The 57,671-nt window shown below is 40.2% G+C and carries 53 protein-coding genes and 1 pseudogene (2 of these 54 cut by a window edge); 15 read left to right on the plus strand and 39 right to left on the minus strand.

All coding sequences use genetic code 11. The features are described 5' to 3' along the window. Positions 1-5,493, minus strand: the 5' portion of a protein-coding gene (locus ODU37_RS00285; protein ID WP_249562102.1) for a ZmpA/ZmpB/ZmpC family metallo-endopeptidase. 255 nt of this gene lie to the left of the window's left edge; only the first 5,493 of its 5,748 coding nucleotides appear in the window; it begins with the start codon at positions 5,491-5,493; its stop codon lies off the left edge, out of view. Positions 5,494-5,679: 186 nt separating this feature from the next. Next, on the minus strand, positions 5,680-7,665 hold the full coding sequence (gene uvrB / locus ODU37_RS00290; protein WP_249562103.1) for an excinuclease ABC subunit UvrB: 1,986 nt from the start codon (positions 7,663-7,665) through the stop codon (positions 5,680-5,682). Positions 7,666-7,862: 197 nt separating this feature from the next. Between uvrB and ODU37_RS00295 the strand changes: the two genes are divergently transcribed. Both ODU37_RS00295 and ODU37_RS00300 read left to right on the plus strand, forming a co-directional pair. Continuing rightward, positions 7,863-10,061: an ABC transporter substrate-binding protein/permease gene (locus ODU37_RS00295; protein ID WP_105243180.1), complete on the plus strand. Its 2,199-nt coding sequence runs from the start codon at positions 7,863-7,865 to the stop codon at positions 10,059-10,061. Further along, positions 10,061-10,801: an amino acid ABC transporter ATP-binding protein gene (locus ODU37_RS00300; protein WP_024390062.1), complete on the plus strand. Its 741-nt coding sequence runs from the start codon at positions 10,061-10,063 to the stop codon at positions 10,799-10,801. Before ODU37_RS00295 ends, ODU37_RS00300 begins: the two co-directional genes overlap by 1 nt. Before the next feature lie 54 nt (positions 10,802-10,855). On the opposite strand, the gene ODU37_RS00305 is transcribed toward ODU37_RS00300, so the two are convergent. Then, a complete protein-coding gene (locus tag ODU37_RS00305; protein ID WP_044755111.1) occupies positions 10,856-11,347 on the minus strand; it encodes a GNAT family N-acetyltransferase in 492 nt (163 codons plus the stop codon). A 300-nt stretch (positions 11,348-11,647) separates the two neighbouring features. On the opposite strand from ODU37_RS00305, the gene ODU37_RS00310 reads away from it, so the two are divergent. After that, entirely contained in the window at positions 11,648-13,180 is a 1,533-nt protein-coding gene (locus tag ODU37_RS00310) for an ATP-binding cassette domain-containing protein (protein ID WP_249562104.1), read from the plus strand. Positions 13,181-13,257: 77 nt separating this feature from the next. Here the strand turns inward: ODU37_RS00310 and ODU37_RS00315 are convergent, their stop codons facing one another. Continuing rightward, positions 13,258-14,538, minus strand: coding sequence for an O-acetylhomoserine aminocarboxypropyltransferase/cysteine synthase family protein (locus ODU37_RS00315; protein WP_249562105.1), 1,281 nt, complete (start codon positions 14,536-14,538; stop codon positions 13,258-13,260). 359 nt (positions 14,539-14,897) lie between these two features. Between ODU37_RS00315 and ODU37_RS00320 the strand changes: the two genes are divergently transcribed. Beyond that, complete coding sequence (locus tag ODU37_RS00320) at positions 14,898-15,038, plus strand: hypothetical protein (RefSeq protein ID WP_014635984.1); 141 nt, start codon at positions 14,898-14,900, stop codon at positions 15,036-15,038. Between the two features lie 173 nt (positions 15,039-15,211). On the opposite strand, the gene ODU37_RS00325 is transcribed toward ODU37_RS00320, so the two are convergent. Beyond that, complete coding sequence (locus tag ODU37_RS00325) at positions 15,212-15,754, minus strand: hypothetical protein (RefSeq protein ID WP_074389902.1); 543 nt, start codon at positions 15,752-15,754, stop codon at positions 15,212-15,214. 19 nt (positions 15,755-15,773) lie between these two features. After that, complete coding sequence (locus ODU37_RS00330) at positions 15,774-16,244, minus strand: hypothetical protein (RefSeq protein ID WP_024385761.1); 471 nt, start codon at positions 16,242-16,244, stop codon at positions 15,774-15,776. A 130-nt stretch (positions 16,245-16,374) separates the two neighbouring features. On the opposite strand from ODU37_RS00330, the gene ODU37_RS00335 reads away from it, so the two are divergent. Further along, positions 16,375-17,175, plus strand: coding sequence for an XRE family transcriptional regulator (locus ODU37_RS00335; protein ID WP_044676110.1), 801 nt, complete (start codon positions 16,375-16,377; stop codon positions 17,173-17,175). A 662-nt stretch (positions 17,176-17,837) separates the two neighbouring features. On the opposite strand, the gene mutY is transcribed toward ODU37_RS00335, so the two are convergent. From mutY to ODU37_RS00375, 8 genes are all read right to left on the minus strand, one after another. Then, positions 17,838-18,998, minus strand: coding sequence for an A/G-specific adenine glycosylase (gene mutY, locus ODU37_RS00340; RefSeq protein WP_249562106.1), 1,161 nt, complete (start codon positions 18,996-18,998; stop codon positions 17,838-17,840). Between the two features lie 401 nt (positions 18,999-19,399). Beyond that, positions 19,400-19,792, minus strand: a complete 393-nt coding sequence (locus tag ODU37_RS00345; protein WP_029681487.1) for a PaaI family thioesterase — start codon at positions 19,790-19,792, stop codon at positions 19,400-19,402. Continuing rightward, the gene (locus ODU37_RS00350) at positions 19,776-21,518 is read right to left on the minus strand and encodes an ABC transporter ATP-binding protein (RefSeq protein WP_249562107.1); all 1,743 of its coding nucleotides are present in this window, start codon (positions 21,516-21,518) and stop codon (positions 19,776-19,778) included. Before ODU37_RS00350 ends, ODU37_RS00345 begins: the two co-directional genes overlap by 17 nt. After that, positions 21,505-23,244 carry an ABC transporter ATP-binding protein gene (locus tag ODU37_RS00355; protein ID WP_249562108.1) on the minus strand — a complete coding sequence of 580 codons (1,740 nt, stop codon included), beginning with the start codon at positions 23,242-23,244 and terminating at the stop codon, positions 21,505-21,507. The genes ODU37_RS00350 and ODU37_RS00355 overlap by 14 nt, the downstream gene beginning before the upstream one ends. Before the next feature lies 1 nt (position 23,245). Next, complete coding sequence (gene pta / locus ODU37_RS00360) at positions 23,246-24,220, minus strand: phosphate acetyltransferase (protein WP_002935239.1); 975 nt, start codon at positions 24,218-24,220, stop codon at positions 23,246-23,248. 17 nt (positions 24,221-24,237) lie between these two features. Beyond that, positions 24,238-25,131, minus strand: a complete 894-nt coding sequence (locus ODU37_RS00365) for an RluA family pseudouridine synthase (RefSeq protein ID WP_044758731.1) — start codon at positions 25,129-25,131, stop codon at positions 24,238-24,240. Further along, positions 25,131-25,949, minus strand: coding sequence for an NAD kinase (locus tag ODU37_RS00370; protein WP_029172301.1), 819 nt, complete (start codon positions 25,947-25,949; stop codon positions 25,131-25,133). The genes ODU37_RS00365 and ODU37_RS00370 overlap by 1 nt, the downstream gene beginning before the upstream one ends. Continuing rightward, positions 25,933-26,604 (minus strand): GTP pyrophosphokinase family protein, encoded by a 672-nt coding sequence (locus ODU37_RS00375; protein ID WP_024385279.1) that lies wholly within the window; start codon positions 26,602-26,604, stop codon positions 25,933-25,935. Before ODU37_RS00375 ends, ODU37_RS00370 begins: the two co-directional genes overlap by 17 nt. Positions 26,605-26,690: 86 nt before the next feature. On the opposite strand from ODU37_RS00375, the gene ODU37_RS00380 reads away from it, so the two are divergent. From ODU37_RS00380 to ODU37_RS00410, 7 genes are all read left to right on the plus strand, one after another. Beyond that, a complete protein-coding gene (locus ODU37_RS00380) occupies positions 26,691-27,257 on the plus strand; it encodes a CYTH domain-containing protein (protein ID WP_105158907.1) in 567 nt (188 codons plus the stop codon). Between the two features lie 144 nt (positions 27,258-27,401). Further along, the gene (locus tag ODU37_RS00385) at positions 27,402-28,379 is read left to right on the plus strand and encodes a ribose-phosphate diphosphokinase (protein ID WP_012775438.1); all 978 of its coding nucleotides are present in this window, start codon (positions 27,402-27,404) and stop codon (positions 28,377-28,379) included. A gap of 11 nt (positions 28,380-28,390) precedes the next feature. After that, positions 28,391-29,506 carry a cysteine desulfurase family protein gene (locus ODU37_RS00390; RefSeq protein ID WP_105158908.1) on the plus strand — a complete coding sequence of 372 codons (1,116 nt, stop codon included), beginning with the start codon at positions 28,391-28,393 and terminating at the stop codon, positions 29,504-29,506. A 1-nt stretch (position 29,507) separates the two neighbouring features. Next, positions 29,508-29,852, plus strand: coding sequence for a DUF1831 domain-containing protein (locus tag ODU37_RS00395; protein WP_024407230.1), 345 nt, complete (start codon positions 29,508-29,510; stop codon positions 29,850-29,852). A 1-nt stretch (position 29,853) separates the two neighbouring features. Continuing rightward, on the plus strand, positions 29,854-30,057 hold the full coding sequence (locus ODU37_RS00400; RefSeq protein ID WP_024378702.1) for a DUF4649 family protein: 204 nt from the start codon (positions 29,854-29,856) through the stop codon (positions 30,055-30,057). A 134-nt stretch (positions 30,058-30,191) separates the two neighbouring features. Next, positions 30,192-30,830 carry a redox-sensing transcriptional repressor Rex gene (locus ODU37_RS00405; protein ID WP_002935251.1) on the plus strand — a complete coding sequence of 213 codons (639 nt, stop codon included), beginning with the start codon at positions 30,192-30,194 and terminating at the stop codon, positions 30,828-30,830. Between the two features lie 3 nt (positions 30,831-30,833). Further along, positions 30,834-31,526: a gamma-glutamyl-gamma-aminobutyrate hydrolase family protein gene (locus ODU37_RS00410; RefSeq protein ID WP_249562109.1), complete on the plus strand. Its 693-nt coding sequence runs from the start codon at positions 30,834-30,836 to the stop codon at positions 31,524-31,526. Here the strand turns inward: ODU37_RS00410 and radC are convergent. From radC to gyrA, 3 genes are all read right to left on the minus strand, one after another. Then, positions 31,523-32,203, minus strand: a complete 681-nt coding sequence (gene radC / locus ODU37_RS00415) for a DNA repair protein RadC (RefSeq protein WP_002935253.1) — start codon at positions 32,201-32,203, stop codon at positions 31,523-31,525. The genes ODU37_RS00410 and radC overlap by 4 nt on opposite strands. A gap of 113 nt (positions 32,204-32,316) precedes the next feature. Then, positions 32,317-33,066 (minus strand): class A sortase, encoded by a 750-nt coding sequence (locus tag ODU37_RS00420; protein WP_002935254.1) that lies wholly within the window; start codon positions 33,064-33,066, stop codon positions 32,317-32,319. 6 nt (positions 33,067-33,072) lie between these two features. Beyond that, complete coding sequence (gene gyrA / locus ODU37_RS00425; protein ID WP_249562110.1) at positions 33,073-35,517, minus strand: DNA gyrase subunit A; 2,445 nt, start codon at positions 35,515-35,517, stop codon at positions 33,073-33,075. A 188-nt stretch (positions 35,518-35,705) separates the two neighbouring features. On the opposite strand from gyrA, the gene ODU37_RS00430 reads away from it, so the two are divergent. Continuing rightward, positions 35,706-36,689, plus strand: a complete 984-nt coding sequence (locus tag ODU37_RS00430) for an L-lactate dehydrogenase (RefSeq protein WP_002940816.1) — start codon at positions 35,706-35,708, stop codon at positions 36,687-36,689. 42 nt (positions 36,690-36,731) lie between these two features. On the opposite strand, the gene ODU37_RS00435 is transcribed toward ODU37_RS00430, so the two are convergent. The 11 genes and pseudogenes from ODU37_RS00435 to ODU37_RS00485 form a co-directional block, all read right to left on the minus strand. Then, on the minus strand, positions 36,732-37,067 hold the full coding sequence (locus ODU37_RS00435; RefSeq protein WP_249562111.1) for a dihydrofolate reductase family protein: 336 nt from the start codon (positions 37,065-37,067) through the stop codon (positions 36,732-36,734). 145 nt (positions 37,068-37,212) lie between these two features. After that, positions 37,213-37,413 (minus strand): hypothetical protein, encoded by a 201-nt coding sequence (locus ODU37_RS00440; protein WP_233889180.1) that lies wholly within the window; start codon positions 37,411-37,413, stop codon positions 37,213-37,215. 392 nt (positions 37,414-37,805) lie between these two features. Beyond that, positions 37,806-38,147: pseudogene (tnpA, locus tag ODU37_RS00445) on the minus strand (IS200/IS605 family transposase); the annotation flags it as partial. 207 nt (positions 38,148-38,354) lie between these two features. Beyond that, positions 38,355-39,308 (minus strand): ABC transporter permease, encoded by a 954-nt coding sequence (locus tag ODU37_RS00450; RefSeq protein ID WP_012775589.1) that lies wholly within the window; start codon positions 39,306-39,308, stop codon positions 38,355-38,357. A 1-nt stretch (position 39,309) separates the two neighbouring features. Continuing rightward, positions 39,310-40,371 (minus strand): ABC transporter permease, encoded by a 1,062-nt coding sequence (locus ODU37_RS00455; protein WP_002935270.1) that lies wholly within the window; start codon positions 40,369-40,371, stop codon positions 39,310-39,312. Next, complete coding sequence (locus tag ODU37_RS00460; protein WP_024387432.1) at positions 40,364-41,899, minus strand: ABC transporter ATP-binding protein; 1,536 nt, start codon at positions 41,897-41,899, stop codon at positions 40,364-40,366. The genes ODU37_RS00455 and ODU37_RS00460 overlap by 8 nt, the downstream gene beginning before the upstream one ends. 194 nt (positions 41,900-42,093) lie before the next feature. Then, positions 42,094-43,161: a BMP family protein gene (locus tag ODU37_RS00465; RefSeq protein ID WP_044758722.1), complete on the minus strand. Its 1,068-nt coding sequence runs from the start codon at positions 43,159-43,161 to the stop codon at positions 42,094-42,096. Between the two features lie 80 nt (positions 43,162-43,241). Then, positions 43,242-43,631: a cytidine deaminase gene (locus ODU37_RS00470; RefSeq protein ID WP_024415456.1), complete on the minus strand. Its 390-nt coding sequence runs from the start codon at positions 43,629-43,631 to the stop codon at positions 43,242-43,244. Further along, on the minus strand, positions 43,618-44,280 hold the full coding sequence (gene deoC, locus ODU37_RS00475; protein WP_398580393.1) for a deoxyribose-phosphate aldolase: 663 nt from the start codon (positions 44,278-44,280) through the stop codon (positions 43,618-43,620). The genes ODU37_RS00470 and deoC overlap by 14 nt, the downstream gene beginning before the upstream one ends. A 15-nt stretch (positions 44,281-44,295) precedes the next feature. Next, on the minus strand, positions 44,296-45,573 hold the full coding sequence (locus tag ODU37_RS00480) for a pyrimidine-nucleoside phosphorylase (RefSeq protein ID WP_044755075.1): 1,278 nt from the start codon (positions 45,571-45,573) through the stop codon (positions 44,296-44,298). Beyond that, entirely contained in the window at positions 45,570-46,160 is a 591-nt protein-coding gene (locus tag ODU37_RS00485) for a class I SAM-dependent methyltransferase (protein WP_398580394.1), read from the minus strand. Before ODU37_RS00485 ends, ODU37_RS00480 begins: the two co-directional genes overlap by 4 nt. A gap of 108 nt (positions 46,161-46,268) precedes the next feature. Between ODU37_RS00485 and coaA the strand changes: the two genes are divergently transcribed. Next, a complete protein-coding gene (gene coaA / locus ODU37_RS00490) occupies positions 46,269-47,189 on the plus strand; it encodes a type I pantothenate kinase (RefSeq protein ID WP_024389003.1) in 921 nt (306 codons plus the stop codon). A gap of 58 nt (positions 47,190-47,247) precedes the next feature. Beyond that, the gene (rpsT, locus tag ODU37_RS00495; protein WP_012027069.1) at positions 47,248-47,496 is read left to right on the plus strand and encodes a 30S ribosomal protein S20; all 249 of its coding nucleotides are present in this window, start codon (positions 47,248-47,250) and stop codon (positions 47,494-47,496) included. A gap of 263 nt (positions 47,497-47,759) precedes the next feature. Here the strand turns inward: rpsT and ODU37_RS00500 are convergent, their stop codons facing one another. From ODU37_RS00500 to ODU37_RS00550, 11 genes are all read right to left on the minus strand, one after another. Next, on the minus strand, positions 47,760-48,989 hold the full coding sequence (locus tag ODU37_RS00500; RefSeq protein ID WP_105202255.1) for a transglutaminase domain-containing protein: 1,230 nt from the start codon (positions 48,987-48,989) through the stop codon (positions 47,760-47,762). A gap of 247 nt (positions 48,990-49,236) precedes the next feature. Further along, a complete protein-coding gene (locus ODU37_RS00505; protein ID WP_044755070.1) occupies positions 49,237-50,616 on the minus strand; it encodes a cell wall metabolism sensor histidine kinase WalK in 1,380 nt (459 codons plus the stop codon). Next, positions 50,609-51,280 (minus strand): response regulator transcription factor, encoded by a 672-nt coding sequence (locus ODU37_RS00510; protein ID WP_044761869.1) that lies wholly within the window; start codon positions 51,278-51,280, stop codon positions 50,609-50,611. Before ODU37_RS00510 ends, ODU37_RS00505 begins: the two co-directional genes overlap by 8 nt. Positions 51,281-51,473: 193 nt before the next feature. Beyond that, the gene (locus ODU37_RS00515; RefSeq protein ID WP_398580395.1) at positions 51,474-51,887 is read right to left on the minus strand and encodes a hypothetical protein; all 414 of its coding nucleotides are present in this window, start codon (positions 51,885-51,887) and stop codon (positions 51,474-51,476) included. Positions 51,888-52,016: 129 nt separating this feature from the next. Then, a complete protein-coding gene (gene phoU, locus ODU37_RS00520) occupies positions 52,017-52,673 on the minus strand; it encodes a phosphate signaling complex protein PhoU (RefSeq protein ID WP_002937611.1) in 657 nt (218 codons plus the stop codon). 28 nt (positions 52,674-52,701) lie between these two features. Next, positions 52,702-53,460, minus strand: coding sequence for a phosphate ABC transporter ATP-binding protein PstB (gene pstB, locus ODU37_RS00525; protein WP_002937614.1), 759 nt, complete (start codon positions 53,458-53,460; stop codon positions 52,702-52,704). A gap of 11 nt (positions 53,461-53,471) precedes the next feature. Further along, positions 53,472-54,275 carry a phosphate ABC transporter ATP-binding protein PstB gene (gene pstB, locus ODU37_RS00530; protein WP_002940866.1) on the minus strand — a complete coding sequence of 268 codons (804 nt, stop codon included), beginning with the start codon at positions 54,273-54,275 and terminating at the stop codon, positions 53,472-53,474. A 24-nt stretch (positions 54,276-54,299) separates the two neighbouring features. Next, positions 54,300-55,187, minus strand: a complete 888-nt coding sequence (pstA, locus tag ODU37_RS00535; RefSeq protein ID WP_398580396.1) for a phosphate ABC transporter permease PstA — start codon at positions 55,185-55,187, stop codon at positions 54,300-54,302. After that, positions 55,177-56,094 carry a phosphate ABC transporter permease subunit PstC gene (pstC, locus tag ODU37_RS00540; protein ID WP_044758718.1) on the minus strand — a complete coding sequence of 306 codons (918 nt, stop codon included), beginning with the start codon at positions 56,092-56,094 and terminating at the stop codon, positions 55,177-55,179. Before pstC ends, pstA begins: the two co-directional genes overlap by 11 nt. 2 nt (positions 56,095-56,096) lie before the next feature. Then, positions 56,097-56,966, minus strand: coding sequence for a phosphate ABC transporter substrate-binding protein PstS family protein (locus ODU37_RS00545; protein WP_024400694.1), 870 nt, complete (start codon positions 56,964-56,966; stop codon positions 56,097-56,099). A 137-nt stretch (positions 56,967-57,103) separates the two neighbouring features. Next, on the minus strand, positions 57,104-57,671 hold the 3' portion of the coding sequence (locus ODU37_RS00550) for an RsmF rRNA methyltransferase first C-terminal domain-containing protein (RefSeq protein ID WP_249562113.1). Its footprint extends 734 nt past the window's final position; 568 of the gene's 1,302 nt are visible here — the last part of the coding sequence; its start codon lies off the right edge, out of view; the stop codon is at positions 57,104-57,106.

Here is a 57,671-nt window from a genome sequence, read left to right on the forward strand (position 1 = left end):
CTCAGTAAACATGGCTTTCTTGAAATCAGCCCATGAAGTATATTGACCTTGGAAGACATAGTCTAAGACAAGATTGTCTGTAATCAAACCAGTATTCTTCTTGTTCCAAGTATCATAGATGATTGAGCCTTTCTCCATAGCTAGGTCAGACAACTGGCCAGAAGCATACGGTACGAAGCCATCTGTGTAGCCTTTAGCTGCAATCAATTCAAAGGCCATACGGCGGAACATGATATCACCTGGAGAACCGTTTGAGTTTGAAAGGGCTGAGAAGTTAGCTGCAAACATTGGAACGCTGACATAGCTATTTCTATCCCATTTCTTGCTTGTGTTAGTTGGATTGTTGACATATTGGCGCTGAACGATAATACTCTGATCAATCAAATCATTGAAGGACTTCAAGCTTGCAACTTCGTCATCTGTCAATGCACGCGCAGAGTTTCCAGCATGGGTATCAACACCATTATTCTGGACATAGTAGTTTTCAATCTTACGCAACCATGCTTTCTTCGCTGCATCCGATTGATCCAAAATGTTTGTACCTTCTAGGTAATCCAGTAAGTAAAGCACATCGAACTGATTATGGTAATACTCATTGAAATCAGCTTCGCTATTGAAACGTGCAACTGGATCTCCGACATGAACACGGTTGGCATCATCGCTATTATAGACTGCGTTGAATCCAAGGTTCATCTCAGTGACATTGAAGACATTTTGCAGAAGACCTTGAGCGTAAACTTCCATACCTTGACCAATACGGCGACCATAGCCTTTCAGATAAATATCGCCATCTTGGTTGTGGACCATTTCGTGGGTATAAAGGGCTGTGCCATAATCTGTCAGCATATCGTAAGTGATATAGTAGGTCTCACTTCCATCCGCAAAGGCAGTCTTAATAGACGGATGCTCACGGTACCACTTGTTGATAGGACCGTAGAAATCTTGGATAGCATCAACATCGGCTGTCAAGTTGCGATAAGACTTCATGCCATCTTTACCGTACATGACGTAACCTTCGTTATTGAGGACATATCTGAAGAGCTTGTCACGGTTGGCTTCGTCCATCATCTTATACCAGAAGTCTGCATTATCACGCTGACGTTCTGCCGCCAAATCAACCATCTGACGAACCTTATCACGATTTTCCACTGTTGAATAATCATCTACATAGTGCTCATATGAACCAATCGCGATGGTGTTCATGTTGGTGATGATAAAGATATTTTCTTGTGGCAGGGTCAAGAGTGGCAAGAGCATGTGGTTGTACTTCCAAGTTGGGTTAGACACCGTATCATTCACAATCTTGCTGTAGGCACCGACATTGTACTTGCTGTAAGTATCTGTCGTTTCCTGCTTAGCAGCTACTTCTGGAATCAAGGACTTACCTTCAACCACATAGGCTTTAGTCGTTTGTTTGAACCATTCGTTGTTGGTCATTTCTGGTAAGAAGAGCTGACGATAGTCTTCCAGCATATCGAAAAGCTTGGTCTGATTATTTTGTTTACCAATGATGGATGCAAAAGTGGTCACGTTATTGTGCGCACGAAGAACATCATAGCCACCATTACCAATTGCAAGAATCATATCAAGGGCAGATGCTGCATCATTTCCGAAGAAGTCAGGTTCAAAGATGGTCAAATCTTTGGTATTCATCTCTCCAAAGTTGATGTCATACCAACGGTTCAAGTAAGTCAAACCGAGCACAAAGGCTTCTTTGTTATTGGTGATTTTCTCTTTGATGTAGTCTTCAGAAGCCTGACCTTGACCATTTAGACTAGCAACCAAAATCTTACGAACGTTGCTCTCTAGGTTAGCTTTCACTTGTTCAAAGCTTTCACCAAAGTAGAAGTCTTTAGCTGTGCCAGTCTGAGTATCCGCATTCAAAGTCGTTGGATAATTGATAACCGCCTTCATAGCATCCGAGTCGAGGACAACCGTAGATAGGCTGCTTACCAAGTCATTGACAAGGGCACTTCTGTCATTCAAGAATGATTCTGGCGTGTAAATCAAGTCCGTACCTGAAATAGTGTACTCAACCACATGATTATTCTTGAAGTCTTCTAGATAAGAAACTGTCTTGTAGTCCACAGTGCTATCAGCATAGTGAAGCATAATCTTATTGATATTGGTCTTCTCAGCGTAGACATCAGCAACTACAACATTGTCCTTCATCGGTACAACATCCAGCAAACGAACCTTGTTGAGCTTATCGTCTGTCGCAATCTTGTTTCCATAATAGACAAGAAGTTCCTTGTTGTAGAATGGCAAGATTTTCTCCATGTTGTAGTAGGCAATTTCATGGTCAGCCTGTGCCTTATCCAAGGTCAAGTAGTCTACTGAATAGTTGTTTAAGTTGAGCGGTACAGAATCGTTGATTGTCGCTCGAATAGCCATAGCTTCCACTTTTGCTTGCGCTTCTTCATCGGTGATAACAGTAACATTACTCAAGCTATCAGATGTTGTAGTGAAACCGTCCTTAATCTTACCGGTTGGATTTGCTGGTTGACCGATAATGCTTTTCGCACCAGTCATATCGCTGATAACATTGTTGATATTGCCGCTATGTGGAGCATAGGTACCTGTTACTTGGTTGGCACCAGCAATTCCGCCGATAATCGCTCCAGTTCCCATCGTTACAATGGAACCAGTTGCGTATGCATTATAGACACTTCCTGGTACATCATAGACAAGCATGGTACGACCGACAATACCACCAGCTACTTGATTTGCTGTACCTAGGAGGGTTATGGTCGCATCAACCTTGGCATTTCCAACACTTGCCATCGTACCATTACCCAAGATACCACCAGTTAGGCTTGCATCGGCTCCAGTTACTTCAATACTTCCCTTGAAGGATACATCCTTGATAGTAGAGTTTGTTGCAGAATGAACCAGCCCTGATACGTTTTGCGGACCTTTAAGGCTAGCTTCTACTGCTACGTTTGTAATGGTTGCTCCATTGGCATTGATAGCAATTGTCGCAAGTGGGTTCTTAGAGGTTGTATTCAAGCTTGCATTTTTAATATCCAAGTTTTGAACTTTACCACTCAAGTTAAAGAACAATGGTGCTTTCAAGTTGCTGATAGAGAAGGCATAGCCGTCATTTAATCCATCCAAGGCACCGCTAAATCCATTCACATAAGAAGGAATGTCACCAACAGGAACTTCACTTGCGTCCAAATGCGCTCCTAGTTTGAAGGTACCACTTGGATTTGCCTTTATAGCATCAATCAAAGCTTTGAAGGATGTATAGGTATTGGCATCCGTCGCCATCTTCGGAATGTAAAACTCACGATTTGCAACGTATTGGCTATTCTTAGCCTCTACCAACTGGTCAAAGGATGAAACTAGTTTGAAGACTGCCTTGCCATTCAAGGTTGTTTCTTCAACGCTTGACACAGGTAGGTATACTTCCTTGAAGCGGTCTGAAGTCACTTTGATAAACAATTCATCGGTGGATGTTGGCAGTTCTTCCAAGAATTCTTGACCGATGTAGCTACCATTTTTGCGACGGTAAACAGTCACCGCATCAATATCCTTGATTTCAATCTTCTTGTAGACCAAATCAAATTTGCGCATGCTTTCAAGAATAGCTTCTTGTTCCGAACTTTGTTCCTGCTCTGCCATTGTGTAGAAAATCTTAGTCTTAACAGTGTAATCTGTGTAGAAATCAAGATTTTCAAGTGTCAACTGACCATTTGGATCTGTAATGGCCTGTTCTTGAACCAAGGCACCTGTATTGTCATAGAGGAGAGCAACAGCTCGTTGGAAGTTAGCGGTTTCGTCTGTCAACTTGTAGCTGATTGTTGCTGACTTGGCATCATCATTTTCAACCAAGTCTGTGATAATCACTTGTGGTACTTTTTCAACCTTTGTACCACGCGCAATGACTTGCTTAACAGGTTGTTTGGTGATTTCTTCTGTTACAGTAGGATTTTCCTGACGAACGCCCTTGATAGTCTGGTAAGTTGTTGTAACTTTCTTAGAGCCATTTACACCCGCCGTTACAACTTTGGTCTTACCTTCTAACAATGTCGGGTCATCAACATACTCTGTTTCAAAGGCAATTTCAACTTGATTAGTCTCGGTTTCCGTACCCTCTATCGGTTTTGTTCCTTTGAGAACCTCTTTCGTTGTAGGCTCTTCAAGGACTTTCTCAGTCACTGTTGGGTTTGCTTGACGGACTCCGTTGATTGTCTGATAAGTAGTGGTAACTTCCTTAGAACCAACCTTACCTTCAGTAATGAATTTTTCTTCTCCAACATAAAGTTCTTCTGTTTCTGTGACTGTCGTTTCAAACGGAAGCTCTTCTGTTGTTACAACGGTTTCAGATCCAATAACATCTGTTGTTTTCGTGCCTACTCTTACAACTTCTGTTACTGGTTCTTTTGTCACTACATCTGAAACTTGTTCGGATTTAATTAGTACACCATCGGCATAATAATTCTTAGTCTCGATTGTCCGAACACCATCTTGTCCCTTCTGTTCAACTTCACGACTACCTTCTGCCAAGTTTACATCATAGATTTCTTGCACATCAAAGGCAAAGACTTCGGTATGAGTAACTGTTTCTTCTGTTAAAGAATTCGTCGAGTTTTCATAACTTGGTTCTGTATCTGGTACTTCTGTAACAATATCATCGGTTGCTTGTTTTGTACCAACTTCAACAATCTTTGGAACAGCAGTTTTTGTAACAGTCGAGGAAATCTCTTCTTCCGAAATAATTTGACCTTTTGAATGGACTTGTTTAATCGTTACAGTACGCTCCCCATCCTGTCCTTCCTGTACCACTCGCTCTGTCCCCGCAGATAATTGGGGATTTTCTACGGTTTGAATTTCAAACGGAATGGCCTCTGTCTTGTTGACAATGGTTTCTGTACGGATTCCTTCTGAAGTAGTTTGTTCAATAGCTTTGCTATCCTTCAAATATCCTACATAAACGTAGCCATCAATCTCAGCTGGGGCCGGTAACGCTTGTCCGGCAGATATTTCGATAGCATGGTTATATTGAGCCAAAATTTGACTCGTCAATGCGGAGCTAGTTGGACCGAAGAAGCTTGCTCCCGTAGCTGTCAAAAGGATGACACCCGCCAACTCCTTCTTACCTTTTTTACCAAATCTAACAGCCAATAACAGAAGAGACACTCCACCCGCCACCAATAGTCCGGTTTCTACAGAGCCAGTATTTGGCAAAACTTGAGACGTGCTTGTCGATGAAGTAGATGCTGTGCCAGTAGCTGGACGATAGATCAGGTAATAATTTGCATCCGTTTCCTGAGCTAAGCCAGGCAAGTCACGAACAATCAACTCCTTTTCTGCATCTGTCAATTCTTGCTCTGTCACATAGGAATAATTGATAGACTGAGCACTAGCTGACGGTGCTGCTGCGACCGACGATGCAAAAAACAAACTTGCTACAGCTGCCGAGACAAGTCCAATTGACAGTTTCCGAAAACCGAACCGCTGTCGTTTTTCACCAAAAATATTTTTCATAAAAACTCCCCCTATTCCCTAAATAGTATAGAAACCATTATAACCTTTTATAGGGACAGGGACAAATTTTTTGTCCCTAAGTCCCCAAGTAAAAATTTTAAGTATTATAAAAGGTGGCAGGTCAATTTCTACCTGCCGCCTCTTGTAATTTCATCCTACTTAAATCACTGAACTTAGCAACTCTTACTACATATTCTTCAACTCGATGACCATATCACGAATCTGGGCTGCCAGTTCAAAGTCAAGCACTTCTGCGGCTTCCTGCATTTGACCTTCCAGTTTCTTGATCATAGCCTTGCGTTCGTCTTTGTTGAGAGCATTGAAGTCCACTACTTCTTCCTTGTCCTGAGTGACAGCCTTAGTCACGCTAATCAGGTCACGGATTTCCTTTTTAATAGTCTGTGGAATGATACCATGTTCTTCATTATAAGCCATCTGGATTTGACGGCGGCGGGCTGTTTCGTCCATAGCCTTGCGCATGGACTCGGTGACCTTGTCCGCATACATAATCACATGACCCTCAGAGTTACGAGCTGCCCGACCAATTGTCTGTATAAGTCCACGCTCATTACGGAGGAAGCCTTCCTTGTCTGCGTCTAAGATAGCAACCAGACTAACTTCTGGCACGTCAATCCCTTCACGCAGGAGGTTAATCCCTATCAGAACATCGAAGACACCCAGACGCAAATCGCGGATAATCTCCGTACGCTCCAAGGTCTTGATGTCCGAGTGCATATACTTGACCTTGACGCCCATTTCTTTAAGATAGTCGGTCAAGTCCTCTGCCATTTTCTTAGTCAAGGTGGTGATAAAGGTTCGCTCGCCTTTTTCAACACGGGCATTGATTTCGCCCAAGAGGTCATCCATTTGGCCCATGGTTGGACGGACTTCCACTTCTGGATCCAAAAGCCCTGTCGGCCGAATAATCTGCTCGACAACGGTATCGGTCTGCTCCATTTCATAGTCACCCGGCGTCGCAGATACATAGACAATCTGGTGGACATGGCTCTCAAATTCTTCCCTGCGCAGCGGACGGTTATCCAGTGCACTCGGGAGGCGGAAACCATAGTTGACCAACATCTCCTTGCGTGAGCGGTCACCATTGTACATGCCCTTAATCTGCCCCATGGTCATGTGGCTCTCGTCAATCATAATCAGGTAGTCTTCAGGGAAAAAGTCCAGCAGAGTATATGGAGGCTCGCCCTCGCTTCGCCCGTCCATGTGTCGTGAATAGTTCTCAACTCCGTTGGTGTAACCCATTTCCCGAAGCATCTCGATGTCGTAGTCGGTTCGTTGTTTCAATCGCTGAGCTTCTAAAAGTTTTCCTTCTGCCTCAAAGACCTTGAGCTGCTCTTCCAGCTCCGCCTGAATCTTGGCAATAGCCGTTTCCATGTGGTCATCGTTGGTCACGAAGTGGGTGGCAGGGAAAATCGCCAAGTGGTCCACATCGCCCCAAACCTTACCTGTCAGGCTCTCAATCTCACGAATGCGGTCGATTTCATCCCCGAAAAACTCCACACGGAAGGCGTGTTCATCACGAGAAGCTGGGAAAATCTCCACCACATCGCCACGCACACGGAAACGTCCCCGTTGGAAGTCGATGTCGTTGCGCTCAAACTGAATATCGACCAGAGAATTAAGCAACTGGTCACGGGAAATCTCCTGACCTGGGCGCAGGCTGACCACGCTATCTGAATATTCCTTTGGCGATCCCAAACCGTAGATACAGGAAACGGAGGCAACGACGATGACATCATTCCGTTCGAGAAGAGCTGAGGTCGCTGAGTGACGGAGTTTGTCAATCTCATCATTGACCGAACTGTCCTTCTCGATATAGGTATCGCTAGACGGTACATAGGCTTCTGGCTGGTAGTAATCATAGTAAGACACGAAGTATTCGACCGCATTTTCTGGGAAGAACTCCTTGAACTCACTGTAGAGCTGACCAGCTAGGGTCTTGTTGTGGGCGATAACCAGAGTGGGCTTATTGACACGGGCAATGACCTGGCTCATGGTGTATGTCTTACCAGTACCCGTCGCCCCCATGAGAATCTGGGCTTTTTCGCCCCCCTCGATGTTATCAACCAAGGTTTCAATGGCTTGGGGCTGGTCACCAGACGGTGAGTATTTAGATACAAGTTTAAATTGGTTTTCAGTATTTCGATTGATCATACTCCTATTTTATCATAAGTTCGACTAATGGAGAAATATTCTAAACCATTCACAACTATGTCCAAAATATTAAATTTTCTCACATTTTAATGACTTTGTATGTCAGAAATTCTAACATTATAAAAACCTCGATTTTGCATTAATTTTCAGAATATGATATACTAGGACAGTTATTTTATAATAGAAGGAGTATGGAAATGAAGAAAAAATTACTCATGTTATTGGCAAGCATTCTGCCAGTATTCTTTATTTTTACTGGCGTTAAAGCTGACGATACTATTGATATCGTATTTGACAATGCTTACGCCCCATTCGAGTTTAAAGACTCAGATCAAATTTATAAAGGATTAGATGTTGACATCATCAACGAAGTAGCCAAGCGCTCAGGTTGGACCATGAATCAAAGCTTCCCAGGATTTGATGCAGCTGTAAACGCTGTACAGGCTGGATCTGCGGACGCCCTAATGGCAGGTACAACTATCACCGAAGCGCGTAAGAAAGTATTTACTTTCTCAGACCCTTACTTCGACACCAAAATCGTTATCGCTACCACAAAAGCAAATACCATCTCTTCATATAAGGACCTTAAAGGCAAGACTGTCGGTGTCAAAAACGGTACCGCAGCCCAAAACTTCCTAGATGAAAACAAAGACAAGTACGGATACAACGTAAAAACTTTTGATACTGGCGATTTGATGTATAATAGCCTTTCTGCTGGTGCTGTTGATGCAGTCATGGACGACGAAGCGGTTATTCAATACGCTATCCAACAAGGTCAAGACCTAAGCATTGACATCGAAGGCGAAGCAATCGGTTCATTTGGTTTCTCTGTAAAAAAAGGTAGCCAATATGAATATCTTGTTGAAGACTTTAACAAGGCTTTAGCTGAGATGAAGAAAGATGGCACCTACGAAACAATCATGAACAAATGGTTAGGAGCTTCTACCACTTCTGCCGAAAGTACAGATTACTCATCTCGTTTAAGCTTAACAGGAAACGCATCAGCTAAAGCAACACCTGTCAAATCAAGCTACACAATTGTGGCAGATTCTTCTTTTGCTCCATTTGAATACCAAGATGAATCAGGTAACTATGTCGGGATTGACATGGAATTAATCAAGGCAATCGCTGAACAACAAGGATTTACTATTACCATTCAAAACCCTGGTTTCGACGCTGCACTAAATGCTGTTCAAGCTGGACAAGCTGATGCAGTTATTGCCGGTATGTCTATCACAGATGCTCGTAAGGAAATATTTGACTTCTCAAACGCCTACTATACTTCAAACATCCTATTAGCTGTTAAAAATGGTAGTGACATCGCTTCTTACGAGGACTTAAAAGGGAAAACTGTTGGGGCTAAAAATGGTACTGCTTCATATAGTTTCTTAGAAGAAAACAAGGCAAAATATGGTTACACCCTAAAAGCCTTCGACGAAGCTTCAAGTATGTATGACAGTTTAAACTCTGGTTCTATTGATGCTCTTATGGATGACGAAGCGGTTCTTCTATATGCCATCCAACAAGGTCGCAACTTTGCAACACCAATTCCTGGCGAAAAATCAGGTGAGTACGGATTTGCTGTTAAAAAAGGGGCCAACCCAGAATTGATTGAAATGTTTAACAACGGCTTAGCTGCCCTAGTTGAATCAGGCAAGTATGATGAAATCCTTAATAAGTATTTCAACTCAACTGAAGAAGCAAGCACAACAACTTCAACTGTTGATGAGACAACGATTGTTGGTCTTTTGAAAAACAACTACGGTCAATTGCTCTCAGGTCTTGGTATCACAATTGGACTTGCCCTTCTATCATTTGCTATTGCAATTGTGATCGGTATTATCTTCGGTATGTTTGCTGTCAGCCCAGTTAAAGCACTCCGTGTTACTTCATCTGTTTTTGTAGATGTTGTTCGTGGTATTCCGCTCATGATTGTCGCTGCATTTATTTTCTGGGGAATTCCAAACTTGATTGAATCAATTACTGGTCAACAATCTCCAATCAATGACTTTGTCGCTGGTACCATTGCCCTATCCCTCAACTCTGGTGCCTATATTGCCGAGATTGTTCGTGGCGGTATTCAGGCAGTTCCAGCTGGTCAGATGGAAGCATCTCGCAGTTTAGGTATTTCCTACGGAACAACCATGCGTAAGATTATCCTACCTCAAGCTGGTAAAATTATGTTGCCTAACTTTATCAACCAGTTTGTTATTACTCTGAAAGATACCACTATCATTTCTGCGATTGGTTTGGTCGAACTCTTCCAAGCAGGTAAAATCATTATTGCACGTAACTACCAATCCTTCCGTATGTATGCAATTCTTGCCATCATTTACTTGGTAGTTATCACACTTTTGACTCGCTTAGCACGCAAACTCGAAAAAGGAGGCAAATAATGGCTCAATTAAAAATCAACGTCCATGACTTACACAAGTCTTATGGTAAAAACGAGGTCCTCAAAGGTATTACTGCTAAGTTCTATGAAGGCGATGTTGTTTGTATCATCGGTCCTTCTGGTTCAGGTAAATCGACCTTCCTTCGTACAATGAACTTACTTGAAACCATTACAAGTGGTCAAGTAACAGTCGATGGATATGACTTAACCGATCCTAAGACAGATGTTGATGCCTTCCGTTCAAATGTCGGAATGGTATTCCAACACTTCAACCTCTTCCCTCATATGTCTGTACTTGACAATATCACATTTGCGCCAATCGAACACAAATTGATGGACAAGTCTGAAGCTGAAAAAGTCGGCATGGAATTATTGGAAAAAGTTGGATTGGCAGACAAACGAGACGCTATGCCAGACAGCCTTTCAGGTGGTCAGAAGCAACGTGTTGCCATCGCTCGTGCCCTCGCTATGAACCCAGACATCATGCTCTTTGACGAACCAACTTCTGCCCTTGACCCTGAAATGGTCGGCGATGTACTCAACGTTATGAAAGACTTGGCTGAGCAAGGTATGACCATGTTGATCGTCACACACGAGATGGGCTTTGCCCGCAAGGTTGCTAACCGCGTTATCTTCACTGATGGCGGAGAATTCCTTGAAGATGGTACACCTGAGCAAATCTTCGACAATCCACAACATCCACGTCTCAAAGACTTCCTAGATAAGGTTTTGAACGTCTAAAAATACAAAAAGCCTTGACTTGCGTCAAGGTTTTTTTGGTATCTCCAAATTAATTTACAATATCATCTTATAGGACCAACCTTTCTTTGTCTTTTCAACAGCTTCAAAGCCACATTTCTCAAATAGTTTACGGGAGCCCGTATTCCAGTCATAAATTTCTTCGACAAGTATTTCCTCAAGACCCACATCCCTTGCACGCTCGATCATTCGATGTAACACCTTAGTCCCGATTCCCTTTTTCCAATACCGCCTATCTCCAATGGCAATGGCAAAATCATCTGCAAACAGCGTCACATCACCAATTGGGACAAACTGATCGTCTTCAAAAATTTCAATAAAGTAACATTCGCCATTTTTAGACAAATAATCATACATACGATTGAGCAAGTCAAGACTATAACGTTCTTGATCACCATCAATCAGCCAAACCAATTCTAAATCTTGGTGCCATTCAAAAGCAAAATCATGCTGGCCATCATACCGACGTAGACGAACCTGTTTGTCTATTTTTAAAATATCTGCTTGCTCAATTCCCGTGATTGCCATTTCAGATCCTCTCTCATTTACATTACATTCATTTTAACATATATCTCTATCGAAATCTATGAATATTATAGCACACTGATTGACAAGCTTCTATCAAAATGCTATACTGAAACAAATAAAGCATTGCGAGGTAAGGAGAAATGGACAATAACAAGTAAACTCAATTTAAGTTCTATACTTATTTAGTAGTTTTCTTGCGTCCATTTTTCTGTTCCCTCTATTCCTTGAATAGGGTCTTTTTGAGCAGATTTCGACACACTACTAAATAGGTAGTGTGTTTTTTCTTGTAAAGGAGGCCTTATGCTACTAGCCACTCAACACCTAATCCTCGACCATCAAAAAGATTTGAGAAATCTGGTTCATGATCTAAACCTCATTGTCAACCCTGGCGATAAAATAGCCATCATCGGCGAAGAAGGAAATGGAAAATCCAGTCTATTACTCACCTTGATGGATTCAACTCTTGTCGCCGACTACCTACTCATATCAGGCAGCATTCATCGATATTTTCACTCGCCAGTCTACATTCCCCAAAGTCTTCCATTGGAAATGGCAGAGCTAACCTTGAACGACTACTTCTTCGGAGATATGGACAGTGACATTGACTATCGCCTACTCTACCTCTATGCTGAGCAGCTCCAGTTTAACAGCGAGCGATTTGCCAGTCAACAATTGATTGGAAGCCTGTCAGGTGGCGAAAAATTAAAAATTCAGTTAATCAAATCTCTAGCAACTCCATCTGATATTATTTTTCTGGATGAGCCGTCCAATGACTTGGATTTAGATACCTTACTTTGGCTTGAAAACTATATCATCACGAGCCCTAAAACCATTCTATTTGTTTCCCACGATGAAGATTTCCTCAGTAAAACAGCTACAAAAATCATTCACCTGGGATCTGTTAAGAAGAAAACACTTGCACAGACCAAGGTTGAAGAACTAGATTACCAGGATTACACATTGAGACGCCAACAAGCCTATCAGAAGCAGGTCCAGCAAGCTCGGAATGACCAAAAAGAATTTGACAAAGCCATGAACAAGCACCTACGTCAAAAATCACAGGTTCGTCATACCTTGCTCAACACCCATGATGCCACACTAGGACGGCTCATAGCCAAGAAAATGAAGAATGTCTTATCACGTGAAAAACGCTATGAAAGAATGAAGGAAAATCTTACACAAGTTCCTTTTCATGAAGATGCCATTTCCCTCTTCTTCTCAGACATTTCACCACTACCAGCTAGAAAACAAGTGCTTCACTTAGAAAACTTCCAATTGAACATTGGAGGGCGACAATTTGTTCAAAATATCCATTTCAACTTAAATGGACAAGAGAAAATTGGCATCATTGGACAAAATGGAATAGGTAAATCCAGCTTTCTAAAGATCATCTATCAGAAACTCAGGCAACGAGCAGATATAAACTTGGGCTACATGCCCCAGCACTATACAGAAGTCCTTGATGAGTCTAAAACTCCACTTGATTTTTTATTAGAAAATGGCAATCGTGAGCAGGAACGACTTATCTTAACGCATCTAGCCAGTCTGCAGTTTACACGACAAGAAGTTCATCACAAGATCTGTGAACTTTCGGGGGGACAAAAAGCCAAGTTACTCTTGTTAAAAATGGTTCTTGAACAAGCCAATTTTTTCTTATTAGATGAACCCAGTCGAAACTTCTCTCCCACTTCTCAGCCATATATTCGTCAACTATTTACCGATTATCCAGGTGGTTTGGTATGCGTATCACACGACAGACGCTTTTTGAAAGAAGTTTGTCAAAGAATCTATCGACTAACCGAGAATGGACTGGAAGAACTTGGACAGATATAAAAAAAGAAAATGGCACACACGCCAAATTTCCTTTTATTTATTCATAAAGAATGAAGCCATGCTATTCGATTCACAACCTATAATTTATCAAGAGCAAGTTGCAAATCTTCAATCAAATCATTGATATTTTCAAGACCAACAGATAGGCGGATTTGATTTGGTGTGACCCCAGCAGCAAGTAAATCTTCCGGAGCTAACTGAGCATGCGTGGTTGTAGCTGGATGAACTACTAGTGATTTAGCATCGGCAACGTTTGCTAAATTGGAAAAGATTTCCAAACTATCAATAATCTTACGCACTTCTTCTGCTCCGCCTTTTACTTGGAAAGAGAAAATAGAGCCAACTCCCTTAGGCAGGTACTTATCCGCCAAAGCCTTATAAGGACTATCTGGAAGTGATGGATAATTGACCGACTCTACCTGAGGATGACTAAGTAAAAAGTCAACAATTTTTTCAGCATTAGATACATGACGCTCTACACGGAGAGACAAGGTTTCTAACCCTTGCAAAAGCAAGAAGGCGTTGAATGGAGAAAGGGCAGCCCCTGTATCACGAAGTAATTGTACACGAACTGCTACAATAAATGCAGCTGCACCAATATCACGAGTATAACTAATGTTATGATAGCTTGGATCTTCTTCAACAAATTGCGGAAACTTACCAGATGCCGCCCAGTCAAACTTGCCGCTATCGACAATCACACCGCCAATGGTCGTACCATGACCACCGATAAACTTGGTTGCTGAATGGACGGCAATATCAACACCATGAGAAAATACATTAATCAAATATGGAGTTGCGAAGGTATTATCTGAAACAAGCGGGATGTGGTGGGTGTGTGCAATTTCTGCTAATTTTTCAAGATCAGGAATATTGATAACAGGATTTCCCAAGGTTTCAATAAATACCAGTTTTGTATTATCTTTAATCGCAGCTTCTACTGCTTCAAAATCATCAATATCTACAAAGCTTGTTGTAATACCATAGCGAGGAAGGGTTTCTTTGAATAGGTTAAAAGTCCCACCATAGAGTGTCGTTGCCGCCACAATGTGATCACCAGCATGCGCTAATGCTAGAATAGTGTATGTGATGGCTGCCATTCCTGAAGAAGTGGCCAAGGCACCAATACCACCTTCTAAAGCTGCTACACGATTTTCAAAAGTAGAGACCGTCGGATTAGTGATACGAGTATAGATATTCCCTGATTTACGCAAGGCAAATAAATCTTCTGCTTCTTGAGCATCTTCAAAAACATAGGAAGTGGTTTGATAGATGGGTACTGCACGTGATTTTGAAGCAGAATCAACTTCTTGTCCAGCATGGAGTTGAAGGGTTTCAAATGAAAATTCTCTAGTCATAAAGGTACTCCTTTGGTCTTTTTCTGTATTCTACCTCATTTTTACCATCTTGACTAATACTTAAATATTAGAGATATGTATAGTTAACAACTATAGCCATAGGATCAGTTGTTTTAGAAAAAATAATATTCATTTTCCTTGAATAAAATAAGGACAAGATTTACAATGAGATTATGAATACCTTAATAGAATATATCGGTCCGATTATCCTCATAGTACTAATAATCTCTTATAGCATCTATCGCAGATGCCATCCTAATAATATGGACACTAAACAAGCGCTCAAATGTCCAAAATGTAAGTCAATAAAACTACAAACTTACATTCCAACACAAAAAAGATATTCTCGTAAAGCCGGTATGATTGGTCATGCAATCAATGGCATAGAGGGAGCTATGTTTGCAATGCTCTATGAAGCTGATCGGACTTATTATCGTTGTCAACATTGCGGTTACCGATTTTCTAGAAAGGAGAATCGGTTTATTTCTAACATCGAATAACCTCCCTGATTTTAATAGCTATAATTCAAAAGTAGTTACTCCAATTTTTATTAGCTGAAATATAATCCTATAAACGCATCATTAGACTTCTTCCTTTAAGATTCTAAGCTGATGCGCTTTTTATTTATCTGTTACTCCAATCAGCATGAGATGTTTTCCTACAGCTGCATCAGTTAACTGACTAGCTTAAAAATTCCTGTCCAATTTAGAAATGCCTTTCGACGCATTTGTTCAATTTCACAGCGAAATAATCCTGCTAATGTTGCTCTATTTAAAACAATACCATTCTTACGAGAAAGGCTAGTTACTTTATTTACAAGCGTCTCGACTTCTTCACCATCTCTAATTCCCATATCCCATAACTCTTGAAGTACTGATTTTTTATACATTTTCTCATATTCTGCCATACCTTGTAGAGTCCAGTAACGTTCATTATTCTCAACTTCTAACCATTGCCACACAATTTCTGTATCAGCTACATTAGGTTTTTCATGCTGACAGGATAGACAGAGGACCATCTGATTAGCCAGGCTCGTATCCTTGCTCCATTTACTTGATACAATCTGACACACAGCTACACCATGAGAACTTTTACATCTCCAGCATTTTCCTTCAAGCAATTCATCAGCGCTCAAAATTCCCCTTTCTATCAAAGTATCATTCCAATATTCTGCAACTTTCGATACTTCAGCTTTCTTATTCAACAAATTAAACATTTTCATTCTCCTACTATAATTACTTTTCTAATATCTGTGTCCGAACCATACTAGCCTGCAACATTGCTAACTCAACTACACAAGAATAATGACTCAAATCAAGATTTTCCAACAAACGATAAGAGACAAATAACTTCGGTTGCAATCGTGTGAGAGGTTTTGACCATATTACCGCTTCTGACTGGAATTGTTTGAGTGCCTGAAAATAAATCTGATTGACTGTAAGATAGGCTCTACCATTTAGTAAATATGCGTAATCTTGTATTAAATCTCTACAAAACGAAGCTACCCAAATAGCTGCGGTCTTCTCAGAATCAGTATCGTAATCGGCTAATAAGTCCAGCGTAATCAGACTTCCTTTTCCAAAATCCTTCGATTTCTGATCTCGCAATTTTTCAGTATTTATCGGAGTCGTCAAACCAAAATGATTAGCATAGGTTTCCCACTCTTTATAAATATCATTCCAAGAAATCTCTGTCATCCTTTTCATTTGCGACTCCTATTTTTCTTTTTGTGAGATTATCATAACACCGTTTTGATTTTTTGTCAAACACGTTAAACAAAATTTGCAAAAAATATTTTTTAATGGTATAATTAGTTAAACAAATAAGGAGACAACCATGATTTTAGGTGATATTTTAAAAGAATACCGAAGCAAGAATAAATTATCAATGGATAAATTCGCTGAATTATCTGGTTTAACAAAAGGTTATATTTCTATGTTGGAAAAGAACCAGCATCCCAAAACCAAAAAAGCTCTCCTGCCAACGATGGATACGCTAGAAAAAGTCGCTAAGGGCATGGCTATATCGGTTGGTGAGCTAATCGAGCAACTAGATTCTAATCAGGATATTGCTTTAACGATTACTCCTTCCCAGTTTAAACTCTTTCAACAGCCTATTCATCCAGAGGTTCAAACCTTGGACAATGAATTAAAAGGTGATTTCCATGCACAATGGTTAACTTTTGGTCAAGAACAGTTAGCAGCTATGCAAACTGCCTCAGTTACTCCTTCTGCTTCTATTCTTCACTTGGATGACTATCGGGAGCGAATCGAATTACCTGTTCCTGGTAAGGTTTCTGCCGGTACAGGTTACTGGCAGGATACAGACATGAACAGTCTTGTATCATTCTATAACGATGAGATTCCAGATAACCAATCTTATGATACAATCGCTCAGGTTGTGGGAGATTCTATGACTCCGCATATCGAGGATGGAGACTATCTCTTCATTCGCCTAACTCCTCATATTCCTCTAAATACGATTGGAATTTTTTCAGTCAATGGGGAAAATTTTGTTAAAAAGTTCAAAGGTGACTATTTGCAATCACTCAATTCTGACTATGATGATATCTATTTTAGCCCAGAAGACGATATTCGACCTATTGGTCAAGTTGTAGATATTTATAGTCCAGATTGATTTCTAAGCCTAGTTAATCACTAGTTATATTGGCTACATTCATCCATCTAGTTTTGGAAAGTCTGTTCGTATAGCTGGCGTTTTTTCTTACTGAAAACAAACTGAAAAGCACAGTAAAGGGAGGCTATGACAGCCTCCCTTTTATATGTCAAATTGGAAAAGTCCATTACCAGATAGTTATTTGACAACAAGTTAATGATTAAATAATTATTCTGCTACCCTTATGTCTTTGATTGTCCTCTTACTATTTGTCTAAAGTGTGGAGATTGCTTATTATGATGAAAATCGCTAGAGGTTTTTGTGATTTTCTAAGGTTATGTTCAAAAGTTACAACATCTTGAACACATAGTAGTTACGACACGAATAATCTTAGCCTACTTCTGATTGAACCGGGTAGCAAGGCTAAATAATGAGTTAATGCTATGCATTTGACAATGGATATCACAAATAGATATAAAACAGGGATAACGGACTTTTCCCCTACTAGCATCCCTCTCTTTTTATTAGAGAAAGATGGCTAATAGTATATACACTTCTACGAACGCTAAAGAACTCCTTTCAGCAATTCAGATGGCGTTCAACATCTTAACTAACTATTTCCTTTTTTCAATTAGATTATACCACTATTATAAAACGCTTTCAAATAATTATGTGCTCCAAAGTCAACTTTTTTGCTTTTCTTTTTCCTTGATAAAGTTTTCCCACATCTTTTGTTGCGGCTTAGCAAATGGGTAGGTAGGAAAATCTTCTACAGAAACCCATTTCAATTCTTTTGATTCTGGAAGGTTAAGTGTTTCTGCCACACCTTCCACCATTTCTATCTGCCATTTGCGGTGACTAAAAATGTGCTGGACGATGCCAAATTCTTGCTCTTGCCAATCAACAGTCAGACCATAAAGTTCCGTAAAGCTCTGCCGAATATCTGGCTGAACAACTTCTTCTGCAACTTCAAAGAGAGAGACTTGTTTTTCAACGATTGCTCCTTTTTCCAAAAGCGGAAAAGACCAGAAACCTGATAGAAGACCTGCTTCATTATTTTTTTCCAATAAAAATTGATTGTCTTTATTTCTGATGAGAAATCCCTGGTAGGCCACGGGAATCGGCTTTTTCTTTGGTGCTTTGATTGGATACTTATCCATTGTACCGTTTAAGTAGGCTGCGCTAAAGGCTTTGACTGGGCTGTCCTGGGGACGTGGATTAACTGGCGATTCAATATCCGACCCCAGATCCATCAGGGCTTGGTTGAAATCGCCCGGTCGCTCTGGATCAATCAATAGCTCCATCATCGCTTGGAAAATCTTGCGATTGGCAGGAAGACCAATGTCATAATCAACCTCAAACAAGCGGCTGAGAACCCGCATCACATTGCCATCTACCGCTGGTTCTGGCAAATTAAAAGCAATACTGGAAATTGCTCCAGCAGTATAAGGACCAATGCCCTTTAGGCTTGAAATGGCTGCATGCGTGGTCGGAAATTGCCCATCAAAATCTTCTACCATTTGCTGAGCTGCCTTTTGCATATTCCGCACGCGCGAATAATAGCCCAATCCTTCCCAGAGTTTGAGAATGACCTCCTCTGGTGCTTGTGCTAAATCACTAATCGTAGGCAAGTGATGGAGAAAACGTTCATAATAAGGAATGACCGTGTCTACTCTTGTCTGTTGAAGCATGATTTCAGAAACCCATATAGCATACGGATCCTTGGTCCGTCTCCAAGGCAAATCACGTTTATTAGCATCATACCAGTCTAAGAGTACCTTGCGAAAAGCTTGAATCTTTTCCTCCGGCCACATTTCGATTCCATATTCTTTCAAATTTAACATACATCTAGTATAACACAAAGAAAGGGAGCCAGCTTTTGCCAACTCCCTTATATCGTTTATAATCAAAATCAAACTAGCTCCAAAGGTTTGGGGAAACTTTGGAGCTTGGAAATAGAGCGAACGAAGTTCGTTTCTACAAAGGTTTGGGGAAACTTGGGAGATTGGAAATAGAGCGAACGAAGTTCGTTTCTACAAAGGTTTGGGGAAACTTGGGAGATTGGAAATAGAGCGAATGAAGTTCGTTTCTACAAAGGTTTGGGGAAACTTGGGAGATTGGAAATAGAGCGAACGAAGTTCATTTCTACAAAGGTTTGGGGAAACTTGGGAGATCGGAAATAGAGCGAACGAATTTGTTTCTCTCAATCTAGCCAAGACTGTCTGTTTTTGATGTTCGAAGAGTTTTATTCTACTTTTCCTGTTACAAACATGGTAAAACTTGCTGAAGCAAGTAGCTGTTTATCTTGATTTTCTATCTTAACTTCGACGACCTTTGTTCTACTTCCATCATGTGTGCAAGAGCCTATTACTGATAAGGTATCACCAAGTTTAGCTGCCTTCATATAATGGATATTGGACTGTAGGGTGACAGAATAAGAACCCCTTGCTACCGTTGTCAGACCTGCAACTGAATCTGCCAATGTGAAAAGAAAGCCTCCATGTGCCATACCGTATGGATTGAGAGATTTTTCCGTCACCTTTGTAGTCAGTAGCACCTCTTTCTCATTGAGCATTGTAGCTTGATAGTCATCTAAAACCGTAATCGGTTGTAAGTTTAATTTATCTAACACTTTCATCCTCCTCTGTCTGCTGACTTGTTTGCATTTGATAATAAACGCCTTGTTCAGCCATCAACGCTTCATGATTCCCTTGTTCAACAATTTTTCCATCCACCATGACCAAAATCAAGTCAGCTGATTGAATGGTTGATAGGCGATGAGCAATAATAAAACTGGTCCGTCCTTCCATCAATTTGGCAAATGCTTCCTGTACTAAAATTTCTGTCCGTGTATCAATAGAGGAAGTCGCCTCATCTAAAATCAGGATTTTAGGTATCTTGACAAAGACACGCGCAATAGACAAAAGCTGACGTTGTCCCTGGGATAAGCCTTCTCCTCCATCTGCCAAAACCGTATCGTAACCCTGTGGAAGCTGACGAATAAAGAAATCTGCATTAGCTGCCTTAGCCGCCTCAATGACCAATTCCCGCGTGGCATTTGGATAACCATAGGCAATATTATCATGAATGGTACCAGATTTGATCCATGTCTCCTGTAAAACCATCCCAATCTGTCTGCGGAGATCCTCACGACTGTACTGGCTAATCGAAACACCATCTAAGACAATCTGACCAGCCGTCACATCATAGAAACGCATAAGAAGGTTAATCATGGTTGATTTACCAGCACCAGTAGGTCCAACAATGGCTACCTTTTGTCCAGCTTCGACAGCAATATCCAGATGTTCAATCAGAGAACGGTCATGACTATAGGAGAAAGACACATTATCAAAGGAAATAGCTCCCTTCAACTCCTCTGAATCAATTTTCCGCTCAGCCTGATGGTCAATGCTATCTAGAGCCAAGATAGCAAACAGCCTGTCTGCACAAGCTAAGGCGCTCTGCAATTCCGATAGGACCGAGGAAATATCATTAAAAGGCTTGCTGTACTGACTAGCATAATTGAGAAAAGTTGTCAGAGACCCCACTGTAAAATTTCCTGCCATAATTCTCAGCGCTCCAAGTCCTGCAAGTAAGGAATAAATAATAGCATTGATAAAGCGAGTGCTTGGATTGACCGTTGAAGAGGCAAAGACAGCCTGTTGGGAATAGGTCGCATACTGGTCATTCACAACTTGAAAACCTTGCGTAAACTGTTCTTGAGCATTGAAAGATTGAACCAGTGTCAATTGACTGATGGACTCTTCCAAAAGCTGAGATTGCCTCCCACGTGCCTGAGTCTGTTGCCTATAATAACCATAGGATTTCTTAGCGATATAGCGTGCCACAAGCAGAGAAACTGGAGTCAGGGCAACAACAACCAACATCATCATCAAGTCAAGCCTAGCCATAGTGAAAATGGTTAGGAAAATGGTCAAGATACCAATGAAAAATTGATTGAAAATCATCAAGAGACCATTTGTTAATTGCTCACTATCACTTGAGAAACGAGCCACCAAGTCACCGACTGATTGACGATCAAGATAAGATAGGGGCATCTGGTGCAGCTTAACATAAACCTGTTCACGCAAGTCGGCCACCATTCCATAAACCAAGCGATTGGTTACCAAAGGTAAGTACCATTGCACCAGTGTATTAAGCAAGATAACCATCACCATTTTGCCTAAGATACCGAGCAAGACCTGACCATTTGCTATCAATACTGCATCAACTGCCTGACCAATCAAGATAGGCAGATAAACTGTCAGAAGGACTTGCACCAAAGTTCCCACCAACATCAAGGACATTCGAAGGGGCTGGTGTAGAACCAATCTGACCAGTTCCTTAAAACTAGATTGTCTCATAGCTATCCTCCTCTCCTTGTTGTTGCGATTGGTGAATTTCTTGATAAATAGCAGAGCTTCTCAGAAAGTCCTCATGGCGACCAAGTCCAACTTGACGCCCTTGTTCCAAGACTAAAATCTGATCAGCTGTCCGTAAACTATTGGTTCTTTGTGACACCATGATTAAGTTCTGACCTGGTAATTCCTGGCGAATAGCAGCTAATAATCGACTCTCCGTCAAATAATCCAGAGCAGAGGTCGCATCATCCAAGATTAAAATCGGTGCTTTCTGTAAAATAGCGCGTGCAATGGTCAGACGTTGACGCTGTCCACCAGAAAAATTCTTCCCAAAGGCTTCGACTGGGCTATCCAAACCACCTTTATCCTCTATGAAAGATTTAGCCTGTGCAATTTCTAATGCAGACCATAGGTCACTATCAGATATTTCTTCCAATCCTAAAGATAAATTAGAACGAATAGTTCCAGCAAAAAGCTGAGCCTGTTGCGGAACGATGGCAATTTGCTGCCGCCACTCTTTTAAATTCTTAGGACTTTTTCCATCAATGAAGAGAGAGAGCTGATTTGTTGGCACTGAATAGAGTGCCTGCAATAAATCTACTAGGGTGGACTTACCTGACCCAGTTCCCCCGATAATTCCCATAAACTGTCCCTTACGTAAGTCAAAAGCAATGTCAGACAGGGACTCCTCAGCAGATTTCGGATAAGAAAAGGAAAGATGACGCACAGAAAAGATGATTTCCTTATCCTCACTAACCACTCTTGGCAAACTAGACTCTACATCCTCAGATGTTTGGTCAAACACCTCTTGAATACGTTGCGCTGAGATATAGGTCTGGTTGAGAGTAGACACGACCATAATCATCTTGACCAATTCGACTAAAATTTGAAGAAGGTAGTTGATAAGAGCGACCAACATCCCCTGTTCCAACAAATTGTGTGAAATGGCTATATTTCCTTGCCAGATGAGAATGAGTAAGGTGCCGTTGACCACTAAAAATGTCAATGGCGATAAAAGACTAGACCAAAAACCAGCCTGCAACTGTTGCTTCTTATAAATCTGATTTATGCCTTGAAAAGCCTTAATTTCCCGCTCTCTTTGTCCAAATGCACGAATCACTCGCCAACCAGTCACTGTCTCACGGACCTGCCCCACCAAACTATCTAATTCTTTTCGCATCGATTGATAAATACGGCTGGTCATAACAGAAATGACTGTCACTATAAAAATCAATAGGATAATCATTCCTAGAAAATAGGCAGATAAACTTGGGCTAATATAGAATGCCATGATGAGCGAACCAAATACGACAATTGGAGCACGTAAAAACAAACGAAGAAAAGTATTAATACCCGTTTGAATTTGTAAAGTGTCGCTAGTCAATCGTGTCAGCAAGCTGGATGAGGAAAGAATATCTCGGCTAGACTTGGGAAGGGAAAGAACCTTCTGATACAAGTCATTCGTCAGCTCTTTAGTCACCCCAACCGCTGCTTTAGCTGAATAATATTGCGCTATTAGTGAAACAATAATTCCAATACATGCTAGACCAACCAGTAAAAAAAGCATAGCAACCAGGTTTCCCTGGCTGCCATTTGGAATAATTGTATCAACGATATAGGCGATAATTAATGGTACCAAAAGCTCAAAACAAGCTTCCAATAGTTTAAAAATTGGGCCTAATATGGATTCCTTAATATAGTCCTTAAAATATCGTGATAAAAATTTCATATTAACGGTGCTCCAAAGCCTGAACCGCAGTAATCAAGGTCAAGTTGTAAACATCATCAGGGTTACAACCACGAGACAAATCGTTTACAGGCTGATTCAAACCTTGTAAAACAGGACCTACCGCTGCAAATCCACCCATACGTTCGGCAATTTTATAACCAATATTACCAGCTGAGATACCTGGGAAGATAAATACAGTCGCTTGACCAGCAACACTCGAACCTGGGGCTTTTAATTTACCTGTGGTAGGAACAAAGGCAGCATCAAATTGCAATTCACCGTCCAAATCCAACTCCGGACGCAATTTTTGAGCAATTTTTGTAGCTTCAACAACCTTATCTACTTTAGGACCAGCACCAGAGCCTTTTGTAGAATAGCTGAGCATCGCTACTTTGGGATCAATACCAAACATTTTAGCAGTACGTGCTGAGTTGATAGCAATTTCTGCCAAGGTTTGAGCATCTGGATCAATGTTGATAGCACAGTCACCAAAAATATAACGCTCTTCACCTTTTACCATCAAGAAGGCACCTGATGTTTTCGATACACCTGGTTCTGTTTTAATGATTTGAAGAGCTGGACGAACTGTTGAAGCAGTTGAATGAATCGCACCAGATACCATACCTTCTACTACGCCCATATATACCAACATAACACCAAAGTAATTAACATCTTTCAACAACTCATGTGCCTGCTCTTCTGATACCTTACCTTTACGGCGCTCTACCAAAGCAGCTACCATCTCATCATATCTATCATAATGAGCTGGGTCAATAATTTCAAAACCTTCTGTAATCCCTTCAATGTCAAGGTAAATCTTAATACGATCTGGGTTTCCAAGCAAGACGGGTACTACATCCGACTCATTTACCAAACGTTTTGTCGCCTGCAAGATACGTGGTTCTTCACCTTCTGGCAATACGATACGTACTTTTTTACCCTCTAGCTTTGTAGCTAATTGCTCAAAAATTTTCATGAACAAACTCCTTAAATTTATTTACTTATTAACTGATTGATGACAGCCTGAAAATCCTCAGGAAGCGGTGCTTCCAAATCAATCCTTTCGGCTGAAAAAGGATTGTCGAAGGCCAAATTATGACAATGCAAGGCTTGACGTTCTATCCCACATTCTAAACTTCCACCATACATATCATCTCCTAACAATGGAAATCCAATGTGAGAAAAATGAACACGAATCTGATGAGTCCGCCCAGTATGTAGTTGAATATCTACTAAATGAATATCTCCCCACGATTGCACAACACGATAGGAAGTATGAGCATATTTTCCATTCTTTGTCACACAACGGGTGATGATGCTGTCTTCTGGACGACCGATAGGGGCAATAATATCCCCTGTCTCTTCTAGCTGCCCATTCCCCTTCACCAAAGCATAATAACGTTTATGAATAAGCTTGGCCTGTAACTGCTTATCGAGTCGTGCGTGGGCATAGCCGTGCTTGGCAAACAGCATGACGCCTGATGTATCCCTATCCAGACGAGTCACAATATGAACCTGCTTATTCTCATAATTCTGCTCAATAAGATAACCTTTTACAAAATTTGCAATTGTAAATGAATGCAAGGCAGAAGGAATGGAGGCGTAGCCAACCGGCTTATTTATCGCCAGAAAATGGTCGTCTTCATAGACGATATCCAGCGGATAAGAAATCGGTTTCAAACTTCCCGTTAAATCCTCCTCAGCTGGTATGTCAATTGTAACCCTATCTCCAATATCTAGCAAGTAAGTTGCATTGCGTTCGATATCATTGACCCAAATATTGCCGCCTGTGTACTTGATTTTGGCCAACAAACCTTTTGAAACACCGTGTTTTTTCAAAAAAGTTTTAATTTTAGTATGCTGGTCCGCAATAAATTCAAACCGCATTACTCCACCTCTCCAATAAAGGCATCCTTCACACGATTCCAAAAACTAGTATGGCTTGGGGTAGCAACAAAGTGAATCTTATACTGATCAATCTGGTACTCAATTTTTTCAATGTTGTCATAGACATAGGTCTTATTATCAACAGCAATTGAATAGCGATCACTGTGCTTGGGTTCAATAACAATCTTGTCTTTTTTGGGAACAACGATAGAAGACCCTAGTGTGCGATAAACGCGATTATTCAAACTAGCCACTTCTGCTATTTGCAAGGCTTCAATGGTCGGATGCAAGACCGCGCCACCTAAAGACTTGTTGTAAGCTGTTGAACCAGTTGGGGTCGAGACAGAAATTCCGTCACCTCGAAAACGTTCAAAGGGAACATTATTGATGATAATATCTGCCACCATCGTTTTAGATAAACGCTTGATTGTCGCTTCATTTAAGGCACGCGCCTCGACAATGCGGCCATCTGTCATCTTGACCTTAGCATTTAAAATCGGATACGATACTCTAGCACCTGTATCAAGCTTAAGATTTTCAATCAGCTTGTCCACTTCAAAATCGCGATAATCTGTATAAAACCCCAAATGACCCGTGTGAATTCCTACAAAACGTACACGATCAATCAACTTTTCATACTTGTGAAAAGCAGATAAAAGCATCCCATCTCCACCGATAGAAATGACAATATCTGGATTTTTAGGAGTCAAAATAAAATTTGCTTCTTTTAACTTTGTCCATAATTCTTTGGACACCGCTTCACTCTTAGGATTTCGACTAGCGAGCAGAGCGATTTTTTTTCTACCTGTATTCTTCATCTGTATCATCACTGTTGCCCACACCGTCATTCAGTTTGCGATAGGCAGGATCAAATAAGGCCTGCGCTTCTTGAATGTCGTTGCGGATTTTTCGCATCTCCTCATCTAATTCATAGGCAATTTTTGCTGTAACTTCCAAGCGTTTCTTGATTTCTTCTGGAAAATTCCCCTTATATTTATAATTCAGAGAATGTTCAATTGTAGCCCAGAAATTCATGGAAAGGGTTCGAATCTGGATCTCTGCCAGAACCGTCTCGTTGCCATTTATAGTATCCACAGGATACTCAATCACCACATGATATGAACGGTAGCCAGAAGCTTTCATATTGTTGATATAATCCCGTTCATGCACAATTTGCATATCCTTGCGTTTCCGCAAAATAGCTAATACTTCTTCAATGTCGTCCACAAATTGAACCATAATCCGAAGACCGGCAATATCTTGCATATCTTGAGCAAGATTTTCCAATTTGATATGTCGCAGGACCATTTTTTCTTTAATGGATTCAATCGGTTTTACCCGTCCTGTGACAAACTCAATTGGAGAATGCCGATTAGCCTTGCGATACTGCTTGCGAATCCCCCGCAGTTTGATTTTCAATTCACCAACTGTCTGAATATAGGGGTCTAAAAATTCTTCCCAGTTAAAGTCCATACGGCCCCTTTCTTGTCAAAACTTTTAAATTGTATTAGAATAACACAAAGACTAATCTATTATAACACATTGAAAGGGTTTACTGCATGAAAAACCACCTTGAAATTGAGTATAAAACCTTATTGACCAAATCCGAATACAAACGCCTGCTTACTGACTTTTCAGATGTGAGCCCAATTCTTCAAACAAACCACTACATTGATACCCCAGACCTAGATATGAAGAATCACCGCTTTTCACTCCGTATTCGTACATTTGAAGACTCAGCAGAACTAACCTTAAAAATTCCACAAGAAGTCGGAAATCAAGAATATAACCAAGCTCTAGACATCCAAACTGCACATCATTTACTGGAAAATTTTCAACTACCAGCAGGACAAATTTCTGACATTATTTCTGCAACAGAGATTCCACTTGATAAACTTGCTGTCTGGGGAAGCCTCACGACAAAACGCTATGAGAAACAGACATCTATAGGTCTTATGGCTCTCGATGAAAATGATTATGTGGGACAAAAAGATTATGAATTAGAAGTCGAAGTGACCGATGCAGATGCAGGGAAAATTCTTTTTGATGAATTCCTTAAGAAGAAATCAATTCAATTCAAATATGCTAGCAGTAAGGTTGCACGAACAGCTACCTACATGAAATAACTATAAAAAATCAGCCAAATAAGGTTGATTTTTTAGTTTCACTACTGAAAATTTTTCATTTTTTTGATAGAATAGAATTATCTATTGTAAAAAATACTTTTATGTCATCATAAAAGCTCAGTGTGTAAAAGGAGTTACTTTAAAATGGTACAACCACTCGGTGAACATAACATTAAATTATTCTCACTCAATAGCAACCGCGATATTGCTGAAAAAATTGCTGATTCTGCTGGAATTCCTCTTGGAAAACTGTCTTCTCGTCAGTTTTCTGATGGTGAGATTCAAATTAACATTGAAGAATCTGTACGTGGCGTAGACGTCTACATTATCCAATCAACAAGCTATCCGGTCAATAATCACTTGTGGGAATTATTGATTATGATCGATGCTTGTAAACGTGCTAGTGCCAACACCATTACAGCGGTCATCCCTTATTTCGGCTATGCTCGTCAAGACCGTACCGCTTCTCCACGCGAACCAATTACAGCTAAATTAGTTGCAAATATGCTGGTTAAAGCTGGTGTCGACCGTGTATTGACTCTTGATTTGCACGCTTCACAAATTCAAGGTTTCTTTGATATTCCAGTAGACAATCTCCTTACAGAACCACTTTTTGCAGCTTACTACATGGAAAAAGGACTCTGCGGAGAAGATGTCGTCATTGTGAGTCCTAAAAATTCTGGTATCAAACGAGCTCGTAATATCGCTGAATTTCTAAATGCGCCGATTGCGATTATCGACTACGCTCAAGATGATTCTGAACGTTCTGAAGGCTATATTATTGGTGATGTTGCTGGTAAAAAAGCTATTTTGGTGGACGATATTCTCAATACTGGTCGCACTTTCTCACAAGCTTCAAAAATTGTCCAAGAAGGTGGCGCTACTGAAATTTATGCAGTTGCCAGCCATGGTCTCTTTGCGGGAACTGCAGCCCAACTCTTAGATGAAGCACCAATCAAAGAAATATTAGTTACCGATTCTGTTGCAAGCAAAGAACAGCATCCTAAAAATATCGCCTTCCTAACAGCTAGTGACTTGATTGCAGATGCCATCCACCGCATCCAAGAACATCAGCCACTCAGCCCACTTTTCAAATTTACTAGTCCTGAAAAAGAAAACTAGGAGTAAACTCTTTGATTTATTTAGATAATGCAGCGACCACTGCTCTATCTCCTACTGCACTCCAACGGATGATGGAAGTGGCTCAAGAAAATTATGGAAACCCCTCCAGTATCCATCAAAGCGGTCGGAAAGCCAATCAATATCTTAGACAAAGTCGTCAAGAGATTGCTCAGATCCTCTCCGCCTCTCCTGAACAAATTATTTTCACATCTGGAGGCTCCGAAGCTGATACTTTAGCTATTCAAGGCTATGCACTTGCACATCAATCCAAAGGAAAACACCTGATTACTACGGCTATCGAACACCATGCTGTCCTCCATACCATGCAATATCTAGAGGAGCGGTTTGGGTTCGAGGTAACCTATATCCACCCAGTCGATCAAGTAATCACCGCTCAACAAATTCAGGATGCCCTTCGACCAGATACTATTTTAGTCAGCGTCATGTTTGCTAACAATGAGACCGGTCAGCTACTTCCCATCAAGGAAATTGGAAAGCTTCTAGCCGATCATCAGGCCGTCTTTCATGTAGATGCTGTCCAAGCAATTGGAAAAATTGCAATTGCTCCCTCTGACTACGGAATTGACTTCCTCGCAGCCTCTGCCCATAAATTCCATGGTCCAAAGGGGATGGGATTCCTGTATAGTAACGTTCATAAATTTGATTCCTTGATCCACGGCGGAAAGCAGGAACAGCAACATCGAGCAGGTACTGAGAATCTCCCTGCTATTGCTGCTATGGCGACTGCCCTAACAGAACAATATGAGTCCTTAGATACGCATCATAAGCATGTCAGTGAACTGCGACAACATATTATCAAGGGATTGTCTGGCTTAGACTATTATCTCAATCAGGCTGGACCTCATCTCCCTCATGTCCTTAATATCGGTTTTCCTGGTAAACTTAATGAACAACTACTCATGCAACTAGATTTGGCAGGTATCGCTGTTTCTAGCGGTTCCGCATGTACGGCAGGTGTTGTCCAAAATAGCCATGTTTTAGAAGCTATGTATGGAAAAGACTCCCATCGTCTGAAAGAATCCATTCGTATCAGCCTATCTGAAATCAATACAAAAGAAGAGATAGATACTCTTATCATCGAACTAAAGAAAATACTTGGAGGTTAAAATGGCATTCCAACAATCAGTTACCTTAAAAGATTGTAATTTTACTTATCACATTAGCCCTGCTATCAAAAAATATACACTCCGTGATAACACCTTTGAACAAACCAAAGCAGGCCACTATCAGCTTACACGTCTTCTGGAAGAAATTCCAAATTCAAACCAAGGATTCCTCTTGAAAATTATTATCAATCAAGACCTAACTGGTTTTAAAATTAACATTACCGACAAGTCTGGTCTTCATCTGGTAAACATTTTTAAGCCAGAAAGTAATAAGGTTATTCAAGAAAAATTCTATTTCCTCATGGATAGCTTGATTGACCGTGACATCTTTACAAAAGAGGGTTAGTATGATTGAAATTCACTATCTTGATGCTTACAAGCAAGAACGTATCCAAACATTTGAGAATAAAGATGCAGCCATTCTGGCTTTTTCCGGTTGCTTAACCCTCCCAGACTATTATCCAGTTACCAGCATTACACAAGACGGACAAGCTCTGGATTACAAAGGGACAATCGGGGATCTCTATCGCTATTTACAAACACTAGATTAGACAGTTTCCTGTTTAATCTTTTTTTAAAATCAATCTGTTGATTTTTTCACAAACTTGGACTAGAATAGAATAAAGAACTGTTTAATATATAAATAATCGATAAAGCGTATTCTATCGAAATAAAGGAGTCTAAAGTGAAAAACGATAAAAAATCTGATATTCCACGCGCAACTGCCAAACGTCTATCCCTCTACTATCGCATTTTTAAACGTTTCTATGCAGGAAATATTGAAAAAGCTAGTTCAAAAGAAATTGCTGAAGCTATCGGAATCGACTCAGCTACCGTCCGCCGAGATTTTTCCTATTTTGGAGAGCTTGGTCGTCGTGGCTTTGGCTACAATGTCAAAGAGTTGATGGATTTCTTTGCGGATATTCTAAATGATACCTCCATCACCAATGTTATGCTTGTTGGAGTCGGGAATATGGGGCGGGCCTTGCTACACTATCGCTTCCACGAACGAAATAAAATGAAAATAGTCATGGCTTTTGAAGCAGATGATAATCCAGCTGTTGGAACGACAGATGAAAATATCCCAATCCATGCAATCTCAGAAATCAAGGAACGTATCAGCGAAGCAAACTCTCAGACAGCCATTCTGACGGTACCCAGCGTCAAAGCGCAAGAAGTGACTGATATTCTTGTTGAAGCTGGTGTTAAAGGGATTCTGAGCTTTTCACCAGTTAACTTGTCTGTCCCAAAAGATGTCGTTGTCCAGTATGTTGATTTGACTAGTGAATTACAGACACTACTCTACTTTATGCGAAAAGGATAAGCAATGAAAAAACCAGTTATTGGTATTTCTGGAAATGAATATAAAACAGGGGATCATACAGAACCCCTGCTTTCTTATACCCAGACTTGCCTCGTACAAGCTATTGAAGATGCTGGCGGACTCCCACTCATCCTTCCTGTTACAAAGCCTGATTTGGCAAAATATTATATCCATCTTATTGACAAACTCATCCTAACAGGAGGACAAAATGTCCAGCCAAGTTACTATCACGAAGAAAGGACTATTGACAGCGATAATTATCTACCAAAGCGTGACGAGTTTGAATTAGCCCTCATAAGGGCTGCCCAAGAAAATCAGAAACCTATCTTCGGTATCTGCCGAGGTCTACAGCTCTACAATGTAGCTCAAGGTGGTAGCCTTCATCAATCAATTTCTGAACATTGGCAAGACATAGACGGACAAGAAGTCAGTCAAACGATTCAACTGACTCAAAACAGTCTACTTTACAACATATATAAGTCCGATCCGAGTGTAAACTCATTTCACCGCCAGGCTATCAAAGACTTAGCACCTGACTTAGAAATCATTGCACTATCAGATAATCAACAGATTATTGAAGCAGTTCATTCAGCCTACCCAACTAAATTTTTAGGGGTTCAATGGCATCCTGAACTACTCTACGGTAAACGTGAGATTGAAAAAGACCTCTTCCACTATATTGTCAATAAACTTTAAAATAACTCACTTTCTTCTCTAAAAGAATAGTAATCCTTATTTCCAACAATTAAATGATCTAATAATACCAGTCCTAGCTTTTCGCAGGACTCTTTTAAATTCTCCGTAAATAGCAAATCATTCCTACTAGGTTGTACTGAACCCGACGGGTGGTTATGAACGATGATAATCGATGTTGCCATACATTTTACTGCGTAATGCAAAATTTCACGTGGTTCTGCAATGCTACGATTAACACTCCCAATAAAAATCGTTTTTTGACTGATAATCTGGTTCTGTGTATTGAGATAAAGTGCAACTAGATGCTCCTGCTTCTTATGCCCGATTTCATGAATCATCTTACGTCCCAACTTCTCACTTCCCAAAATTCTCTCATTTAAGAGTAGCTCTGATTGATTGATACGTTTTCCAAGTTCAATCATAGCCTTAATTTCAATCGCCTTGACGCGCCCAATTCCAGTCAAACTTTGCAATTCTTCAATTGATAGTTCTCTTAGAGCCGCTAAACTTTCCAAACGATTCAATAATTTATTGGAGAGAATAGAAACAGGTTCTTTTTTTGTCCCAGTTCTAATAAAAATTGCTAGCAATTCCTGATTACTGAGACGCTCAGCTCCAACTTCTACTAAACGTTCTCTAGGTAGAATGGCCTCTTCTTTAAATTCAATTTGATACATAATTTCCTCCTCACCTATCTATTCGTAAAATCTTGCAAAAAAAGAAGCCATATAAAACCAAAGAATATCTCCTCAGTCTTATACCACTTCTTTATTCTTAATATATAGATGTTTTATTGTCCATAATCATACTGATTATAACTCTTATTGAAGGAATCTAAGATGTCTTTTGCCGTTTCATTATATGGAGTGGTTGATTCAAGAACTCCTTTTACAACAATACGTTGCGTAGCATAATAGTCCGTACATGTCACTAACGTAACTTCTGTACGTCCTTCTACATCATCAATGACATAGACACTTTCAGGCGAAACAATTTCCACACTATCAATAACGTAGGTGTAAACATTGGTCTTGTCAGTAATATAGATTTTCATGCCGTTTTTAGCACGATCAAGCGGTGAAAAGAGAACATCTGCTGCACCAGTTACACCAAAAATATGGTGGCTGGCCAACGCATAATTTCCTTTCCCCATCTCTTGGTTTTCCTTCATGGTACCAGCTCCATACATGAGCGAAGTATTGAAGACCCCTTTAAAAATAGGAAGGTTGATACCAAGCTCGGGAACCGCAATTCCACCAATTACAGGTAAGCGTTGTGCATCCCACTGAGCTGCTAAAATAGCCTCTGTAGAAATAGACTGAACCTGTTCGAAATCAAATGTTGTCTCAGCCTGTTTATTCTTTTCGATATCCTCTGTCGTAACATTGCTAATCTGGTATTTATTCGTATTCCAGCCGATAATAAAATTACGGATAGAGGTATTAAATATCAATGCCAAGGAAATCAGTATCAATACAACTGTTAAAAAATTGCGCCAAAAAGAACCTTTACGCTTCTTCTTTTTTTCACGTTTTGACATGATTATTTATTCCTTTTCTTCTTTAATTTCGGCAGCATCTACCAAGGCAAAGGTCATGATTTTCGCTTCATCATTCAAGCGCATCACTTTTACACCCATGGTTGAACGACCAGTTTGAGAGATATTCGCAACACTTGTACGAATAATCACGCCAGTATCGGTAATAACCATAATATCTTCATCACCAGATACCGTTGTCAAACCTGCCAGAGAACCATTCTTATCAGCAACTTTAAGAGTCTTGATACCCTTACCACCACGACCTTTGGTTGGATACTCACTGGCTGGTGTACGTTTACCAAAACCTTTTTCCGTCAATACGAGTACTTCTTGGTCATCAGAAATCATAGTAGCGCCAACTAACTGGTCTCCCTCGCGTAAATTGATACCACGAACACCTGTTGCTGTACGGCCCATATTACGAACATCTGTTTCAGTGAAACGTACAGAATAACCGAACTTAGTCCCCATAATAATGTCTGCTTGACCATTTGTTAAGAAAACATTGATGAGTTCATCGTCTTCTTTCAAATTCAAAGCTTTCAGACCGCTCTGGCGAATATTGGCAAATTCTGACACACTAGTCCGTTTTACAACACCTTGGCGGGTTGCAAAGAAGAGATAGCTATCTGCCTCCTGGTCCTTAGTTACATTGATAATGGTTTGAATTGCCTCGTTTTCTTCCAATTTAAGCAAATTGACTACTGGAAGTCCCTTTGCAGTACGACCATATTCTGGGATTTCATAGCCTTTGAGACGGTAAACACGTCCCTTGTTAGTGAAGAAGAGCAAGCGATCATGAGTGCTTGTAGAGACTAATTCTCGTACAAAATCATCATCCTTGACGCCAGTTCCTTGAACCCCACGTCCTCCACGCTTCTGAGCTTGAAACTCATCCTGTGCCAAACGCTTGATGTAGCCTTGGTTTGACAAGGTGATTAAAACATCCGTTTCTTCAATCAAGTCCTCATCTTCAAGGGAAAGAACTTCACCAACCATCAATTCTGTACGGCGTGGGTCAGCATATTTACGTTTGACTTCTTCTAATTCGTCTTTAATAATCTGAACAACACGCTCAGGCTTAGCTAGAATATCAGCCAAATCTGCAATCAATGCCACTAACTCATCATATTCTGATTGAATCTTGTCGCGTTCCAAACCTGTCAAACGACGAAGACGCATATCAAGAATAGCCTGACTCTGACGTTCAGAAAGGTCAAATTTCTCCATCAATTCAGCTTGAGCAATAGCATCAGTTTCTGAATTACGGATAATACGAATGACTTCATCAATATGGTCAAGAGCAATCAGCAAGCCTTCTAAGATATGAGCACGCGCCTCAGCCTTTTCTTTATCAAATCGTGTACGACGAGTGACTACTTCTTTTTGGTGTTCAATATAAGACTCTAGAATCTGACGTACAGAAAGGATTTTCGGTACACCATTTTGGATGGCCAACATGTTGAAACTAAAGTTGGTTTGAAGCTGTGTTTGCTTAAACAAATTATTCAAGATGACGTTGGCTGAGGCATCACGACGAACTTCGATAACAAATCGTACACCCTCACGGTTGGATTCGTCTCGAACAGCAGTGATTCCTTCAATACGTTTTTCTTGGACTAATTTAACAATATGTTCTTGAACCTTGGACTTATTGACCATGTATGGAAACTCTGTAACAACAATGCGCTCACGACCATTTCCATATTCTTCAATTTCTGTGCGGGAACGAAGAACTATTGAACCTTTACCAGTTTCATAAGCACGGTGAATTCCAGATTTCCCCATAACCAAGGCACCTGTCGGAAAATCTGGTCCAGGCAAGACTTCCATAATCTCACGTGTTGTTACCTCGGGATTGTCCATAACCAGCTTAACTGCCTCGATAGTCTCACCCAAGTTGTGTGGAGGAATGTTGGTAGCCATACCAACGGCGATACCAGTCGTTCCGTTAACCAGAAGGTTAGGGAAACGAGCAGGTAAAACCTCAGGCTCACGTTCACTCGCGTCATAGTTATCCGCAAAATTTACCGTGTTCTTGTTAATATCACGAAGCATTTCAAGCGCAATCTTGCTCATGCGTGCTTCTGTATAACGCTGAGCGGCTGCTCCGTCACCATCCATGGAACCAAAGTTTCCGTGACCATCAACTAACATGTGACGGTAGCTCCACCATTGTGCCATACGAACCATTGCTTCGTAAATCGCAAAATCTCCATGCGGGTGATATTTACCCATAACATCCCCTGTGATACGGGCTGATTTTTTATGTGGTTTATCCGGTGTAATTCCTAATTCATTCATCCCATACAAAATACGGCGATGAACCGGCTTCAGACCATCACGTACATCAGGCAGAGCACGTGAAACGATAACACTCATCGCATAGTCGATGAAGGATGATTTCATCTCATTGGTCAGATTAACCGTTACTAAATTTTTATCTTGCATTATATGCCTCTTTCAACAGTCATTGTGCTTCTATTATACCATATTGGCGAATAAATTTCTTTGTTGGAAACTAGCATGTAAACATTTTCAAAGGCGCTTTCACAAGTGACAAAAAGCTTAAAACATGCTAGAATGTATTATGGTCGGGATGAAGTCATCCCCAAATAAAACTAAGGAGATGTTTAGCAATGACTGCAACTAAACAACACAAAAAAGTAATCCTTGTCGGTGACGGTGCCGTAGGTTCTGCTTATGCTTATGCTCTTGTTAACCAAGGGATTGGTCAAGAATTGGGTATCATCGATATCAACAAAGACCGTACTCAAGGTGATGCAGAAGACTTGAGCCACGCATTGGCCTTCACATTCCCTAAAAAAATCTACTCTGCTGAGTATTCAGATGCTCATGACGCAGACTTGGTTGTATTGACAGCTGGTTTGCCACAAAAACCAGGTGAAACTCGCCTTGAATTGGTAGAGAAAAACCTTCGTATCAACCAACAAATCGTTACAGAAATCGTTAACTCTGGTTTCAACGGTATCTTCCTTGTTGCTGCTAACCCTGTTGACGTGTTGACTTACTCAACTTGGAAATTCTCTGGTTTCCCTAAAGAGCGTGTTATCGGTTCTGGTACTTCTCTTGACTCAGCTCGTTTCCGTCAAGCATTGGCTGAGAAAATCGGTATCGACGCACGTTCAGTTCACGCTTACATCATGGGTGAGCACGGTGACTCAGAATTTGCAGTTTGGTCACATGCCAACGTTGCTGGTGTGAAATTGTACGACTGGTTGCAAGATAACCGCGATATTGATGAGCAAGGTCTTGTTGACTTGTTTGTATCTGTTCGTGATGCAGCCTACTCAATCATCAACAAAAAAGGCGCAACTTACTACGGTATCGGTGTTGCACTTGCACGTATCACTAAAGCAATCTTTGATGATGAAAATGCAGTACTTCCATTGTCAGTTTACCAAGCTGGCCAATACGAAGGTGTTGAAGATGTCTTCATCGGTCAACCTGCTATCATCGGTGCCCACGGTATCGTTCGTCCAGTCAATATCCCATTGAGCGAAGCTGAATTGCAAAAAATGCAAGCATCTGCTAAACAATTGAAAGACATCATCGATGATGCTTTCGCAAACCCAGAAATTGCAGCTGGTGTAAAAAACTAATTATATAAAATAGTAAAAAAGGTGAGCAATAGCTCGCCTTTTTTACCTTCTAATATCATAACGTAACATAGCAATTCCATCTGTGACAGTTGACTCTACCAAGAGCAATTTCTTTTCTTCCAAAAGTGAGGCGAAAAGTGGAATGCCGTCACCCAAAATAGTAGGAATAATCCCAATAATAAGGTGATCAATCACTCCCGCCTCTAAACAGTCCTGAACCAGACTTGCCCCACCAAACAGCCAAATATCTCCACCTTCTCTAGAACGAAGTTCTATAATCTCCCCGATGACGTCCCTTACGAAACGCACATTACCATAGTCCGTCTGCTCGGTACGACTCGCAACGATAAATTGCTTTTCCTGATATCCTTCAATCATTTCCAACGGACAATCTTCTAATGATTTTCTCCCCATCGAGGCTGGGCAAAAAGCCCAGCACCGCTTCTCAAAGTTAGTGTCAACATCTCAGCGCAGTGGTTGATTGGCAGATTTGTTCGTGTTTTACACTCCAAATCTAACCTAATCAACTGTGCGGGGGTGGGAAAACGAACTCTTCTATGAATGGTTGAGTTCTTTCCCACTCCCTAAAGAATTTTTGATTATCAAACTGTAAGACTGTATCGTATTTATCGGTACCATGTCCTTCAATCCAATCGTAGCTTCCATCCTTACGTGCAATAAATCCATCTAAACTCATTGCAATATTTAACACCAATCGTCTCACAATTAACCTCATTTCATACCTTAGTGACAAACTATTATATCAGTCATTCTCCCTATTCTCAACCAAAAGTCCCTCTAACTCCTCTTCCTTTGAATAGGACAATTATTCATTTCCTGTACAGCAAAGAACATGATAAAAAGGTCCAGTGGAGCTTAAAAAATTGAAGAAGTTTGTGAAAGATAGCAAGTTATTAAACTCTTAGAAACATTGATATTTCAGCGTTTCTGAGAGTTTTTAATTTTCAACATAAATCATGACCACCCGTCAAACGGGTGGTTTGAACAAGGGCTATAAGCCCACATCACCAGCCAGCGCCTAAAGACGCTGGCTTTCACTTTGTTCAAGCCTCACTGCTTTTAACTCGTCACTAGCCTCTTAAAGAGGCATTCGTACTACTTGCCATTATCCCTAAAGGGATCTTCATACTCTTTTACACTCAATTTATCAAGTGCTATATCATGTTTTTCCTGTTCTTGTATATATTTCTTAATTGTGGCTTCATTTAGTCCAACCGTACTTACATAATATCCCTCTGCCCAGAAATGACGATTGCCAAATTTATATTTGAGATTAGCGTGTTTATCAAACATCATAAGAGCACTCTTACCTTTTAAATAGCCCATAAAGCTTGATACACTTAATCGCGGAGGAATACTGACTAACATATGAACATGATCCGGCATCAGATGTCCTTCGATAATTTCTACACCTTTATAACTACACAAACGTTGGAGTTTTTTTGGTATAACCTTCGTCGCGCACCCGCATAGCGGGTGGTTTATTTGTCACACACCTTACGGAGCGCGACGGACTAAAAGTCACATAAGAAAAGATTGAAGAAAATTGTCCAAAATGGACTTTTTCTTCAATCTGAAAGGTTCGCTGGACCTTATTCGCTTTCGTATTTTCAAGCTCATGATAAAAAGGTCCACTGGACCTTTTTATTTAGATTTGATATAGTTGATACCGTCTGCTTTAGGAGCGACTGCTTTACCAAAGAAAGCAGACAGAGCAATAACAGTAATCAAATATGGTGCAATTTGAAGATAAACCGTTGGAATATCTTTCAATCCTGGTAATTGTCCACCCACTACTGCCAAACTTTGCGAAAGACCGAAGAATAGACTGGCAAGCATAGCGCCAATTGGATTCCACTTACCGAAAATTACAGCTGCTAGAGCGATGAAACCTGAACCTACGATTGTTGTTGCAGAGAAGTTGATATTCACTGATTGAGCACTTACAGCTCCACCAACACCACCAAGGAAACCAGCAATCAACACACCTGCATAACGCATAGCGTAGACATTGATTCCCAAAGTATCCGCTGCCTGCGGATGTTCACCTACTGAACGAAGGCGCAAACCGAACTTGGTTTTATAAAGGATGAACCAAGCAAGAAATGCTGTTGCAATAGCTACATAACCCATCAAGCTTGTATTTTTGAAGAAAATTTCACCAATGATTGGAATATCTGCCAAGATAGGGAATGAAAATTTACCAAATGATTCAGTAATACTATCAGTTTGACCCTTATTATAGATAACCTTGACTAGGAAAACTCCCAATGCTGGAGCCAAAAGGTTCAACACCGTACCTGATACAACGTGGTCTGCACGGAAATTAATCGTCGCCATCGCATGAATAGCAGCAAAGACAACACCAGCAAGACCTCCTACAATAACAGCTAATAATGGAGTAGCATTACCAAATGTCCCTGCAAATTCGATATTGAAAACAACACCAGCAAAGGCACCGATAACCATGATTCCTTCTAGACCAACGTTTACAATACCACCGCGTTCAGAGAAAACTCCTCCAAGACTGGTAAAGATTAAGGGTGCTGAATAAATCAACATTTGCGAAATGAGTAAGGCAAGAATTGAAACATTCATCTTATTTCGCTCCTTTCGCTTTATTTCTAGATTTTAATAATTGTTCAAAAATAAATTTCACACCGATAAAGAAAATGATTGATGCCGTAACAACGTTGATCAATTCAGGTGGAATCTGTGCACGTACCATACCTGGGGCACCGACAGAAAGAACACCGAATAGAAAGGCAGCCAATGGAATACCTAACGGTGAATTAGAAGCTAAAAGCGCTACTGACATACCATTAAAACCAATATCCAAGTTACCGCTTTGGATATAAACGTTTTGGAAAGTACCCAAACCTTGGATAGCTCCCCCAAGACCCGCAAGAGCACCTGAAATAATCATAGATAGAATAATCGTACGTTTAGCAGACATACCCGCATAATCCGATGCTGTTGGGTTAAGCCCCACTGAGCGAATCTCAAAACCAAGAGTCGTTTTGGTCAATAGGAACCAAATCACAAAAACTGCAATAATGGCAAAGAAAATACCAATATTCATACGTGAGTTATCTGTCAATGCACGGAGCCACTCTGTTTGGTAAGAGGCATTTGCTGACACGTTAACTGTCGAGTCTGTATTCTTCATCAAACTATCTGCAAATACATCACGAATGATATAGTTACATGAATAGAGTAAGATGTAGTTCATCATAATCGTAACGATAACTTCACTTGTTCCCAAATAGGCACGTAGAATACCTGGAATAGCTCCAGCAATACCGCCTGCCAACATGGCAATTAAGACTGTTCCCAAAATCAAAACTGGACGTGGTAAGTCAGGATTTGCCAAGGCAAACCATCCAGCAAAAACCCAACCAACATAGGCCTGACCAGACAAACCAACGTTGAAGAAACCTGCACGACTAGCTACTGCGAAACCGAGAGCAGTGAAAACAAGTGGTGCCATTGCACGGAAAATTTCACCAATTGATTTGATATTACCAAAAGCTGAATAGAATAACTCTTCATAGCCCCAAATTGGATCGTAGCCAAAAACAAGCATGACAATCGCTCCAAGTAGGATACCACTGACCACAGCCATTAATGGAAGGGCCAAATTCTTATATTTATTAAGCATGCTCTTCTCCCTTCTCAATATGTCCACCTGCCATCAAGACACCTAACTCTTGTTTATTGGTCTTAGCAGGTTCAACAATACCATGGATGACACCATCATGGATTACAGCAATTCTATCTGATACATCCAAAATTTCATCCAATTCGAAGCTGACAACAAGAACAGCCTTACCCTTATCACGTTCTGCAATGAGACGTTTACGAATATACTCAATAGCACCAACGTCCAAACCGCGTGTTGGTTGGCTAACAATGAAAAGGTCTGGGTTGCGATCGATTTCACGCGCGATGATAGCTTTTTGCTGGTTACCGCCTGAAAGAGCCTTGATTGGGACGAGTTCACTTGCCCCACGAACGTCAAATTCTTCCATTAACGCGCGTGCTTTTTCATTAATGATATTATAGTTCAAGATACCATTTTTTGAAATCGGTTCTTTATAGTAAGTTTGAAGCGCAAAGTTCTCTGCAACAGTCATCGGAAGAACGAGTCCATCGCGATGACGATCTTCGGGAACGTGGCTCACTTGCATTTCTGTAATTTTACGTGGAGTTTTACCAACTACTTCCTCACCTTTGATAGTGATTGAGCCAGATTTTACCTTACGTAAACCAGTGATTGCCTGAATCAACTCACTTTGACCGTTTCCGTCGATACCGGCAATACCAACAACCTCACCTGCTCGAACATCAAGCGATAAGCCCTTAACTGCTGGGATACCACGGTTTTCATTGACAACCAAATCCTTAATGGACAAAATGACTTCTTTAGGATTTGCTTCAACTTTCTCTGTTTTAAAGGAAACGGAACGTCCAACCATCCACTCAGCCAAATCTTGGTTTGTTGCTCCTTCAACAGCAACTGTTTCGATTGATTTACCTCGACGAATAACTGTTACACTATCGGCAACTGCACGAATTTCATCCAATTTGTGCGTAATCAAAATAATAGATTTACCTTCTTCAACCAAGGCTTTCATAATTTTCAAGAGCTCTGCAATTTCCGCAGGGGTCAATACAGCTGTCGGCTCATCAAAAATTAAAAGGTCTGCTCCACGGTAAAGTGTTTTAAGGATTTCTACACGTTGCTGTGCACCCACAGAAATATCTGCAACCTTTGCAGTTGGATCAACTTCAAGACCATATTTAGCAGAAAGTTCTTTAATTTCTGCGATAGCTTTTTTAAGGTCAATCACGCCACCTTTGGTAGTTTCAGAACCAAGAATGATATTCTCGGCAACTGTGAAAGCATCAACCAACATAAAATGTTGGTGCACCATACCAATACCCAATTGGGCAGCTTTGGATGGAGAGTCAATCTTCACGGATTGACCGTTGATAACAATTTCACCGCTTGTAGGTTCCAACAAGCCAGCAAGCATGTTCATCAGAGTAGATTTACCCGCACCATTCTCACCAAGAAGGGCATGGATTTCACCACGTCTGACATTCAAATTGATGTGGTCATTTGCTACAAATTCACCAAATATCTTAGTGATATTGCGCATTTCAATGACATAATCCTTAGTCATAATCTATTATCCTTTCTGACTATAGCCTTCTGAAAATTCTTCAGTACTACTTTGAGCACTTAAAAACTCTTCATCAACTATACCATTTTTGTCAGTAAAACCTACCATAGCTGATAGGCTTTACTGAGAAAAATCTCAGCCCGAAAACGGCGCCCCGTCGGGTCGCCGAATCGGAATTGTCGAAAAGAAATTCATTAAGGTTTTTCAGGAACTTCTACTTTGCCATCCAAAATTGCTTGTTTAGCATCTGCAACTGCTTTAGAAGCATCTTCTGAAAGATTAGTTTCTGCCAATTCAACCCCTTTATCTTTCAATGAGAATTGAAGTACTTTACCGCCAGGGAAATCACCTGCAGCTGCCTTAGTTGCAATATCTTTAACTGAAGTACCAACTTGTTTCAATGTTGAAGCCAATACAAAGTTAGAAGACTTACCATCTTTAGAAGTGTATGTACCTTCTGCTGATTGGTCACGGTCAACACCGATTACCCAAACTTTATCTGCTTCATTACGAGTTTCATTTTCTGCTTTAGCAGCAGCAAATACACCGTTACCAGTACCACCAGAAGCGTGGAAAATAACGTCTGCACCTGCAGCATATTGAGCAGCTGCAAGAGTTTGACCTTTGGCAGCATCACCAAATGAACCTGCATAGTCAACTGTAATCTTGATGTCTTTGTTTACAGACTTAGCACCAGCAACGAAACCAGCTTCAAAGCGATCGATGATAACACCTTCCATACCACCGATGAAACCTACGTGATTTGTTTTAGTTGATTTAGCTGCAGCAACACCAGCAAGATATGATGCTTCATGGTCTGCGAAACCTACGCTAACTACATTGTCTTGATCTGGAACAACACTATCCACGATTACATAGTGTGTATTAGGATTATTTGGTGCAACCTCCGCAATCGCACTCTCCAAGGCAAAACCAATACCGAACACAAGATTGTAACCACCAGCAACAGCTGAATCAAGGTTTGTGATATAATCTGATTCACTAGCTGATTGGAAGTAATCGTAGCCATTACCTTTGGAAAGACTAGCTGCTTTACCCCACTCTTGAAGACCTTCCCAAGCAGATTGGTTAAATGAACGGTCATCAACACCACCAATGTCAGTAACGATAGCAGCTTTCACAGATGTGTCCGCTGATGAAGATGCTTCTGAGCTACTGCTTTTTGAAGCACGGTTACCACATGCAGCCAAAGATACAGCCGCAACAGCTGCTAGACCAAGTCCTACAAGTTTCTTGTTCATTTCTGAACCCTCCTAAAAATCTTTTTGCAACTAAATTGTTGCAGAGTAATATTGCTACAGTCAAATGACTGTCATACAGACTATGTTAAGTCTGTAAAGGAATATGGTAGTAATTCCCCGACTGTCGTCTCGACTGTCGATTTATCTTTAGCGACCAAGGTCACTTTTAAATCCTTATCAAAAAATTCTGCCATAACTTGGCGACAAGCTCCACAAGGGGATATTGGTTTTTCTGTTTTACCATAAATTACGATTTCAGAAAAATCTTTCACACCTTCAGAAATAGCCTTGAAAATAGCTGTCCTTTCAGCGCAATTGGTCAAACCAAAACTTGCATTTTCAATGTTTACACCTGTAAATATTTCCCCAGTCTTAGCTACAAGAACTGCACTAACTGGAAACTTTGAGTACGGTACGTATGCTTTTTGACTGTTTTTTACAGCTAATTCAATTAAATCAATAGTCTCCATCCGCCTGTGCTCCATTCATGATTGCCACGCCTGATGACGCACCAATACGAGACGCTCCTGCTTCGATAAAAGCAATAGCATCTTCATACGAACGTGCACCGCCAGAAGCCTTCACTCCCATGTCAGGACCTACTATTTTTCTCATCAAGGCAACATCCGCTACTGTAGCACCACCTGTAGAAAATCCTGTAGATGTTTTAACATAGTCCGCACCAGCTTCTTGAGATAATTGACAAGCCTTCACTTTCTCATCGTCAGTAAGGAGACATGCTTCGATGATAACTTTGACTAGTTTATCACCACTTGCTTCTACAACAGCTTTAATATCCTCCAAAACCAAATCGTAATTTCCAGTTTTCAGAGCACCGATATTGATAACCATGTCAATCTCATCTGCTCCATTTGAAATTGCGTCTTTTGTTTCGAATGCTTTTACAGCAGGTGTGTTTGCTCCGAGAGGGAAACCAATAACCGTACAAACTTTTACATCACTATCTTTCAAGCTTTCAGCTGCTAAAGCAACCCAAGTTGGGTTAACACAGACACTTGCAAAATCATATTCTTTTGCTTCTGCTAAAATTTTTTCAACCTGCTCTTGTGTTGTCTCAGGTTTCAAGATTGTGTGGTCAATATATTTATTTAATTTCATAGCTTTCTCCGTACATTAAGAAATAATTTCGATGATTTCTTTCGTTTTTACACTTTCTTTATCTATTTTAACATTTTTTTGGAAATTTGTAAGCATGTTTTCCGAAATATTTTCATTGGCATAAATAGTTGCGATTTGCTCGCCTTTAGAAACAGCTTCCCCCACTTTCTTATGGAAAACAATACCTGTTTCATAATCTAAATTGTCAGTCTTGACTGCACGACCTGCACCAAGTTTCATTGCAAAGAGACCAAATTCCAAAGCAGGAAGCCCCACAATATAGCCATCCTCTTCCGCAAGAACTGGAACTTGCTGTGTAACCTGAACTGGGCGATATAAATCTTCTAAGTCACCACCTTGAGCACGGACCATCTCTTCAAATTTCTTCAATGCTGCACCATTGTCAATATGCTGGCGTACTTCTTCAATGCTTTTCTCAACATTAGCAAGCCCCAACATAATTTGGGCTAGTTCACAGATAAATTCGGTAACATCTTCTCGACCTTTACCCTGTAAAATTTCAATAGCCTCTAAAATTTCCAAACGATTTCCAATCGAAGTTCCAACTGGTTGAGACATGTTAGTTAAAACAGCAACTGTCTTACGACCAACCGCCTTCCCAAGATCCACCATGGTTTGAGCTAGAACCCGTGCCTCTTCAACAGTCTTCATGAAGGCACCTTCTCCCACCGTGACATCTAAAAGAATCGCATCCGCACCTGCGGCAATTTTCTTAGACATTACTGAGCTGGCAATCAGCGGAATAATGTCAACGGTTGCTGTCACGTCACGAAGGGCATAGAGTAGTTTATCAGCTTTGACAAGATTATCTGACTGACCAATAACTGCAACACCAGTATCTTGAACTTGCTTGATGAAATCTGCTTGGCTAACTTCAATCTGGTATCCTTTGATTGACTCTAACTTATCCAAGGTTCCACCAGTATGACCAAGCCCACGACCGCTCATCTTTGCAACTGGAATATCAAAACTTGCTACCAATGGCGCTAAGATGAGTGTAACCTTATCTCCGACACCACCTGTAGAATGCTTATCTACCTTGATGCCTGGGATTGCAGACAAATCAATCTGTTCACCCGTTGCAACCATGGACATTGTCAAATCAGAAATCTCACGTGTTGACATCCCTTTAAAATAAATCGCCATCGCCAAGGCTGACATTTGATAATCCGGTACTGTCCCAGCTACATATCCATCAATCAACCATTTGATTTCTTCAGACGATAGTTCTAAGCCATCACGCTTTTTTTGAATTAAATCAACTGCTCTCATTCTTTCACACTTTCAAGGATGTAGTAACCCTTATCTTTCTTTATAATCTGGCAGTTGCCGAACACCTTTTCCATCTTAGCTTTGGCACTCGGAGCACCTTGTTTCTTTTGAATGACAATGGACAAGGTTCCGTGTGCCTCTAAGCGTTGAAAGGCCCCAGCAATTACTTCATGTACAACCGATTTTCCGGCTCGAATAGGTGGATTTGAAACAATATGATTGAATGTTTCGTCCACGTTTTCGTAGATGTTGGATTGATAAATTTTAGCGATAACACCATTCCTCTCTGCATTTTTTGTAGCTAAATCCAAAGCTCTGCTATTAATATCAATCAGTGTTGTCTTGGTGCTAAACACCTTAGCAAGTGTCAAACCAATTGGTCCATAACCACAGCCAACATCCAACACTGATGCCCCTTTTTCAAAATAAAGGGTTTTTAAAAGCACTTGACTACCATAATCAACCATCTTCTTGCTAAAAACACCTGCATCTGTCATGAAAGACATTGGGGTGTCTAGTAAGTTTACGTGGATTTCATGAATATCATGTGCTATTGTAGGATTTTTTTCGTAATACATATTGGACATGTACTTATTATAACATTTCCTAAAAACGTTTTCAAGAGTTTTTCTTACATGAAAAATATGATAAAATGAAATCGATATTGAAACGCTTACCTATAGGAAGAATTATGTATGAAAAATGAATTTTTAAATTTTGAACAAATTGACCGAGCCACTTGGCAACAACTACATCGTAAGACTACCATTCCACTTAGTCAAAGCGAACTAAATTCTATTAAAAGTTTTAACGACCGCATCCAATTACATGAGGTTTCTGACATCTATCTTCCTTTGGTTAATCTTATCCATATCTATCGGAAAGCACGCAAAGACCTAAATTTTACGAAGAGTTTATTTCTACAGAAAACTATCAAGCCTCAACCGTTTATCATTGGCGTTTCTGGAAGTGTTGCTGTCGGCAAATCAACAACTAGTAGATTGCTGCAAATTCTTATCGCTCGGACATTTAAATACGCCAAGGTTGAATTAGTGACAACGGATGGATTTCTCCATCCAAATGCGGTTTTAGAAGAACGGCAACTGTTAAATAAAAAGGGGTTTCCTGAGTCCTATGACATGGAGAAATTGATTGATTTCCTTGATAAGATAAAAAACGGCTACGACTGCCAAATCCCTGTCTATTCACATGAAATCTATGATATTGTCCCCAACAAAACTCAGGAGATTAAATCTCCAGATTTCTTGATTGTTGAAGGAATCAATGTATTTCAAAATCCACAAAACCAGCGCCTCTATGTCAGTGACTATTTTGACCTATCTATATACGTTGACGCTGATGTGGAACATATTGAAACCTGGTACTTGGAGCGATTCCAAAAATTATTGACATTGGCAAAAAATGACCCTAACAACTATTACCATCGTTTTACCCAGATGACGTACCCTGAGATTCTATCTATTGCCCAGAATACTTGGAAAAACATTAATCTAGCTAACTTAGAAAAATTCATTGAACCAACCAGAAACCGTGCTGATATTATTCTTCATAAGGCCGAAAACCATGAGATTGATAAAATTTATCTAAAAAAATAAATTTCACTTGTCAAAAATACTCTTTTCAGATATAATGGTATAGTTAGTACAAGAAAGGGTGGAGGTGAAACCATTGGCAAACATTAAGTCAGCTATCAAACGCGCTGAATTGAACGTTAAACAAAACGAGAAAAACTCAGCACAAAAATCAGCTATGCGTACTGCAATCAAAGCATTTGAAGCTAACCCATCTGAAGAGCTTTTCCGTGCTGCTAGTTCAGCAATCGATAAAGCAGAAACTAAAGGTTTGATTCACAAAAACAAAGCAAGCCGCGATAAAGCACGTCTTGCATCAAAACTTGCTTAATTAAAAAAGAAACCTTTGGGTTTCCTTTTTTTATTTTTTCCATCATAAGGAGGCGGGACAAAGTGGATCAATTTTTCCCTCGATGAATAACATCATTAACTCGTCAACCATAAAGCCCTCACTAAGATTATACACCTAGTGAGGGCTTTGTGTTCGTTTTCATTATTCTGTGGGTGAAGGCAGAGCCATCATGGATGTCTTTCTCGCTCCCTATTTTTTTATTATTAGGGAAGAACACGTTCCTTAAGATTCAAACTAATTCGTTAGAACCAATCTGCCAGTTCAAATGTATAGGTTTGGTCATTATAATAGTACTGATACTCTCCTACATCGCCCAAAGCCTGAAAAATAGCATTATTTTCAGTAGAGGCCAATGTAATCATTTGTTGCATTGCTTCTGCTGTTCCGAATTGCAAGACTACTTTATCCGTACCTTGTAGTCGCTGGTCAGTGATGGACTGTAAAACTGCAGCTTCATCAAAGCTTGTGAAATAAACTCCCTTTTGAACATAGTAATTCAATGAATTATCTGTACACTTTGGATAGGTCAATGCTCTAGGTTCGTAATATTGTTCTTCTCCCCAGTAGTCGAGGAGGTCGGTATCAGCAATTCTACTTCTCTCTAATATTTCATCAGGGACACATAGATAATCGTATGAAATATCTGTATGCGCTTCTCCACTTATAGCTTGATCAAAAACTGGATCTCCCCAAGTCGTATCAACACCATAGTATTGTCCATTTATCTTGACTAGATTCCAAGCATGCCCAAACTCACCGTTTTGCCCATTTTTTGCAATCCCTGTGACATAGATACAATCAATGCCTGCTTTTTTACATAGATATTGGAAGGTGCGACTATAGCCAGCACAAACGGATTTCTTATCTAATAGCACACTGGTAATTCCTTGACTTCTCCACGTGACAGATTTGGTCTGCAGGGCTTCAAGGTCGTAATCCGTTTGCCTTATAATCACCTCGTAAAAATATTTAACCTTCTCATAGTCCGACCCTTTTGGTGTCTGAGCAAGTATCTTATTCACTTCATCTTCTATTTTATTTTGTGTCGGAGATAAATCACTCGGATACACCGGCTCTTCTAAATCCAATATATCAATTCCACCAGCCATTGCTGCTTCATCTGTTAGCCAGTAAAATTCTGGATAATCATGGGCGACAGAAAAATAGACGCGCGAATATATTTCATCATTAACAGAATCAATATCGATCACTTGCATCCGCTTGCTGAGTCCATTAACAAATTGGAGATAGACACGACGTTCCTTATCAGTATCCAATTGTTGGTAGTAAAAATTTCCTTGAACCTCTTCTTTTAATGCTGTTAATTCTGCTTCTAGTTGCTTTTTTTCTTTAGAAAATTCAACTTTAGCTGCTTCCAAACGTTCACTTAAATTTTTCCCTCCTCCTGAACAAGCAGAAAGTACTGTCGCCGATAATAATATTGTTAAAATTCCACGAGAAACTTTCCTCATATTTACCTCCATTCTTGTTTAAGTATAACATAATTAGGAGGCATCTGACAAACTACACAAAACAAAAAGGAAGTGGAAAGAATTCAATAGATCGAAAAGAGTTCCCCGAACCTTTGGAGTCTGGTGATAGAGCGAATAGAGTTCGCTACAAAACTATCTGGGAGACAGTTGGAAGTTGGAAATAGAGCGAACTTTGAGAAGAAAGGCTGGACTTTTTACCCAGCCTCTAATCTTGATGAATGGTTAGTTATTTGGGTAAACGTACCTCAAAAATAGTTCCTTTCGGTTGGTTATCTCTCACAGAAATCTCACCATCTAAATTCTTAATAATTTGTTGAGCTAAAGATAAACCTAAACCAAATCCACCTTTTTGTCGTGTTCTAGCCTTGTCAACTCGGTAAAAGCGATCAAAGATTTTCTTTTTATCGGCATCGCTGATTCCCAAACCATTGTCAATAACTGTAAAACAAACTAATTTGTCCTTGATATTAGCTGCTATTTGAATTGTCCCATCATCATCGGTATACTTCATAGCGTTGTCAAACAAAATGGTGAGCAACTGTTTAATCAAAACCTTGTCTGTTCGAATTGGCTGATGAATCAAATTATTAACTGTTAGAGTTTTTCCATTTTCTTCGGCAATCATAAGGTAATTAGCAAAGATTTCATCAAAATAGTTGGGTTGGACATCGATCATATCGACTTTTAAGCCATCATCACGACGAGCTAAATTAAGTAAATTTGTTGTCAATAATCGCATATTTCGCACTTCTTCTAAACTAGATCCGATGCTTTCACTACTTTCCAAAATAGTTGTCTCGGGATGACGAAATAGACTTTCCAGGCGATTTTGAAGAACTGCCAACGGTGTGCGCAACTCATGACTAGCATTTTCAACGAAGTCTTTTTGTTTTTGATAACTGATTAGGATTGGACGCATGCTAAGATTCGATAGGTAAATACTTGCTAGTATAGAAATCAACCAAGCTGATACCATAACAATAGCAACTGTCGATTCATAGCTCTCAATGGAAGATTTAATTTGGCTGACATTCACCAAAATTGTCGCATATTTTATATCATAGGACGAATAATAACCTAGTTCATCTGTAGCCAGCCCAATCGTTATATAGCGATAATCTTCAGACATACCAAAACTTGATTCAACCGTCGTTTCCTTAATTTCACCCAATTTTTCCTTGTCTAATGATAAGTCGGCCAAACCAGTAAAAGTATCTGGATTAATCATCTCTCCACTTTTACTATAGAGTAAAACATGAGTATTGGCACCTAATCTCAGCTGATCTCCAGCTCTAGTATTTTTTTGATTTTTAGGAACAGGCATGCTATCTGAACTAGAGCTCGTAGTTTCTTCACCAGTTGGACTATCTTGAAGGATAAATACAGAATTGGGCTCATAGGTTCTTGCGATTGCAAAACCAACAGCCAGCGCTGGTTCTTTCTTAATGCGTTTCAAGGTGTTATCTGAATTTTGGTACATAGTTGAACGCATTAATTGAAAAATGATGGCTGTCATTAAACCAAAAATCAGAGTAAATACTGCAAAATAACGGATAAAGAAAGAAAATTTATCCGTGTACATTAATTTTTTAAATCGCTTAGGCATTTTTTAGAATGTATCCGACACTACGCAGGGTTTGAAGATTTTCCCCAAAGGTCGTTCCTTTCAACTTTTTCCTAATTTTAGAAACATATACTTCTACTACTGAAATAGTAGTGTCACTGTCAAAGCCCCAAATACGGTCAAAAATTTGTGTTTTTGGCAAAATAACATTTTGGTTTTGCAAGAAATAAACTAGTAGGTCAAATTCTTTTCCTAGCAGTTCAACTTCTTCGCCATTTACCATCGTCATATTTGTAGATAGGTCAACTGTCACATCTCCAAAGGTTAGTGTGTTTTCATTAAACTTACCCGCTCGTTTTAATAGAGCTTGAATTCGCATCTTCAATTCTTCTAAATAAAACGGTTTTGTCAAGTAGTCATCAGCCCCCAATTCAAAACCATGGCCTTTATCCTCTAGACTTTCCTTGGCTGTTGTAATCAGAACAGGTGTCGTAACACCTTTTTCACGTAACTCTCTCAAAACTTGGAAGCCATCTTTTTCAGGCAACATCAAATCCAAAAGAATCAAATCATAAACGCCTGTTTCCGCCTCATAAATGCCCTCTTCACCATCAAAAACCTGCATAACATCCGCAAAATCATCTAAGAAATCGAAAACAGAATTTGATAGACTTAAATCATCTTCCACTAACAATATTTTAATCATCATACACTTCCTTACATTTCGGTTTAATAAACAAACCAAAGACCTGGGACAGGTCACGGTCTTTAAGAGAAATGGTTAGATAAAGTACTACTACGACCATCTAAAAAATGAATGATAAGGTAGTCTTTATCTAACTATTTATTGATACGAGTTCATTATATCATGGAATAAGTAAAAATCGAAATCTCAATATTTATTGATTAGAAGAACTACTATCTCCTGAAATTTGAGCTTTAATTTCTTGATTCCTCTTTTTTAAAGCATTCACTTCATCAGAAGAAGTACTCGAGTTTGACTGGGTTGCTCCACTTGTCGCATCAGGAGGAGTTGTACCTTGTCCAGATGGCATGCCTTGGCTATTTCCCCCTTGTCTTGGTGACATATCTTGTGTAGCTCCACCTTGACCTGGTGGCATACCTTGGGTAGCTACTTGTCCACTCTTAGCTACGGAACCATTTTGCGCCAAACTTGCTTGACTTTGTGTTGAAACTCCTGCTGAGCTTTTAGAAATACTCATTCCCCCTGCAAAGCCCAAGGTAGCAGCTGAAATAGCAACAGCAGCTAGTACTGTTTTTGACTGTGACTTAAATTGATTAATAAATGACATGAAATTCCCCTTTTCAATAGAATATTATCAGAATGAGACCCGTTAAATAACTCCTCTTTACCTGATGATAATAGTATAATTTTTTATAAAAGTCCATTACACAAAAAGAAGCCCTCTCGGACTTCTGAATTACAACTCTGTAATATCACCTGTGCGTAGATAAACAACCCACTCACAAATATTTTTAGCATAATCACCGACACGTTCCAAGTAGGTTAAAACTTGGTAATAGTCGCGACCAGCAACCAAGGATTCTGGATTCTTCTTGATTTCTTCTGTTGTCAATTCTTGAATAGTTGAATAGAATTCATTGACAACCTCATCACGTGCTGCTACTTCATAAGCGCGCTCCATATCAGCATCACCTAAGTAGAGTTCCAAAGTTTCTTCTACTAATTGACGAACTTCACGTCCCATTTTCTTGATTTCTTCTTCAACTACTGGAATGCGAACTTCTCCCTTCATACGGATAGCTGCTTTAGCAACTGAGACTGCATGGTCTCCCATACGCTCCAAATCACTAGTTGCTTTCAAGACTGTAATAACGCGACGAAGATCTGTTGAGACAGGTTGTTGGAGAGCAATGATTTCAAGTGATTTTTTCTCTAATTTCACTTCGAAAGCATTGATTTTCTTATCTGCTTCAATGACTTCTTTTGCTAATTCACGATCATGAGTTGTAAAGGCACGAACAGCATTATTAATCTGAGCCAATACTTCATTTCCCATGGCGTAAAATTGGTTATGAAGTTTTCCTAATTCCTCTTCAAATTGAGCTCTTAACATGTGAACCTCTTTCTTTTTCTTATAGGCCTTAGCCGAACTTACCTGTAATGTAGTCTTCTGTTTCTTTATTGGCAGGATTCAAGAACATTTCTTTTGTCAAATTGTATTCTATCAAATCGCCATCAAGGAAGAAACCTGTTCGATCTGAAATACGTGATGCCTGTTGCATAGAACGTGTTACTAGCACCATTGTATACTTATCTTTCAGACCATAAAGTGTGTCCTCAATTTTACCAGCCGAGATTGGGTCAAGGGCTGAAGTTGGCTCATCCAACAAAATAATTTTTGGGCTTGTCGCCAATACGCGGGCCACACATACACGTTGCTGCTGACCACCTGAAAGTCCAACTGCTGAGTCATGCAAGCGATCTTTCACTTCATTCCAAATAGAAGCACCAATCAAGGAACGCTCAACTGCTTCGTCCAAGACCTGCTTGTCCTTGATACCATTGATACGTAGGCCATAAACGACATTCTCGTAGATAGACATCGGGAATGGGTTTGGTTGTTGGAAGACCATACCGATTTCCTTACGAAGATCAACAGTATCCGTACGAGGACTGTATATGTTCTTTCCGTTGTAATCAATCGCACCTGTCAATGTTACCTCTGGGTTTAAATCTCCCATACGGTTAATAGAACGCAAGAGGGTTGACTTACCAGAACCAGATGGTCCAATCAAAGCAGTAATTTCATTTGGATAGAAATCGATTGACACATTATTCAAGGCTTTTTTCTTGTTATAGTAAACAGACAAATCTTTTACTTGTAAAATAGGTGATGTCATTTGTTTCCTTTCTATCCAAAATGTCCTGAAACGTAGTCACTAGTTGACTTGAGTTTTGCATTCTGGAAGACGTTTGCTGTCTTATCATATTCAATCAAGTCACCCAAATAGAAGAAAGCTGTGTAATCACTTGCACGAGCTGCTTGTTGCATATTGTGCGTAACAATGATAATGGTGTAGTCCTTCTTCAATTCAAACATAGTTTCTTCTAACTGCATAGTCGCAATCGGGTCCAAGGCTGATGCAGGCTCATCCATAAGCAAGATTTGTGGTTTTACAGAGATAGCTCGTGCAATACACAAACGCTGTTGCTGTCCACCTGATAATGTAAAGGCTGACTTGTGCAAGTCATCTTTTACCTGATCCCAAAGGGCTGCTTGTTTCAGAGAAGTTTCAACAATCTCATCCAAAACCTGCTTATCTTTCACGCCTGCACGTTCATGTGCGAATGTGATGTTACGATAAATAGATTTTGCAAATGGGTTGGGACGTTGGAATACCATTCCGATATGCTTACGAATTTCGTAAACGTTCATATCTGGTCTATTGATGTCGATTCCTTCATAAAGAATTTGACCGGTTACCTTAGCAATATCAATAGTATCATTCATACGATTAAGACTGCGAAGATAGGTTGATTTCCCACACCCTGATGGTCCAATCAAGGCTGTAATTTTATTTTTTTCGAACTGCATATCAATGCCCTTGATCGCTTCATTTTTACCATAGTAAACATGAACATCTTTTGTCGAAAGGGCGATATTCTCCTCTGGAAAAGTAATGATATGGCGTTCATTCCAGTTGTAATCTGCCATTTTTTCTCCTTATAAGTCAGACTTCTAGGCTGCTGAAGTCATTTTCGCATGAAGTTTCTTACCGATATATCGTGCAGAAAGGTTGAAAATCAAGATGAAAACCAAGAGGATTGCTGCTGAACCAGCAGAAACTTGGGTTGCATCTGGGATTGTACCTTCGCTGTTTACCTTCCAGATATGAACCGCAAGGGTTTCTGATTGACGGAAGATAGAAATCGGACTAGTAACACTCAATGGATTCCAGTTTGACCAGTCAAGAGCTGGAGCTGACTGACCAGCCGTGTAGATAAGAGCTGCTGCCTCACCGAAGATACGACCAGATGCCAAGACGATACCTGTTACAATCCCTGGAAGTGCTTCTGGAATAACAACATGGAGAACAGTTTCCCAACGTGATAGACCAAGAGCCAATCCTGCTTCACGTTGTGTATGGTGAACGTGACGAAGGCTGTCCTCTACGTTACGCGTCATCTGTGGTAAGTTGAAGACTGTAAGAGCCAAGGCACCTGATAAGATAGAAAAACCGTACTCAAACTGAACAACGAAAATCAAGTAACCAAACAAACCAACGACAACGGACGGTAGGGATGATAAAATCTCAATACAGGTACGGATAAAGTTAGTCAATGGACCTTTTTTAGCATATTCAGCCAAATAAATACCTGCACCGGTTGACAAGGGAACAGAAATTAAGAGCGTTACAACCAATAGGAAGAATGAGTTGTAGAGCTGAATTCCAATACCACCACCAGCTTTGTAAGATGAAGATTTACTTGTCAAAAAACCCCAGCTTACATGTGGCAGACCACGTAGCAAGATGTAAAGAATCAGTGACATCAAGATAACGACAATCACACCAGCGATTGAGTAAAGAATACCAGTCGCCAATTTATCAAATTTTTTAGCGTGCATAGTTTTTCTTACCCTCTCTCGTAATAAATTTCATAATCATGTTAAAGATAAGGCTCATCAAGAGCAAGACTAGGGCCAAGGACCATAGGACGTTGTTCTGAACAGTTCCCATAACCGTATTACCGATACCCATTGTCAAAACAGAAGTCAAAGTCGCTGCTGGCGTTGTCAAGGAAGTCGGGATAACCGCAGAGTTCCCCACAACCATCTGAATCGCCAAGGCTTCACCAAAGGCACGCGCCATACCAAAGATAACGGCCGTAAAAATACCTGGCTTAGCTGCGTTCAAAATAACACGCCAAATCGTCTGCCAGCGAGTGGCTCCCATAGCTAAACTTGCTTCGCGGTAATGACGAGGTACTGCACGCAAACTGTCAACCGTCATAAAGGTTACTGTTGGCAAAATCATAACGAAAAGTACAAATACACCCGACAAGATACCGAAACCTGTTCCACCGAAGATTGAACGTACAAATGGTACAACCACTTGCAAACCAATAAAACCATATACAACCGATGGAATACCAACCAAAAGTTCGATAACAGGTTGTAAGATTTTTGCACCACGTTTTGGTGATATTTCTGTCATGAAGACCGCTGCACCGATTGCGATAGGGGTCGCAACAACAGCTGACAGAATCGTAACAATGAAAGAACCTGAAATCATTGGCAGGGCACCAAATATTTTCGAGCTTGGTTCCCACTTGCTTCCAAATAAGAAATCAGTGATGCTCACACCGTCAACAAAGAACGTCGATAATCCACGCTGCGCAACGAAAATCAAAATCATTGCAACAATGAAGACAATCAATGATAGACAAAGGAATGTAATTATCTTACCAAACTTCTCTAGTCGAGAATTTTTAGATGGAGACGATAACTCTTTTGCTAGTTGTTCGTTTTTCATGCTTACTCCTTCTCAGTCACCGTGCCATCAGCACTTTTCACAACTTTCATATCGTTGATAGAAATGTATCCCATACTTTCAACGATACCATTTTGAACTTCATCTGACATCATGTAATCTAAAAATTCTTCTGTCAAATCAGTCGCTTTTCCCATCGTATACATATGCTCATAGGACCAAATTGGCCAATCATTTGTTGCTACATTTTCAGCAGTTGGTTCAAAACCGTTTAGCTTAATTGTTTTAACGGAATCATCTATATAAGCAAATGATAGGTAGGAAATTGCACCTGGTGTCTGAGCAACAATAGATTTTACCATACCGTTAGAATCTTGTTCTTGACTCTGAGCTGCGGTTTGTCCATCCATGATAACACTATCAAAGGTCGCACGTGAACCTGAACTAGCTGCACGGTTAATGATTGAAATTTCCAAATCCTTACCGCCCAGTTCTTTCCAGTTGGTAATCTCACCAGTAAAAATTTTACGCAGATCTTCTGTAGTAATATCTTTAACCGATACTTGCTCATTTACAATAACGGCCAAACCAGCTACTGCTACTTGATGGTCAACAAGTTTACTTGCATCAATACCATCTTTTTCCTCAGCAAATACGTCAGAGTTACCAATCTGAACAGCTCCAGACTGAACTTGTGACAAGCCAGTACCTGATCCACCACCCTGAACGTTGACGGATTTACCGATATTGACACTACCAAATTCATCTGCTGCTGCCTCAACAAGTGGTTGAAGCGCCGTCGAACCTACGGCTGTAATAGACTCTCCTCGATCGATCCAAGAAGAACAACCAGAAAGAGCCATACTACTCAAAAGAAACAAAGCTGCAATTCCAAGCTTCTGCTTTTTTTTCATTTCGTTTTTTCCTTTACATTTTTCAGTGGAATCTCCTAAAATTAACTCTGTATTTTACATAGAATTTACAAGATATTTCCACTCATCCACTATATCATATAAAAAGACAAGTTGCAAAAAAAATTTGCTGATTTATTTTAAAATCTCAACCCTTTTGGAAAGCCGTTTTTAAGCGTTCCAGATACAATTTTTGCGAAACCAAGACCGTTCCCCTGGACTGCTACCTGATACCAGCCATTAGCTAAATCCTTGGACACAGCTATTGTATGTCCTGCAGTATAGGACGAGAATTCTTCTAAGCTGATTTCCACTCGATTTTTAACCTCCGAACTATGGAGTGCTAGACCTAAAGCAAAACTGGGTTCAAATCGTTTTTTCTTAAACGTCCCCAAGTGAAGACCATTTCGAGCGATCTTTACTTTTGACAAATCAGGAAGGCCGTGTGGCAATAGATAGAGATTGTCACCAAAAACCTGCAGTAAACCATCCAATTGAACCCTTAAATGCTTCTGTTCAAATTCTTTCCAGAGAGCTTGCTGTTCTCTATTCAAATTGGATTTTCCTGGTTTTAATTTTTTCTGACTGGCTTCCCCTAGAAATCTAAATTTGGCAACGAACTGACCTTCTCCTGCAAAATGGTGGGGATACATACGAGCAACTTCTGTATATCCGATTCCTTCTACCATTCCATTGATTTTAGGAATG

This window comes from Streptococcus sp. 2021WUSS109, assembly GCF_044427305.1.
Classification (GTDB): Bacteria; Bacillota; Bacilli; order Lactobacillales; family Streptococcaceae; genus Streptococcus; species Streptococcus suis.

Bases quoted from the DNA above. Each gene is read 5' to 3' on its own strand.
- ODU37_RS00325 (WP_074389902.1), bottom strand. From the start codon at position 15,754: ATGTTTAATTTGTTGAATAAGAAAGCTGAAGTATCGAAAGTTGCAGAA.
- radC (WP_002935253.1), bottom strand. From the start codon at position 32,203: ATGTATCAAATTGAATTTAAAGAAGAGGCCATTCTACCTAGAGAACGT.
- uvrB (WP_249562103.1), bottom strand. From the start codon at position 7,665: ATGATCAATCGAAATACTGAAAACCAATTTAAACTTGTATCTAAATAC.
- ODU37_RS00450 (WP_012775589.1), bottom strand. From the start codon at position 39,308: ATGAATGTTTCAATTCTTGCCTTACTCATTTCGCAAATGTTGATTTAT.
- ODU37_RS00420 (WP_002935254.1), bottom strand. From the start codon at position 33,066: ATGTCAAAACGTGAAAAAAAGAAGAAGCGTAAAGGTTCTTTTTGGCGC.
- ODU37_RS00435 (WP_249562111.1), bottom strand. From the start codon at position 37,067: ATGATTGAAGGATATCAGGAAAAGCAATTTATCGTTGCGAGTCGTACC.
- ODU37_RS00375 (WP_024385279.1), bottom strand. From the start codon at position 26,604: ATGGACTTTAACTGGGAAGAATTTTTAGACCCCTATATTCAGACAGTT.
- pstC (WP_044758718.1), bottom strand. From the start codon at position 56,094: ATGAAAAACGAACAACTAGCAAAAGAGTTATCGTCTCCATCTAAAAAT.
- ODU37_RS00315 (WP_249562105.1), bottom strand. From the start codon at position 14,538: ATGACTAGAGAATTTTCATTTGAAACCCTTCAACTCCATGCTGGACAA.
- ODU37_RS00510 (WP_044761869.1), bottom strand. From the start codon at position 51,280: ATGATTAAAATATTGTTAGTGGAAGATGATTTAAGTCTATCAAATTCT.
- ODU37_RS00335 (WP_044676110.1), top strand. From the start codon at position 16,375: ATGATTTTAGGTGATATTTTAAAAGAATACCGAAGCAAGAATAAATTA.
- pstB (WP_002937614.1), bottom strand. From the start codon at position 53,460: ATGACATCACCTATTTTACAAGTAAAAGATTTGTCTGTTTACTATAAC.
- phoU (WP_002937611.1), bottom strand. From the start codon at position 52,673: ATGTTAAGAGCTCAATTTGAAGAGGAATTAGGAAAACTTCATAACCAA.
- ODU37_RS00350 (WP_249562107.1), bottom strand. From the start codon at position 21,518: ATGAGACAATCTAGTTTTAAGGAACTGGTCAGATTGGTTCTACACCAG.
- pstA (WP_398580396.1), bottom strand. From the start codon at position 55,187: ATGCACGCTAAAAAATTTGATAAATTGGCGACTGGTATTCTTTACTCA.
- coaA (WP_024389003.1), top strand. From the start codon at position 46,269: ATGAAAAATGAATTTTTAAATTTTGAACAAATTGACCGAGCCACTTGG.
- ODU37_RS00505 (WP_044755070.1), bottom strand. From the start codon at position 50,616: ATGCCTAAGCGATTTAAAAAATTAATGTACACGGATAAATTTTCTTTC.
- ODU37_RS00370 (WP_029172301.1), bottom strand. From the start codon at position 25,949: ATGAAGAATACAGGTAGAAAAAAAATCGCTCTGCTCGCTAGTCGAAAT.
- ODU37_RS00545 (WP_024400694.1), bottom strand. From the start codon at position 56,966: ATGAAAAAAAAGCAGAAGCTTGGAATTGCAGCTTTGTTTCTTTTGAGT.
- gyrA (WP_249562110.1), bottom strand. From the start codon at position 35,517: ATGCAAGATAAAAATTTAGTAACGGTTAATCTGACCAATGAGATGAAA.
- ODU37_RS00500 (WP_105202255.1), bottom strand. From the start codon at position 48,989: ATGAGGAAAGTTTCTCGTGGAATTTTAACAATATTATTATCGGCGACA.
- ODU37_RS00515 (WP_398580395.1), bottom strand. From the start codon at position 51,887: ATGTCATTTATTAATCAATTTAAGTCACAGTCAAAAACAGTACTAGCT.
- ODU37_RS00480 (WP_044755075.1), bottom strand. From the start codon at position 45,573: ATGAGAGCAGTTGATTTAATTCAAAAAAAGCGTGATGGCTTAGAACTA.
- ODU37_RS00395 (WP_024407230.1), top strand. From the start codon at position 29,508: ATGGCATTCCAACAATCAGTTACCTTAAAAGATTGTAATTTTACTTAT.
- ODU37_RS00465 (WP_044758722.1), bottom strand. From the start codon at position 43,161: ATGAACAAGAAACTTGTAGGACTTGGTCTAGCAGCTGTTGCGGCTGTA.
- ODU37_RS00410 (WP_249562109.1), top strand. From the start codon at position 30,834: ATGAAAAAACCAGTTATTGGTATTTCTGGAAATGAATATAAAACAGGG.
- ODU37_RS00365 (WP_044758731.1), bottom strand. From the start codon at position 25,131: ATGCGGTTTGAATTTATTGCGGACCAGCATACTAAAATTAAAACTTTT.
- ODU37_RS00295 (WP_105243180.1), top strand. From the start codon at position 7,863: ATGAAGAAAAAATTACTCATGTTATTGGCAAGCATTCTGCCAGTATTC.
- deoC (WP_398580393.1), bottom strand. From the start codon at position 44,280: ATGAAATTAAATAAATATATTGACCACACAATCTTGAAACCTGAGACA.
- ODU37_RS00385 (WP_012775438.1), top strand. From the start codon at position 27,402: ATGGTACAACCACTCGGTGAACATAACATTAAATTATTCTCACTCAAT.
- ODU37_RS00320 (WP_014635984.1), top strand. From the start codon at position 14,898: ATGATTGGTCATGCAATCAATGGCATAGAGGGAGCTATGTTTGCAATG.
- ODU37_RS00460 (WP_024387432.1), bottom strand. From the start codon at position 41,899: ATGACTAAGGATTATGTCATTGAAATGCGCAATATCACTAAGATATTT.
- ODU37_RS00485 (WP_398580394.1), bottom strand. From the start codon at position 46,160: ATGTCCAATATGTATTACGAAAAAAATCCTACAATAGCACATGATATT.
- ODU37_RS00330 (WP_024385761.1), bottom strand. From the start codon at position 16,244: ATGAAAAGGATGACAGAGATTTCTTGGAATGATATTTATAAAGAGTGG.
- ODU37_RS00300 (WP_024390062.1), top strand. From the start codon at position 10,061: ATGGCTCAATTAAAAATCAACGTCCATGACTTACACAAGTCTTATGGT.
- ODU37_RS00400 (WP_024378702.1), top strand. From the start codon at position 29,854: ATGATTGAAATTCACTATCTTGATGCTTACAAGCAAGAACGTATCCAA.
- ODU37_RS00310 (WP_249562104.1), top strand. From the start codon at position 11,648: ATGCTACTAGCCACTCAACACCTAATCCTCGACCATCAAAAAGATTTG.
- ODU37_RS00455 (WP_002935270.1), bottom strand. From the start codon at position 40,371: ATGCTTAATAAATATAAGAATTTGGCCCTTCCATTAATGGCTGTGGTC.
- ODU37_RS00430 (WP_002940816.1), top strand. From the start codon at position 35,706: ATGACTGCAACTAAACAACACAAAAAAGTAATCCTTGTCGGTGACGGT.
- ODU37_RS00305 (WP_044755111.1), bottom strand. From the start codon at position 11,347: ATGGCAATCACGGGAATTGAGCAAGCAGATATTTTAAAAATAGACAAA.
- mutY (WP_249562106.1), bottom strand. From the start codon at position 18,998: ATGTTAAATTTGAAAGAATATGGAATCGAAATGTGGCCGGAGGAAAAG.
- ODU37_RS00345 (WP_029681487.1), bottom strand. From the start codon at position 19,792: ATGAAAGTGTTAGATAAATTAAACTTACAACCGATTACGGTTTTAGAT.
- ODU37_RS00470 (WP_024415456.1), bottom strand. From the start codon at position 43,631: ATGGAGACTATTGATTTAATTGAATTAGCTGTAAAAAACAGTCAAAAA.
- ODU37_RS00355 (WP_249562108.1), bottom strand. From the start codon at position 23,244: ATGAAATTTTTATCACGATATTTTAAGGACTATATTAAGGAATCCATA.
- pta (WP_002935239.1), bottom strand. From the start codon at position 24,220: ATGAAAATTTTTGAGCAATTAGCTACAAAGCTAGAGGGTAAAAAAGTA.
- pstB (WP_002940866.1), bottom strand. From the start codon at position 54,275: ATGGCAGATTACAACTGGAATGAACGCCATATCATTACTTTTCCAGAG.
- ODU37_RS00380 (WP_105158907.1), top strand. From the start codon at position 26,691: ATGAAAAACCACCTTGAAATTGAGTATAAAACCTTATTGACCAAATCC.